Annotated in this window: 56 protein-coding genes and 1 pseudogene (1 of these 57 cut by a window edge); 26 read left to right on the top strand and 31 right to left on the bottom strand. The window is 70.1% G+C overall.

The annotated features are described in order from the left end of the window. Both ATM97_RS12970 and secG read left to right on the top strand, forming a co-directional pair. Positions 1-534, top strand: the end of a protein-coding gene (locus tag ATM97_RS12970) for an MFS transporter (protein ID WP_374104855.1). 1,053 nt of this gene lie to the left of the window's left edge; the window shows 534 of its 1,587 coding nt (coding positions 1,054-1,587); its start codon lies beyond the left edge, outside the window; the stop codon is at positions 532-534. A gap of 34 nt (positions 535-568) precedes the next feature. After that, complete coding sequence (gene secG, locus ATM97_RS12965) at positions 569-802, top strand: preprotein translocase subunit SecG (RefSeq protein WP_218718250.1); 234 nt, start codon at positions 569-571, stop codon at positions 800-802. A gap of 74 nt (positions 803-876) precedes the next feature. On the opposite strand, the gene ATM97_RS12960 is transcribed toward secG, so the two are convergent. The 7 genes from ATM97_RS12960 to tkt all read right to left on the bottom strand — a co-directional run bounded on the left by ATM97_RS12960 (position 877) and on the right by tkt (position 10,684). Next, complete coding sequence (locus ATM97_RS12960; protein WP_218718249.1) at positions 877-3,030, bottom strand: thiamine pyrophosphate-dependent enzyme; 2,154 nt, start codon at positions 3,028-3,030, stop codon at positions 877-879. Positions 3,031-3,270: 240 nt separating this feature from the next. Next, positions 3,271-4,029, bottom strand: a complete 759-nt coding sequence (locus tag ATM97_RS12955) for a hypothetical protein (protein WP_308248464.1) — start codon at positions 4,027-4,029, stop codon at positions 3,271-3,273. Positions 4,030-4,141: 112 nt separating this feature from the next. Further along, complete coding sequence (gene pgl, locus ATM97_RS12950; protein WP_218718248.1) at positions 4,142-4,927, bottom strand: 6-phosphogluconolactonase; 786 nt, start codon at positions 4,925-4,927, stop codon at positions 4,142-4,144. After that, entirely contained in the window at positions 4,920-5,828 is a 909-nt protein-coding gene (opcA, locus tag ATM97_RS12945) for a glucose-6-phosphate dehydrogenase assembly protein OpcA (RefSeq protein WP_218718247.1), read from the bottom strand. The genes pgl and opcA overlap by 8 nt, the downstream gene beginning before the upstream one ends. Continuing rightward, a complete protein-coding gene (gene zwf, locus ATM97_RS12940; protein WP_218718246.1) occupies positions 5,825-7,396 on the bottom strand; it encodes a glucose-6-phosphate dehydrogenase in 1,572 nt (523 codons plus the stop codon). Before zwf ends, opcA begins: the two co-directional genes overlap by 4 nt. 4 nt (positions 7,397-7,400) lie before the next feature. Then, positions 7,401-8,537 (bottom strand): transaldolase, encoded by a 1,137-nt coding sequence (tal, locus tag ATM97_RS12935; RefSeq protein ID WP_218718245.1) that lies wholly within the window; start codon positions 8,535-8,537, stop codon positions 7,401-7,403. A gap of 5 nt (positions 8,538-8,542) precedes the next feature. After that, positions 8,543-10,684 (bottom strand): transketolase, encoded by a 2,142-nt coding sequence (tkt, locus tag ATM97_RS12930; RefSeq protein ID WP_218718244.1) that lies wholly within the window; start codon positions 10,682-10,684, stop codon positions 8,543-8,545. A 442-nt stretch (positions 10,685-11,126) separates the two neighbouring features. On the opposite strand from tkt, the gene ATM97_RS12925 reads away from it, so the two are divergent. Continuing rightward, positions 11,127-12,116 carry a heme o synthase gene (locus ATM97_RS12925; RefSeq protein WP_218718243.1) on the top strand — a complete coding sequence of 330 codons (990 nt, stop codon included), beginning with the start codon at positions 11,127-11,129 and terminating at the stop codon, positions 12,114-12,116. Here ATM97_RS12925 and ATM97_RS35000 read toward each other — a convergent pair. Together ATM97_RS35000 and ATM97_RS12915 are read right to left on the bottom strand one after the other, a co-directional pair. Further along, a complete protein-coding gene (locus ATM97_RS35000; RefSeq protein ID WP_374104854.1) occupies positions 12,035-12,802 on the bottom strand; it encodes an FAD-dependent monooxygenase in 768 nt (255 codons plus the stop codon). The two genes, ATM97_RS12925 and ATM97_RS35000, sit on opposite strands and share 82 nt — an antisense overlap. A 59-nt stretch (positions 12,803-12,861) precedes the next feature. After that, positions 12,862-13,827 carry a quinone oxidoreductase gene (locus ATM97_RS12915; RefSeq protein WP_218718242.1) on the bottom strand — a complete coding sequence of 322 codons (966 nt, stop codon included), beginning with the start codon at positions 13,825-13,827 and terminating at the stop codon, positions 12,862-12,864. 76 nt (positions 13,828-13,903) lie between these two features. Between ATM97_RS12915 and ATM97_RS12910 the strand changes: the two genes are divergently transcribed. Next, positions 13,904-14,272 (top strand): hypothetical protein, encoded by a 369-nt coding sequence (locus ATM97_RS12910; protein WP_218718241.1) that lies wholly within the window; start codon positions 13,904-13,906, stop codon positions 14,270-14,272. A gap of 63 nt (positions 14,273-14,335) precedes the next feature. Here ATM97_RS12910 and ATM97_RS12905 read toward each other — a convergent pair whose 3' ends face one another. The 5 genes from ATM97_RS12905 to ATM97_RS12885 form a co-directional block, all read right to left on the bottom strand. Then, on the bottom strand, positions 14,336-15,310 hold the full coding sequence (locus ATM97_RS12905; protein WP_218718240.1) for a heme A synthase: 975 nt from the start codon (positions 15,308-15,310) through the stop codon (positions 14,336-14,338). 66 nt (positions 15,311-15,376) lie between these two features. Continuing rightward, positions 15,377-16,159 (bottom strand): ABC transporter permease, encoded by a 783-nt coding sequence (locus tag ATM97_RS12900; RefSeq protein WP_218718239.1) that lies wholly within the window; start codon positions 16,157-16,159, stop codon positions 15,377-15,379. Further along, entirely contained in the window at positions 16,156-17,088 is a 933-nt protein-coding gene (locus ATM97_RS12895; RefSeq protein ID WP_218718238.1) for an ABC transporter ATP-binding protein, read from the bottom strand. Before ATM97_RS12895 ends, ATM97_RS12900 begins: the two co-directional genes overlap by 4 nt. Continuing rightward, the gene (gene mptB, locus ATM97_RS12890; RefSeq protein ID WP_218718237.1) at positions 17,085-18,803 is read right to left on the bottom strand and encodes a polyprenol phosphomannose-dependent alpha 1,6 mannosyltransferase MptB; all 1,719 of its coding nucleotides are present in this window, start codon (positions 18,801-18,803) and stop codon (positions 17,085-17,087) included. The genes ATM97_RS12895 and mptB overlap by 4 nt, the downstream gene beginning before the upstream one ends. 82 nt (positions 18,804-18,885) lie before the next feature. Further along, a complete protein-coding gene (locus ATM97_RS12885) occupies positions 18,886-19,818 on the bottom strand; it encodes a rhomboid family intramembrane serine protease (protein ID WP_218718236.1) in 933 nt (310 codons plus the stop codon). A 290-nt stretch (positions 19,819-20,108) separates the two neighbouring features. Between ATM97_RS12885 and ATM97_RS12880 the strand changes: the two genes are divergently transcribed. The 9 genes from ATM97_RS12880 to ATM97_RS12840 all read left to right on the top strand — a co-directional run bounded on the left by ATM97_RS12880 (position 20,109) and on the right by ATM97_RS12840 (position 27,546). Continuing rightward, a complete protein-coding gene (locus ATM97_RS12880; RefSeq protein WP_308248463.1) occupies positions 20,109-20,903 on the top strand; it encodes a transcriptional regulator in 795 nt (264 codons plus the stop codon). Continuing rightward, the gene (sufB, locus tag ATM97_RS12875; protein ID WP_218718234.1) at positions 20,900-22,336 is read left to right on the top strand and encodes a Fe-S cluster assembly protein SufB; all 1,437 of its coding nucleotides are present in this window, start codon (positions 20,900-20,902) and stop codon (positions 22,334-22,336) included. The genes ATM97_RS12880 and sufB overlap by 4 nt, the downstream gene beginning before the upstream one ends. After that, entirely contained in the window at positions 22,336-23,514 is a 1,179-nt protein-coding gene (gene sufD / locus ATM97_RS12870) for a Fe-S cluster assembly protein SufD (RefSeq protein WP_218718233.1), read from the top strand. The genes sufB and sufD overlap by 1 nt, the downstream gene beginning before the upstream one ends. Positions 23,515-23,550: 36 nt before the next feature. After that, positions 23,551-24,318 (top strand): Fe-S cluster assembly ATPase SufC, encoded by a 768-nt coding sequence (sufC, locus tag ATM97_RS12865; protein ID WP_218718232.1) that lies wholly within the window; start codon positions 23,551-23,553, stop codon positions 24,316-24,318. A gap of 5 nt (positions 24,319-24,323) precedes the next feature. Next, positions 24,324-25,601, top strand: a complete 1,278-nt coding sequence (locus ATM97_RS12860; RefSeq protein WP_218718231.1) for a cysteine desulfurase — start codon at positions 24,324-24,326, stop codon at positions 25,599-25,601. 26 nt (positions 25,602-25,627) lie between these two features. Then, entirely contained in the window at positions 25,628-26,104 is a 477-nt protein-coding gene (sufU, locus tag ATM97_RS12855; protein WP_218718230.1) for a Fe-S cluster assembly sulfur transfer protein SufU, read from the top strand. Continuing rightward, on the top strand, positions 26,104-26,487 hold the full coding sequence (locus tag ATM97_RS12850; RefSeq protein ID WP_218718229.1) for a metal-sulfur cluster assembly factor: 384 nt from the start codon (positions 26,104-26,106) through the stop codon (positions 26,485-26,487). Before sufU ends, ATM97_RS12850 begins: the two co-directional genes overlap by 1 nt. Before the next feature lie 128 nt (positions 26,488-26,615). Further along, positions 26,616-26,990 (top strand): hypothetical protein, encoded by a 375-nt coding sequence (locus ATM97_RS12845; protein ID WP_218718228.1) that lies wholly within the window; start codon positions 26,616-26,618, stop codon positions 26,988-26,990. A 127-nt stretch (positions 26,991-27,117) separates the two neighbouring features. Further along, positions 27,118-27,546 carry a DUF4189 domain-containing protein gene (locus ATM97_RS12840; RefSeq protein ID WP_218718227.1) on the top strand — a complete coding sequence of 143 codons (429 nt, stop codon included), beginning with the start codon at positions 27,118-27,120 and terminating at the stop codon, positions 27,544-27,546. 60 nt (positions 27,547-27,606) lie between these two features. Here the strand turns inward: ATM97_RS12840 and ATM97_RS12835 are convergent, their stop codons facing one another. Further along, complete coding sequence (locus ATM97_RS12835; RefSeq protein ID WP_218718226.1) at positions 27,607-28,242, bottom strand: TetR/AcrR family transcriptional regulator; 636 nt, start codon at positions 28,240-28,242, stop codon at positions 27,607-27,609. 157 nt (positions 28,243-28,399) lie between these two features. On the opposite strand from ATM97_RS12835, the gene ATM97_RS12830 reads away from it, so the two are divergent. The 3 genes from ATM97_RS12830 to ATM97_RS12820 all read left to right on the top strand — a co-directional run bounded on the left by ATM97_RS12830 (position 28,400) and on the right by ATM97_RS12820 (position 30,841). Beyond that, on the top strand, positions 28,400-29,623 hold the full coding sequence (locus tag ATM97_RS12830) for a CdaR family transcriptional regulator (RefSeq protein ID WP_218718225.1): 1,224 nt from the start codon (positions 28,400-28,402) through the stop codon (positions 29,621-29,623). 67 nt (positions 29,624-29,690) lie between these two features. Next, positions 29,691-30,248, top strand: coding sequence for an NADAR family protein (locus tag ATM97_RS12825; RefSeq protein ID WP_218718224.1), 558 nt, complete (start codon positions 29,691-29,693; stop codon positions 30,246-30,248). Positions 30,249-30,340: 92 nt separating this feature from the next. Beyond that, positions 30,341-30,841, top strand: a complete 501-nt coding sequence (locus tag ATM97_RS12820; protein ID WP_218718223.1) for a DUF4189 domain-containing protein — start codon at positions 30,341-30,343, stop codon at positions 30,839-30,841. 67 nt (positions 30,842-30,908) lie between these two features. Here the strand turns inward: ATM97_RS12820 and ATM97_RS12815 are convergent, their stop codons facing one another. The 3 genes and pseudogenes from ATM97_RS12815 to ATM97_RS12805 all read right to left on the bottom strand — a co-directional run bounded on the left by ATM97_RS12815 (position 30,909) and on the right by ATM97_RS12805 (position 33,452). Beyond that, positions 30,909-31,571, bottom strand: a complete 663-nt coding sequence (locus tag ATM97_RS12815; RefSeq protein WP_218718222.1) for a methionine ABC transporter permease — start codon at positions 31,569-31,571, stop codon at positions 30,909-30,911. Further along, positions 31,571-32,583 (bottom strand): annotated as a pseudogene (locus ATM97_RS12810) (methionine ABC transporter ATP-binding protein). Before ATM97_RS12810 ends, ATM97_RS12815 begins: the two are co-directional and overlap by 1 nt. Next, the gene (locus tag ATM97_RS12805; protein ID WP_218718221.1) at positions 32,580-33,452 is read right to left on the bottom strand and encodes a MetQ/NlpA family ABC transporter substrate-binding protein; all 873 of its coding nucleotides are present in this window, start codon (positions 33,450-33,452) and stop codon (positions 32,580-32,582) included. Before ATM97_RS12805 ends, ATM97_RS12810 begins: the two are co-directional and overlap by 4 nt. Positions 33,453-33,639: 187 nt before the next feature. Between ATM97_RS12805 and ATM97_RS12800 the strand changes: the two genes are divergently transcribed. Genes ATM97_RS12800 through ATM97_RS12790 form a run of 3 tightly spaced genes read left to right on the top strand, consistent with a single transcriptional unit; the run spans position 33,640 to position 34,198 of the window. Beyond that, on the top strand, positions 33,640-33,879 hold the full coding sequence (locus ATM97_RS12800; protein WP_255587653.1) for a helix-turn-helix domain-containing protein: 240 nt from the start codon (positions 33,640-33,642) through the stop codon (positions 33,877-33,879). Further along, a complete protein-coding gene (locus ATM97_RS12795) occupies positions 33,876-34,025 on the top strand; it encodes a hypothetical protein (RefSeq protein ID WP_218718220.1) in 150 nt (49 codons plus the stop codon). Before ATM97_RS12800 ends, ATM97_RS12795 begins: the two co-directional genes overlap by 4 nt. Further along, positions 34,022-34,198, top strand: coding sequence for a hypothetical protein (locus ATM97_RS12790; protein ID WP_218718219.1), 177 nt, complete (start codon positions 34,022-34,024; stop codon positions 34,196-34,198). The genes ATM97_RS12795 and ATM97_RS12790 overlap by 4 nt, the downstream gene beginning before the upstream one ends. Here ATM97_RS12790 and ATM97_RS12785 read toward each other — a convergent pair. The 4 genes from ATM97_RS12785 to ATM97_RS12770 form a co-directional block, all read right to left on the bottom strand. Further along, complete coding sequence (locus ATM97_RS12785; RefSeq protein ID WP_255587651.1) at positions 34,152-35,333, bottom strand: MFS transporter; 1,182 nt, start codon at positions 35,331-35,333, stop codon at positions 34,152-34,154. The two genes, ATM97_RS12790 and ATM97_RS12785, sit on opposite strands and share 47 nt — an antisense overlap. Before the next feature lie 248 nt (positions 35,334-35,581). Continuing rightward, positions 35,582-36,844 (bottom strand): FAD-dependent oxidoreductase, encoded by a 1,263-nt coding sequence (locus ATM97_RS12780; protein ID WP_218718218.1) that lies wholly within the window; start codon positions 36,842-36,844, stop codon positions 35,582-35,584. Positions 36,845-36,863: 19 nt separating this feature from the next. Continuing rightward, positions 36,864-37,409 carry a GNAT family N-acetyltransferase gene (locus tag ATM97_RS12775; protein ID WP_218718217.1) on the bottom strand — a complete coding sequence of 182 codons (546 nt, stop codon included), beginning with the start codon at positions 37,407-37,409 and terminating at the stop codon, positions 36,864-36,866. Positions 37,410-37,424: 15 nt separating this feature from the next. Continuing rightward, positions 37,425-38,342, bottom strand: coding sequence for a Ku protein (locus tag ATM97_RS12770; RefSeq protein ID WP_218718216.1), 918 nt, complete (start codon positions 38,340-38,342; stop codon positions 37,425-37,427). A 109-nt stretch (positions 38,343-38,451) separates the two neighbouring features. Between ATM97_RS12770 and ATM97_RS12765 the strand changes: the two genes are divergently transcribed. Beyond that, complete coding sequence (locus tag ATM97_RS12765; RefSeq protein ID WP_308248462.1) at positions 38,452-39,525, top strand: lycopene cyclase family protein; 1,074 nt, start codon at positions 38,452-38,454, stop codon at positions 39,523-39,525. A 290-nt stretch (positions 39,526-39,815) separates the two neighbouring features. Further along, the gene (locus ATM97_RS12760; RefSeq protein ID WP_218718215.1) at positions 39,816-42,143 is read left to right on the top strand and encodes an MMPL family transporter; all 2,328 of its coding nucleotides are present in this window, start codon (positions 39,816-39,818) and stop codon (positions 42,141-42,143) included. Positions 42,144-42,211: 68 nt separating this feature from the next. Here ATM97_RS12760 and ATM97_RS12755 read toward each other — a convergent pair whose 3' ends face one another. Beyond that, positions 42,212-42,976, bottom strand: a complete 765-nt coding sequence (locus ATM97_RS12755; RefSeq protein WP_218718214.1) for an SDR family oxidoreductase — start codon at positions 42,974-42,976, stop codon at positions 42,212-42,214. 149 nt (positions 42,977-43,125) lie between these two features. On the opposite strand from ATM97_RS12755, the gene ATM97_RS12750 reads away from it, so the two are divergent. Together ATM97_RS12750 and ATM97_RS12745 are read left to right on the top strand one after the other, a co-directional pair. Then, on the top strand, positions 43,126-44,757 hold the full coding sequence (locus tag ATM97_RS12750) for an ABC-F family ATP-binding cassette domain-containing protein (RefSeq protein WP_218718213.1): 1,632 nt from the start codon (positions 43,126-43,128) through the stop codon (positions 44,755-44,757). Positions 44,758-45,064: 307 nt separating this feature from the next. Continuing rightward, positions 45,065-45,337, top strand: a complete 273-nt coding sequence (locus ATM97_RS12745; RefSeq protein ID WP_019047730.1) for a helix-turn-helix domain-containing protein — start codon at positions 45,065-45,067, stop codon at positions 45,335-45,337. Between the two features lie 7 nt (positions 45,338-45,344). On the opposite strand, the gene ATM97_RS12740 is transcribed toward ATM97_RS12745, so the two are convergent. From ATM97_RS12740 to ATM97_RS12725, 4 genes are all read right to left on the bottom strand, one after another. Next, on the bottom strand, positions 45,345-46,304 hold the full coding sequence (locus tag ATM97_RS12740; RefSeq protein ID WP_218718212.1) for an MvdC/MvdD family ATP grasp protein: 960 nt from the start codon (positions 46,302-46,304) through the stop codon (positions 45,345-45,347). 13 nt (positions 46,305-46,317) lie between these two features. Then, a complete protein-coding gene (locus ATM97_RS12735) occupies positions 46,318-46,737 on the bottom strand; it encodes a hypothetical protein (protein ID WP_218718211.1) in 420 nt (139 codons plus the stop codon). A gap of 286 nt (positions 46,738-47,023) precedes the next feature. Then, a complete protein-coding gene (locus tag ATM97_RS12730; protein WP_218718210.1) occupies positions 47,024-47,440 on the bottom strand; it encodes a thioesterase family protein in 417 nt (138 codons plus the stop codon). Positions 47,441-47,525: 85 nt separating this feature from the next. Next, entirely contained in the window at positions 47,526-48,020 is a 495-nt protein-coding gene (locus tag ATM97_RS12725; protein WP_374104853.1) for a cupin domain-containing protein, read from the bottom strand. Between the two features lie 65 nt (positions 48,021-48,085). Between ATM97_RS12725 and ATM97_RS12720 the strand changes: the two genes are divergently transcribed. Beyond that, positions 48,086-48,580 carry a MarR family winged helix-turn-helix transcriptional regulator gene (locus ATM97_RS12720; RefSeq protein ID WP_218718209.1) on the top strand — a complete coding sequence of 165 codons (495 nt, stop codon included), beginning with the start codon at positions 48,086-48,088 and terminating at the stop codon, positions 48,578-48,580. 132 nt (positions 48,581-48,712) lie between these two features. Here the strand turns inward: ATM97_RS12720 and ATM97_RS12715 are convergent, their stop codons facing one another. Both ATM97_RS12715 and acnA read right to left on the bottom strand, forming a co-directional pair. Continuing rightward, positions 48,713-49,279 carry a TetR/AcrR family transcriptional regulator gene (locus ATM97_RS12715; RefSeq protein ID WP_019047713.1) on the bottom strand — a complete coding sequence of 189 codons (567 nt, stop codon included), beginning with the start codon at positions 49,277-49,279 and terminating at the stop codon, positions 48,713-48,715. Positions 49,280-49,535: 256 nt separating this feature from the next. Further along, positions 49,536-52,349 carry an aconitate hydratase AcnA gene (gene acnA, locus ATM97_RS12710; protein WP_218718208.1) on the bottom strand — a complete coding sequence of 938 codons (2,814 nt, stop codon included), beginning with the start codon at positions 52,347-52,349 and terminating at the stop codon, positions 49,536-49,538. Between the two features lie 279 nt (positions 52,350-52,628). Here acnA and ATM97_RS12705 point away from each other — a divergent pair, with 279 nt between their 5' ends. Together ATM97_RS12705 and ATM97_RS12700 are read left to right on the top strand one after the other, a co-directional pair. Beyond that, entirely contained in the window at positions 52,629-53,189 is a 561-nt protein-coding gene (locus ATM97_RS12705) for a DUF6676 family protein (protein ID WP_218718207.1), read from the top strand. 324 nt (positions 53,190-53,513) lie between these two features. Then, entirely contained in the window at positions 53,514-54,878 is a 1,365-nt protein-coding gene (locus tag ATM97_RS12700; RefSeq protein ID WP_218718206.1) for an NlpC/P60 family protein, read from the top strand. Positions 54,879-55,072: 194 nt separating this feature from the next. Here ATM97_RS12700 and ATM97_RS12695 read toward each other — a convergent pair whose 3' ends face one another. Beyond that, positions 55,073-55,693: a class F sortase gene (locus ATM97_RS12695; RefSeq protein WP_218718205.1), complete on the bottom strand. Its 621-nt coding sequence runs from the start codon at positions 55,691-55,693 to the stop codon at positions 55,073-55,075. Positions 55,694-55,930: 237 nt separating this feature from the next. Then, a partial coding sequence (locus ATM97_RS12690) for a hypothetical protein (protein ID WP_374104852.1) occupies positions 55,931-56,413 on the bottom strand: 483 nt, incomplete at its 5' end.

Genomic DNA, 56,413 nt, shown 5'->3' with positions numbered 1-56,413 from the left:
GTGTACATGCTGGTGTTCATGGGTGGGCAGGCCATCGGCTCACTGCTGTGGGGTCTGGTCGCCGGCGCGTACGGTGCGGTGGCGGCGCTGCTGATCGCGGCGGTCCTGCTGGCCTGCTGCGCGGTGAGCACGGTGTGGTGGCCGATCCGGCACAACGTGGAGGAGATCGACCTCTCCCCGGCGGCCTTCTGGCCGGAACCGCAGCTCGTCGTCGAACCCGACCCGGAGGACGGCCCGGTCCTGGTGATGCGCGGCTATGACGTGCCGCCCGAGGACGTCGCGGTGTTCACCGAGTCGATGGCGCTGGTCGGGCGGTCCCGCCAGCGCACCGGGGCGATGGAATGGCGGCTCTACCGTGATGTCGGCACCGTCGACCGATTCGTCGAGGCGTTCGTCGTGCGGTCGTGGGCCGAGCACATGCACCAGCATCGGGTCCGCCTGACCGCGCGCGACGAGGAGATCGAGCTGATGGTCGCGGGCTGGTCGGCCGGGGCGCAGACGGTCTCCCACCTGGTCGCGGTCGAGCCTGGTTAGACCCACCGCCCGTCGACCCCATAGGATGGTCGCCATGTCGCTGTTCCTCGATATCCTCCTTGTGATCACCAGCGTGCTGTTGGTGCTGCTGGTGCTGCTGCACCGCGCCAAGGGCGGCGGCTTGTCCAGCCTGTTCGGTGGCGGCGTCCAGTCGAGCCTGTCCGGCTCCACCGTGGTCGAGAAGAACCTCGACCGCATCACGATCTTCGTCGGCCTGGTCTGGCTGATCGCGATCCTCGGCATCGGCCTGGAGATCAAGTTCGCCTGAGTTCGCCCGAACTCCGCGCTCGACCCTGCCGCCACGCACCGCGTGACGGCAGGTTTTCGTCTGCGCCGAGGTCGTCAGCGCACCGACCAGACGACCCGCTGTGCCGCGGCCTCGATGGCGTCCTCGCTCAGCAGGACCGTGTCCGCCGCCGGGCCGAGTGGAACGAAGCTGTCCGCGCTGGTGACGCGGGCGAGCGTGCCCTGGAATCCCGCGTCGACGAGGGCCGCGAACACCGATTCCGACACCCCGCCGCTGCGGCGGGTCTCGTCGGCGACGAGCACGCGTCCGCTCGCCTCGGCGTGGTGGAGTAGGTCGGCGACCGGGAGCGGATTGAGCCAGCGCAGATCCAGGACCCGCACCCGGATCCCCTGCGCGGCCAGCCGATCCGCGGTACGGAGGCTCATCGGCACCCCGTTGCCGAAGGTGACCACGGTGAGATCGGTGCCTTCGCCGTAGCCGCGGGCGCGGCCGATCGGGACATGGTCGGATGTCGGTGCGGCGAGCCAGGATTCGTCGCCGGGATGCAGATCCCGGGTGTGGTACAGCGCGATCGGCTCGACGAACAGGCATACGCGGCCGTCGACCCTGGCGGCGGCGACACAGGTCCGCAGCATCGCCGCCGCGTCGTCGGCGCGGGCGGGTACGGCCAGCACGACGCCGGGGATGTCCCGCAGCGCCGCCAGGGAATCGTCGTTGTGGAAGTGGCCGCCGAAGCCCTTCTGATAGGCGAGCCCCGCGATCCGTACCACCATCGGATTGCGGTACTGACCCTTCGAGAAGAACGACAGCGTCGCCGCCTCACCCCGGATCTGATCGGCGGCATTGTGAACATAGGCCAGGTACTGGATCTCCGGAATGGGCACGAAGCCCGCCAGCGCGGTGCCCAGCGCGGTCCCGAGGATGCTCTGTTCGTCGAGCAGCGTGTCGAAGACCCGGCGCGCGCCGAACCGTTTGCGCAGCCCCTTGGTGACGCCGTAGACCCCGCCCTTGCGACCGACGTCCTCGCCGAAGACCAGCACGTCGCGATCGCGGGCCAGCAGTTCGCCCAGGGTGTGGTTGATCGATTGGGCCAGCGTCATCGGTGGCACCGGTGAATCGGCGTGGCCCCGCAGCACATCGGCCCGGACCGCGTCGGGGGTGGCGGGCGCCAGCGGCTCGGTGACCGCGCCCGCCGAGCTCAGGTGGGGTTCGCGCACCACCTTCTCGGCCGTCTCCCGCACGAGCCCGCCGATGCGGTCGTAGCGGGCCAGCAGGTCGGCGGTGTCGGCGATCCCGGCGGACACCAGGTAGCGGGCGGTGCCGAGCAGCGGATCGCGGGCCAGGTCGGCGGCGATCTCGGCCGGGCCGCGATAGGCCGCCTCGACATCGGAGCCCGCGTGCCCGCCCAGCCGCACCGTGCGCAGGTGCAGGAAGACCGGCACCCGCCAGGTCCGCGCGAGATGCACCGCGTCGTCGGCGGCACCGAGGACGTCGGGCAGCTCGCAGCCGTCGGCGGCGAGGTAGGTCAGGCCCGGCCGGGGACCGTAGTCGCGTTCGATCCAGTCCGGCGGTGTCGGCACGCTGATGCCCAGACCGTTGTCCTCGCAGACGAACACGATCGGCATCGGCACGCCCTGGTGCGACGCGTGCACGGCGGCGTTGATCGCCCCCGCCGCGGTGGAATGGTTGGCCGAGGCGTCACCGAAACTGCACACCACCACCGCGTCGGCCGGCCACGGGCACGCCACCTCCTGGCGCGCGGCCCGATCCAGCGCGAAGGCCAGACCGACGGCGCGCGGTAGGTGCGAGGCGATCGTCGAGGTCTGCGGGATGATCGCGGCCTGCTTGCTGCCGAAAACCTTGTGCCGGCCACCGGAGATGGGATCGGCGGCCGCGGCGACGACACCGAGCAGCACGTCCCGGATCGGATCGAGGCCGATCACCCGGCGGCACCGCTGCACGAAGAAGGCGCCGGAGCGGTAGTGCAGCAGGGCGGGGTCGTCGACGCGCAGAGCCGCCGCCACCGCCGCGTTGCCCTCGTGTCCCGAGGACCCGATGCTGTAGTACCCCTGCCGGGCGGCGCCGAGCCGGCGCGCGGTCAGGTCGAGATGCCTGCTGGTGACCTGGGATTCGAAGATCTCGATCCCGACGGCCGCGTCGATCGCCGGCGGCACGTCGGTGCGCAGCGGGACCGTCAGCTCCGTGAGGGCGGTACGGAATGCCGCGTCGAGGTCGACCGGCCCGCTCATGGTCGAACCCGACCCGAAGCGGCGACTCCACGAATCTCGCGCATCGTCAGCACTCCTCGCTCGAGTCGAGTCGACGTCCGTTCCGCCGGCCTGCCCAGGACTCCGATGCTAGGCGCTCCGGTGGTCGAACCAGGGCGTTCACGCGAGGTCGACCGGTGGATGTCGTGGTCGCGGCACCAGCACCTGCCGTCGGTGTCGTCGAACGGGCTCGGCTCGGCGATCGGGCCGCCTGAGCGGGCGCTACTGCTCGGCAGGCGGCGGTGTCTGCTCGCGGGGGACGACCCACAGGGCCTCCGCGAGGGCGCAGAGGTCGCCGTCGCGGGTGGAAAGGGCAACGCCCACCGTGTGTTTGCGGCCCTCGCTGCGGATCGCCCAGGCGTGGGTGGTGTACTCCGCCCCCGCCGGGACCGGCCGGAATCGGGTGGCGGTGAGGGCCGCGGTGACCGCGCCGCGGGCCATCTTCTGGAACGTCCAGGCGGCGATGCCGCCGGGGCAGTCGAGAGCGGACCAGACGATCTCCGGTGGCAGTTCGCCGGAGTCGTCGGCGAGGCTCAGGTCGGGTGTCCACGCGGCGGCGACCATCGGCCGGTCCGGGACCGGCCAGGGGAACAGACGCAGACCGTGGCCGGGGGAGCACTCCACACCACAGCCGAAGCAGTCGGTGACCGGGCGGTGCGGGCTCGCGAGCGCGGCGTCGGCCGCGCGCTTGGCCGCCGACCAGGACGGGCCGGGCGGCGCGGTGATGTCGAGAGTGGCGGGAGCGGCCTGAGCCAGGACGGCACCGGCGGCGTCGGTCAGGATCGCGTGTCCCGGTTCGGCGGTGGGCAGGGCGATCGGCGTCTCGATCGGGACCGCGCGGCGGAAATCGACGCGCACGGTCTCGGCGCCGGAGCGGCGGGCCAGCAGTCCGGCGACGTAACCGCCGAACGCCACCTGCGGATAGCCGTGCACATGGGCCGGAATCGTCACCGTCTCGGTCTGGATCATGCTGATGGTCACCCTTTCGGCCGTGGAACACCCCCGACGATATCGATGTGTCGTCGGCGCCGGCAGGCAGGGTGCGCACGCGAAAGGGCCGGGCCCAGCGGGACCCGGCCCTTCGGCGACGCGATTACTCCTCGTCGAGGAGCAGGTCGGCGGCGGCGGCCTCGTCGACGACCCAGGTGGTCGATTCGATGCCGACCGCGCCGGCCGACGGGACGTCGTCGGGGGAGGCCCCGTTGACGGCGGCGGCGACTGCGGCCGCCTTACCGACCCCGCTGACCACCAGCATGACGTGGCGGGAGCGATGGATCGCCGGCAACGTCAGCGAGACCCGGGTGGGCGGCGGCTTCGGGCAGTCGTGAACCGCCACAACGTAATCCGTGGTCTCCCTGATCGCCGGGGAATGCGGGAACAGCGAGTTGATGTGCCCCTCGGGACCCATGCCGAGCACGGTCAGGTCGAACTCGCCGCGCTCGTCGAGCTCGGTGTGCACGATCTGCGCGTACGCGGCCGCCGCGGCCTCCGGGGAGCCGTAGGTCCCGTCGGACGGGGCGATCGGGAACACGTGCGCGGGGTTCAGCGGGACGAAGTCGAGCAGCGCCTGCCTGGCCTGCAGCTCGTTGCGGTCCGGGTCGCCGTCGGGCACGAAACGCTCGTCGCCCCAGTAGACGTAGAGGGCCGACCAGTCGATGTCGCCCGGGTTCTGCCGGACCCGCTCCAGCAGCCGGATGCCGTCGCTGCCGCCGGTGAGCGCCACCGAGGCGGTGCCGCGCTCGGCCTGGGCGGCGACGATCACGTCGACGAAGCGCTCGGCCGCGGCATCGGCCAGACCGTCGGGGTCGTCGTGGACTTCGATGGTGTTGGCGGGGAATTCGGCGCCGAGCTCGTCGTGCACGTCGATGTGGTCACTCATAGGTCACCTTCTCGATTCCGGCGAGCGCCTCGGCGTAGATCTCGTCGGCGTCGAGCCGGCGCAGTTCCTCGGCGAGGCAGTCGCGAGTTTCCCGGCGCGCCAGCGCGATGCGCTGGTCGGGTTCACCGGTGCGGGTCAGCGTGGCGGTCCTTCCTAGTTGCGGTCGGCTGATGGCGATCGAATCCGTGCCGCGGTGCAGTTCCACCCGCAGCTCACCCGTCTTGCGGACGACGGGACAGTTCAGTCGCGCGGCCAGCCAGCCCGCCAGGGTGTCCAGCGCGGGCTCACTGGCCAGGCCCGACACGGTCACCGAGGTGACCGGTTCGAACGGCGGCTCGTCGAGCGCGGCGGCCAGCAGCGCCCGCCAGTAGGTGATCCGGCTCCACGCCAGATCGGTGTCGCCCACCGCGTAGGAGTAGCGGCGCTTCTTGATCGCGGCCTGCGGATCGGGCGCGAAGGTGGCGTCGGTGATCCGGCGCTTGGCCAGCTTGCCCACCGAGTCCATCGACGGGAACTCCGGCGCGCCGCGCGGCCACCACGCCACCACCGGGGTGTCGGGCAGCAGGAACGGGGTGACGACGCTGCTCTCGTGGTTCACCAGCGGACCCTGCAGCCGCAGCACGATCACCTCGGCCGCGCCGGCGTCGCCGCCGACCCGGATCTGGGCGTCGAGGCGGGTGTCGGCGTCGCGGTCACCGCGGGCCAGCACGATCACCCGGCAGGGGTGCTCGCGGCTGGCGTCGTTGGCGGCGTCGATCGCGTCCTCGGCCTCGGAGGAGTCCAGGGTGCAGACCACCAGGGTGAGCACCCGGCCCTGGGTGATGACGCCGTTGGTCTCGCGCAGCTGCACCATCTTCTTGGCCACATCGACCGTGGTGGTGTCGGGCATGTCGACGATCACGGGCGCCGCCACTCCCGCCCGCTGCGCGCGAGCATCTCCTCGGCCGAGACCGGACCCCAGGTGCCGGCCTCGTAGGGTTCGGGCTTGCCCTCGGCGGCCCAGTGCGCGAGCACCGGATCGAGGATGCGCCAGGACAATTCGACCTCCGCGTTGACCGGGAACAGCGAGGGCACACCGAGCAGCACGTCCAGGATCAGCCGCTCGTAGGCCTCGGGGGAGGATTCGGTGAACGCCTCGCCGTAGCTGAAGTCCATGTTCACGTCGCGCACTTCCATGCCCGAGCCCGGCACCTTGGAACCGAAGCGCAGGGTGATGCCCTCGTCCGGCTGCACCCGGATGACCAGCGCGTTCTGGCCGAGCTCCTCGGTCATCGTCTGGTCGAAGGGCAGGTGCGGGGCGCGCTTGAAGATCACCGCGATCTCGGTGACCCTGCGGCCCAGGCGTTTTCCGGTGCGCAGATAGAACGGGACACCGGCCCAGCGGCGGTTCTCCACGTGCAGGGTGATCGCGGCGTAGGTCTCGGTCCGCGACTGCGGATCGAAACCCTCCTCCTCGTGCAGGCCGACCACGTGCTCGCTGCCCTGCCACCCCTCGGTGTACTGGCCGCGCGCGGTCGTCTCATCCAGCGGCTCGACGAGTTTGGTGGCCGAGAGCGCCTTGATCTTCTCGGTGGTCAGCTGCTGGGGCTCGAAGGAGGTGGGTTCCTCCATCGCGGTGAGCGCCAGCAGCTGCAGCAGATGGTTCTGGATGACGTCACGGGCGGCGCCGATGCCGTCGTAGTACCCGGCGCGTCCACCCAGGCCGATGTCCTCGGCCATGGTGATCTGCACGCTGTCGACGTAGTTGGCGTTCCAGAGCGGCTCGAACAATTCGTTGGCGAAGCGCAGCGCCAGGATGTTCTGCACCGTCTCCTTGCCGAGATAGTGGTCGATGCGGAAGACCTGCTCCTCCGGGAACACCCGGTTGACCAGCGCGTTGAGTTCCTTGGCGCTGGCCAGGTCGTGGCCGAAGGGCTTCTCGATCACCACCCGGCGCCACGGCAGGTAGCCGTCGGCGTCGGTGCCGGCGGGCTGGGCGAGCTTGTGCTCGGAGAGCTGGTCGAGCACCACCGGGAACATGTTCGGTGGGATCGACAGGTAGAAGGCGTAGTTGCCGCCGGTGCCGCGGGTGGCGTCCAGGGTGCGCAGGGTGTCGGCGAGCGTCGCGAAGGCGGCGTCGTCGTCGAAACTGCCCTGGACGAACCGCAGCCCCTCCGCCAGGTGGTCCCAGACCTCCTGGCGGAAGGGGGTGCGCGCGTGCTGTTTCACCGCGTCGAGGACGACGGCGGCGAAGTCTTCGTCGGCGTAGTCGCGCCGGGCGAAGCCGACCAGGGCGAACCCGGGCGGCAACAGGCCCTGGTTCGCGAGGTCGTAGATGGCCGGCATCAGCTTCTTGCGGGACAGATCTCCGGTGACACCGAAGATCACCATGCAGCAGGGGCCCGCGATGAAGGGAACCCGTTTGTCTCGTTCGTCGCGCAGCGGGTTATGCCACAGCCCCGCCTGATCCGTCGATGCTGTGCCGGCCATCGGGTCAGTTGCCCCCCGCCGCCGCGGAGTTCAGCTCGCCGGTGGTGGCTTCCAGCAGTTCGTTCCAGGCCGCCTCGAACTTGTCGACGCCCTCGCGCTCGAGCAGGGCGAACACGTCGTCGAGGTCGATGCCGACCGCGCTCAGGTCGGCGAAGACCTGCGCGGCCGCCACGGCCAGACCGCTGAGGGTGTCGCCGCGCACCTCGCCGTGATCGGCGAAGGCCTGCAACGTCTTCTCCGGCAGCGTGTTCACGGTGTTCGGGCCGACCAGCTCGGTGACGTAGAGGGTGTCCGAGTAGTCCGGGTTCTTCACGCCGGTCGAAGCCCACAGCGGCCGCTGCCGGTTGGCGCCCTGGGCGGCCAGGTGGTTGTAGGTGGAGGTGTGCGCCCCACCGTCGAACACGTCCTGGTACTCGGCGTAGGCGAGCCGGGCGTTCGCGACGCCGGCCTTGCCGCGCAGCGCCAGGGCCTCGGGGGTGCCGATGGCCTCCAGCCGCTTGTCGATCTCGGTGTCCACGCGCGAGACGAAGAACGAAGCGACGGAATGGATCTTGGCCAGGTCGTGGCCGCCGATCTTGGCGTTGCGCAGGCCGTCGAGGTAGGCGCCCATCACCGCGCGGTAGCGCGGCACCGAGAAGATCAGCGTCACGTTGACGCTGATGCCCTCGCCGATCACCGCGGTGATGGCGGGCAGGCCCGCCTCGGTGGCCGGGATCTTGATGAACAGGTTCTTGCGGTCGACGATCTTCCACAGCTCGATGGCCTGGGCGACGGTCTTGTCCGCGTCGAAGGCGAAGCGCGGGTCGACCTCGATCGACACCCGACCGTCGACACCGTTGCTGGCCTCGAACACCGGGGCGAGCACGTCGCAGGCGGCGCGCACGTCGTCGGTGGTCATGGTGCGGATCGCGGCGTCGGCGTCGGCGCCCTGAGCGGCCAGCTCTTTCAGCTGACCGTCGTAGTCGTGGCCCTGGCTCAGCGCGGCCTGGAAGATGCTCGGGTTCGTGGTGACACCGACGACGCTGCGGGTCGCGATCAGGTCGGCGAGATTGCCGGACTTGATCCGATCACGGGACAGGTCGTCGAGCCACACCGAGACCCCCGCGGCCGAGAGCGCGGCGAGATTCTCGTTCTGTGCCATTGGTTTTACCCCTTCACCTTGTCGGTCGAACGCAGTGCGGCGGCGACGACGGCATCGGCGGTGATACCGAACTCGGAGTACAGCTTCTTGAAGTTGGCGGAGGCGCCGAAGTGCTCGATCCCGACGACCTCACCCGCGTCGCCGACGAACCGGTGCCACGGCATCGCGATACCGGCCTCGACGGCCACCCGGGCGCGCACCGAGGGCGGCAGCACCTCGTCGCGGTACCCCTGCTCCTGCGCGTCGAACCATTCCACGCACGGCATCGAGACCACACGGGTCGGGATGCCCTGCTCCTCCAGCGTAGTGCGCGCGGCGACGGCGAGCTGGAGCTCGGAACCGGTGCCGATCAGGATGACCTGCGGGGTGCCGGTGGAGGCCTCGGCCAGGATGTAGCCGCCCTTCTTGACACCCTCGTAGCTGGTGCCGGCCAGGGTCGGGACGTCCTGACGGGTCAGCGCCAGCGCGGACGGGCCGTCCTGGTGCGGCGCGTCGTAGGTCGCGAAGTGCGAGGTGTGCTCGTCGGAGTCGCGCTCGAGGATGGTGCGCCAGGCGTGCACGGTCTCGTTGGCGTCGCCGGGCCGGACCACGTTGAGGCCGGGAATCGCGCGCAGCGCGGCCAGGTGTTCGATCGGCTGGTGGGTGGGGCCGTCCTCGCCGAGACCGATGGAGTCGTGGGTCCAGACGTAGATGGCGGGCACCCGCATCAGCGCGGCCAGGCGCACGGCCGGGCGCATGTAGTCGGAGAACACCAGGAAGGTGCCGCCGTAGGGGCGGGTCGGGCCGTGCAGCGCGATGCCGTTGAGGATCGAGCCCATCGCGTGCTCACGGATACCGAAGTGCAGGGTGCGGCCGTAGGGCTGCGCCTTCCACATGCCGGTCGAGATCGACTCCGGGCCGAAGCTCGGCTGGTTGGGCATGGTGGTGTTGTTGGACTCGGCCAGGTCGGCCGAACCGCCCCACAGCTCCGGCAGCTCGTCGGCGACGGCGGCGAGGAACTTGCCCGACGCCTTGCGGGTGGCCATGCCCTTCGGGTCGGTCTCGAAGGTCGGCAGCGCCTCGACCCAGCCCTGGGGCAGCGCACGGGCCTGCAGGCGGTCGAACAGCGACTTGTTCGACGGGTTGGCCTCGGCCCACGCGTCGAAGCTCTGCTGCCACTTCGCCTTCGCCTCGGCGCCGCGGCCGAGGGCCGCACGGGTGTGCTCGATGACGGCCGGGTCGACGTCGAAGGACTTCTCGGGATCGAAGCCGAGCGCCTTCTTCACGGCGGCGACCTCGTCGGGGCCCAGCGCCGCGCCGTGCACGCCACCGGTGTTCATCTTGTTCGGCGCGGGGAAGCCGATGATGGTGCGCAGGATGATGATCGACGGCTTGCCGGTCTCGGCCTTGGCCGCCGCGATGGCCGCCTCGATCGCCACGACGTCCTCGCCGCCCTCGACGATCTGCACGTGCCAGCCGTAGGCCTCGTAGCGCTTGGCGACGTCCTCGGTGAAGGCGATGTCGGTGTCGTCCTCGATGGAGATCTCGTTGTCGTCGTAGATCACCACGAGGTTGCCCAGCTGCTGGGTGCCCGCGATCGAGGAGGCCTCGGCGGTGACGCCCTCCTGCAGGTCGCCGTCGGAGGCGATGGTGTAGATGAAGTGGTCGAACGGGCTGGTGCCCGGCGCGGCCTCGGGATCGAACAGGCCACGCTCACGGCGGGCGGCCATCGCCATGCCGACCGCGGAGGCCAGACCCTGCCCCAGCGGGCCGGTGGTGATCTCGACGCCGTCGGTGTGGCGGAACTCGGGGTGGCCCGGGGTCAGCGAGCCCCACTGGCGCAGGTTCTCGAGGTCGGTCAGCTCCAGGCCGAAACCGGCCAGGTACAGCTGCACGTAGAGGGTGAGGCTGGAATGCCCACAGGAGAGCACGAACCGGTCGCGGCCCACCCAGCGCGGCTCGGCCGGGTCGTGGCGCATGGTGCGCTGGAAGAGCGTGTAGGCGACCGGCGCGAGACTCATCGCGGTACCGGGGTGCCCGTTGCCCGCCTTCTGCACCGCGTCGGCGGCGAGCACGCGGGCGGTGTCGACGGCCTTGGTGTCGAGGTCCGTCCAGTCGCTGGGGTAGTTCCGCTGAGTGAGGGCGCGAATGTCGTCTGTGACTGACACGACCGTGGTTCTCCTGACCTAGGTTTCGTCGACGGCGATACATGGCAGCGGCGATGGGTGTCTGATGCGGATCGCACGCGGCCGGGGGTGCGTACCGATGTACATCCATACCCTAGTGGTGGTGCTCGGTGGGACCGGCGCGAACCCTGGTTGTGAGTCTAGTGCCGACCCGGGCGTCGTCTCCCGGTGTGGGCGGCATCGATCGGCGCGCCGGACGGTGGCGTGTCCGCGGTGCCGTTCACCTGCATGTCGATGCCGGTTCACCACCGGGTGGGGCCGCCGCGAGGCCATCGACGGCGCAGTGACCGCGCCCACGGTGGCGGGGCCCTGGCGTGGAGCGGCACCGGCGTGGGTCTACCATCGTCTGTAGTAGTGGCCGCGCCGCAGCCGCGCGCTGCTCGTTCCAATGCCGGATGCGAAGCACAGCGTGCGAGGAGAAACAGTGCGGATCGATCCCCAGCCGGGTAGTAGCGGTGCGCACAATTCCTCGACGGCACTGGCCGATCGCCTCACCGGAGACGGTCTCGTCTCCAAGGTACTGCGCAAGCCGCTGGCCTACATCGCGCTCACCAAGCCGCGCGTCATCGAGCTGTTGCTGGTCGCCACCATCCCGACCATGCTGCTGGCCGATCGCGGCACCGTCGACATCCGGCTGATCCTGGTCACCCTGTTCGGTGGCTGGATGGGCGCGGCCAGCGCCAACACCCTCAACTGCGTCGCCGACGCCGACATCGACAAGGTGATGAAGCGGACCGCGCGGCGCCCGCTGGCCCGCGACGCGGTGCCGACCAGGCACGCGCTCGTCTTCGGTGTGGCCCTGGGCGCGATCTCGTTTGCGTGGCTGTGGTGGCAGGCCAACCTGCTCAGCGGCGTACTGGTCGTCGCGACGATCCTGTTCTACGTCTTCGTCTACACCAAGGGCCTCAAGCGCCGGACCTCGCAGAACGTGGTGTGGGGCGGCGCCGCGGGCTGCATGCCCGCGCTGGTCGGCTGGTCCGCGGTCACGGGCACCATCGGCTGGCCCGCGATCGTGCTGTTCGCCGTCATCTTCTTCTGGACGCCGCCGCACACCTGGGCGCTGGCGATGCGCTACAAGGAGGACTACCGCGCGGCGGGCGTGCCGATGCTGCCGGTGGTCGCGACCGAGCAGGTCGTCACCAAGCAGATCGTCATCTACACCTGGCTGACCGTGCTGGCCACGCTCGCCCTGGTCCCGGCGACCGGTGTCATCTACGCCGCCGTCGCGCTGGTCGCGGGCGCTTGGTTCCTGCTGATGGCGCACCAGCTCTACGCCGGGGTGCGCCGCGGCGAGTCGGTGAAGCCGCTGCGGCTGTTCCTGCAGTCGAACAACTATCTGGCCGTGGTGTTCTGTGGTCTGGCCGTGGACTCGGTGCTCGGCTGGGACACGGTGGGCTCGTTCATCGGGCTGTAGCTCTCTCGGACCAACGGCGGCCGGGCAGTGACTGCCCGGCCGCCGTCGTTGTCGGTCCACCTCGGGCTCACCAGCGGCGGGCGAGATGTCCGTCCGGGCGGATCAGCACCGACGTGCAGGGGGCGGATCTCGACCGTGCGCACGGGGCACGTGCCGAGGGAGGCGCTGTTCGCCGCGAGCCCGGACGGCGGCGGTGTGCCCGCGGCCTCGGTCGTCGGCGCGAAACGCAGCAGCGTGGCGTGCGGGCCGCGGAAGAGGTCGAAGAGCCGAATCTTCGTGCCCGTGGCGTCCGCGAGCGGTGCGTCCGGCGCGCGATCGCCTGCGACGAGCGGACCCCGGTCGGTGGGGGAGCGGTAGGAGATGCCGAGCTGGCGGGTCTCGGGGCCGCGGCGCGTCGCGTCCTCGTCGCCGTCGACCAGCTTGTCCAGCAGCTCGGTGCTCAGGCCGCGGACCCGGGCCGCGACGGTGCGGCGTTCCGGCTCGTAGGTGTCGAGCGGGGCCGGGTCGCCCGCCAGCGCCGCCGCCAGTTTCCAGCCGAGGTTGTCGGCGTCCTGGACCCCGGTATCGAGGCCTAGGCCGCCGGTCGGCGGGGACGTGGGCGGCGCCGCCCACGAGCAGGATCCGGCCGTCGCGCAACCGCGCGGCGAGGCGGATGTCGGTGCGCCACACCGTGACCCAGGACAGATCGGTCAGGGTCAGGCTCAGCGCGGGCGCGTTCCGGTCGGCCAGCTCCTGGGCCGTGTGCCTAGGGCAGCAGGACCAGCGAACCCGTGGTCTTGCGGGCGGCGAGATCCCGATGGGCCTGGGCCGCGTCCGCGAGGGGGTAGGTCGCGCCGATGCGGAAGGTCAGCGTGCCCGCCGCGATGGCGTCGAAGACATCCGTAGCGCGCCACAGCAATTCGGTGCGGGTACGGGTGTAAGCGCCCAGGGACGGACGGGTCAGCCACAGGGAACCGGCGGGATTGAGGCGCTGCGGGTCGAACGGCGGGACCGCGCCGCTGGCCGCGCCGAACAGGGCCAGCGTGCCCCGTACCCGCAGCGATGCGAGGCCGGCTTCGAACGTGCTCGCGCCGACGCCGTCGTAGACCGCGGCGACGCCCTCGCCGTCGGTGAGTTCGCGGACCCGCGCGGCCAGGTCGTCGCCGTAGCGCAGGACCTCGGCGGCACCCGCCTCGCGGGACAGCTTCTCCTTGTCGTCGGTGGAGACGGTGGTGATCACCCGCGCGCCCTTGGCGGCGGCCATCTGGGTGAGCAGCAGGCCGACCCCGCCCGCGCCCGCGTGGATCAGCACCGGGTCGCCCGGCTCGGGCCGGAACACCGATTCCACCAGGTAGTGGGCGGTCATGCCCTGCAGCAGCGCGGCGGCCGCCACGGTCGTGTCGACGCCGTCGGGTACCCGCACCGCCACCGCCGCGTCGACGGCGACCCGGTCCGCGTAGCTGCCCGGCGCCGCGGCCCAGGCGACCCGGTCGCCCACCGCGAACTCGGTGACCTCCGCGCCGACCGCCGCCACGACCCCGGTGCCCTCCGAGCCCGGGATATAGGGCGTGGCCTGCGGGTACTGGCCGGTGCGGAAGTAGATGTCGATGTAGTTGACGCCGACACCCCGGGTGTCGACCAGCAGCTGACCGGGCCCGATCTGCGGATCAGCCACCTCGACGTACCGCAGGACCTCGGGACCACCGTGCTCGGAAACCTGAATCGCGCGCATGAGTCTCCTTTGTACACCCCGTGTTCGACGCCACTCGGGGGTGGACTCGCGACTACCGGCCGGTAAACTCTCGGCCATGAGTGCTACCACCGCCGCCCCGGTCGCCGTGAAGGTGCCTGCCGAGGTCGAGAAGTCCGTGGCCGAGTTCGTCGCCGAGCACGGCGGTTCGGGCACGGCCGTGCTGCAGTACCTCGGCGAGCAGGGCGTGCGCATCACGCTGGTCGGCGCCGACGGCATCCTCGGTGACCGGGTGGTGGCCGACCTGGCGACCGCGAAGGCCCTCGTCGAGCGGGTCGACGGGCTCACCGCGACCGACGAGTGGAACCGCGAGCTGGTCTCCGTGGTGACGCCGACCGCGTCGCACTGGAAGAAGATGGCGGGCTGGGTCGCCCATCAGACCAAGTTCCCCAAGGCGCGCAACTGGAAGCTGTTCGCCGGCGCCTGAGCCCGGCACGAACGCACGACAGCCCGCGATCCTCGGATCGCGGGCTGTCGTCGTCGTGGGAGGTCAGTGCGCGGCGGCCGGGGACACCGCGGCGGGTGCGTCCACCGTCTCGCGGATTCGCAGCGCGGCCCACAGCGCGGCGGTGGCCGCGGTGCACGCGGCCGCGCCACCGACGTGGAGGGCGACCAGCGCGGCGGGAACGTCGGTGAAGTACTGGACGATGCCGACGAGGGACTGCGACAGCACCAGGCCGAGCAGCACGTACAGGCGGGTGCGGATCGCCGGGGTGATGCCGACGGCGAACAGGCCGAAGGCCAGGCCGATCAGCAGCGCCAGATAGCCGACGAGCAGCTGCGAGTGCAGGTGCACCAGCGTGACGATCTCGACTTCGAGCCGGGCGACCGGCCGCTCGATGCTCTTGTCACCCGCGTGCGGGCCCGCCGCGGTGACCAGGGTGCCCGCGATCAGCACGCCGGCGAGGGCGACGCCGCTCAGCGCGGTGAGCCAGCGCAGGGGAGTGGGGACCTGGACGGTGTCGATGCCGTCGTCGGGCTGGCCGATCTTGGCGTACAGCACCACCGCCAGCCACACCATCACCATCGAGGCCAGCAGGTGCACGGCCACGGTCCACCACAGCAGGCCGGTCCGCACGGTGATCCCGCCGATGATCGCCTGCACGACGGTGCCACCGGGCATCAGCCACGCGTAGACGAGAACCTCGCGCCGCCGCCGCGCCCTGACCACAGCGAGCACGATCAGCGCGGCGCACAGCGTCACCGCGAAGGTGAGCATCCGGTTGCCGAACTCGACGGTCTGGTGCAGGACCGGCACCTCCGACACCCCCACCGGGGTGAAGCTGCCGGGGAAGCACTGCGGCCAGGTCGGGCAGCCCAGGCCCGAGGCGGTGACGCGCACGACGGCGCCGGTCACCGAGATTCCGGCCTGACTGAGGATCACCGCGAGCGCGATGAGCCGCTGCACCCGCAGCGAGGGGAGCGGCAGCCGGTCGACGAGGCCAACGAAGGCGCGATACAGCACGTCACGATGGTACTGGCCGCGAAATCCCGACCGATACCAGGGCTACTACAGTGCGTCGTTGATCACTCAGCTGAACCGGAACAGGCGGGTCGCGAGCCAGCCGCACACCACGCCCCACACGGCGAGCACCGCGACTCCGAACCAGTCGACCACGCCCGTCAGCGCCGACTCCAGCGCGAACGCCAGCGCGCCGGAGGGCACCAACCGCACGAGCACCGTGAGCACATCGGGCAGCGAGTCGCCGACGAGCACCAGGCTGGCGACGCCGAGCATGATGAACCAGAGGATGTTGGCCAGCGCCAGCACGACCTCGGCCTTGAGCGTCCCGCCCAGCAGCAGGCCCATCGCGGCGAAGGTCGCGGTGCCGAGCGCGATCACCAGCGCGCCGAGCGCCAGGCCGCCGATGCCCGGTCGCCAGCCCAGGGCGACGCCGATCGCGCCGAGCAGGATCGCCTGCAACACCACGACGATCAGCACCGCCGCGCACTTGCCCGCGATCACGCCCCAGCGGGGCAGCGGGGTCGCGCCCAGCCGCTTGAGCGCGCCGTAGCGCCGGTCGAAGCCGACGGCGATGGCCTGGCCGGTGAACGCGGTCGACATCACCGCGGTCATCATGACCATCGGCACCACCTTGTCGACCCGGTGCTCGCCGAGCTCGCCGAACGGCAGCAGCGTGAGGCCGATCAGCAGCGTGATCGGGATGAACATGGTGAGCAGCAGCTGTTCGCCGTTGCGCAGCAGCAGCTTCAGTTCGAGGCCGGTCTGCGCGAGGAGCATCGCGCGCCGGGCGGCCGGGCGCGGGGCGGGGGCGAAGGTGCCGGGCCGGAATCGGCCGGTGGTCTCGGTCATCCGCGCAGGTCCCGTCCGGTCAGTTCGAGGAAGACGTCCTCGAGGCGGCGCTGATCGATGCGGATGTCGGTGGCGAGCACGTTCATCCTGGCGCACCAGGCGGTGACGGTCGCCAGCACCTGCGGGTTGATCTCGCCCTCGACCAGGTAGGTGCCGGGTGTCGTCTCCCGGGGCGAGAAGCCTTCCGGCAGAGCCGATTTCAGCAGGCCGATATCGAGTTTCGGTGGCGCGCAGAAGCGCAGCTGGCCGGCGGCGCCGTGCGCGGTGACCTCGGCGGGCGTGCCCTGGGCGACGATCTCGCCGTGGTCGATGATCACCAGCTGGTCGGCGAGCTGCTCGGCCTCGTCCATCATGTGCGTGGTCAGCACGACGCTCACGCCGTCGCGGCGCAGGGCGTCGATCAGCTCCCACACGATCAGGCGCGCCTGGGCGTCCAGACCGGCGGTCGGCTCGTCGAGGAACACGATCTCGGGCCTGCCGACCAGCGCGCAGGCCAACGCCAGCCGCTGCTGCTGGCCGCCGGACAGGCGGCGGTAGGGCGTGCGCCGGTTGTCCTGCAGGCCGAGGGTGGACAGCAGCCAGTCGGGGTCGATCGGGTCGGCGGAGTAGGCGGCGACCAGGTCGAGCATCTCGCCCGCCCGCGCGCCCGGATAGGCGCCGCCGCCCTGGAGCATGACGCCGATGCGCGGGCGCAGCTGCTCGGAATCGGCGAGGGGGTCCAAGCCGAGGACGCGGACCGTGCCCGCGTCGGGACGCACGAAGCCCTCGCACATCTCGACGGTGGTGGTCTTGCCCGCGCCGTTGGGACCGAGCAGCGCGAACACCTGGGCCTGTTCGACATCGAACCGCAGGCCGTCGACCGCGGTGGTCTCGCCGTAGCGCTTGACCACGCCGTCGACGCTAACAGCGGGTCCGGAGCGACTTGTCACGATGTCACACGGTAAGCCGTGCCCTCCTGTGACGGAGCCGACACCCCCGGCTGAGCCCGCCACGGCAGGGAGTGCCGGGTGAGCGCGAAGAACAACGCGAAGCAGACCGCGGCGGCCAGTGCGGCGCCGATGATCTGGAAGACCTGGAACTCCGCGCCGCGCGGCATCACCAGCATCGAGACGACCGCGGAGAACGCGACGGCGGGGACGCGGAACACCGGCTGGGTGGCCCAGGCGGCCAGCGGCACGATCGCCCACAGCAGGTACCAGGGCTGCACCACCGGGAACAGCAGCACGATCGCGCCGAGCGAGACGCCGAGCGCGCCGACCGGATGCAGGCGCCCGGTGCCGGTGGCGACGAGCATGCGCACCGTGATGTAGGCCGCGACCGCCGCCGCGATCGGACGGGTGATCGACAGCAGCGCGGTGGTGTGGTCACCGAGGCCGAGCAGCACGCCGCCGAAGCCGGTGATGATGCCGATGACGGTCGGCAGCGACATCCAGCTGCGCACCGCGCTGGCGGTGTTGAGGGTGAAGATCCAGCCGAAGCCCAGGCCGCTGACCGAACTCACGAACAGTGTTGTCACCCCGGCGATCACGCCGAGCAGCAGCGCGGCCTTGACGACGGCTTTGAGATCGCCGCCCCAGCGGCGGGCGAGTGCCATCCCGACGAAGCCGAGCGCGATGATCGAGGTGAACTTGATCGACGACGACAGCGTGATCACCACCGCGCCACCGATCAGCAGTCCGTAGGCGCGGGCGTCGAACGGCGCGAGTCCGGTCTCGGTCAGCCGGTCCGGTGTGCCGCCTTCCCCGTAGATCGCGCGCAGCATCAGCTCCACACCCGCCAGCATCAGACCGAGCATCAGCGCGTCGTTGTGCACGCCGCCGACCAGGTGGAACAGCACCAGCGGGTTGGCCGCGCCCAGCCACAACGCGCTCACCGGGGCGACACCGCAGCGCACCGACAGCCGCGGCAGCGCCCACACGATCAGGGCCACGCCCGCGAGCGCGAGCAGCCGGTGCACCCACACCCCGGCGATGATGTTGTCCCCGGTCAGTTCCGCGATGCCGCGGCCGATCCAGAGGAACAGTGGGCCGTAGGGCGCGGGGGTGTCGCGCCAGATGGTCGGCACATTGTTGGTCAGGACGTTGTCGATGCCGAGACCGGCGACCGGACCCTCCAGATACGGGTCGATGCCGCGCGCGGCGATCTCGCTCTGCGCCAGATAGGAATAGACGTCGTTGCTGAACATCGGCGGCGCCACGCTGAGCGGGATGATCCACAGCAGCAGCGTGCGGTCCAGCTGCGATCGGGTCAGCCGGTGCACCGGCGACCCGGCCAGGCCGCCGACCGCGAAGCGGCCGAGCAACAGCCACGCCCCGATCACCAGCACGGTGCCGAACATGCACATCGCCAGCGAACCGGTGTGCGCTCGCGCGAAGATGCCGAGCACCCGCATGCCGGAGACGGGGTTCTGGTGGACCGGCTGCGCGCCGATGCCCAGCGCCGCGATCGCCATGAGGACCGCGCCGGTGGCGCCCATCAGGCGGATGCGATCCAGCTGCGCGCGCTCGCGCCGATCGAGCCCGGGCACCTCGTTCTCGTCGCGGTGCAGCACCGCGACGGTGTGATCGGGCGTCGACACATCGAGCCCGAGAGCTCGCCTCCCGAACGCCAGTGTCTTGCGCGCCGCGCCCTCCAGTACCGCCACGGTGAGCGAGCCTAGTGTGACGCGCCGCGACCGGTGGCGCTCCGGTCGGGGCCGCGTCGGCGACCAGCGCGGATCGGGGCGGCTAGCGCGGCGCCGGCGCCTGGGTGCCGGGGGCCGACACCTGGATGGGCACGGCCGGGATGTCGCTGCGCACCGTCAGCGTGGCCGCCACGATGACGGCCACACACGCCACCGCCACCGCACCGAGCGACGCCCACCCGATCCGCCGCGCGGCCTCGGGCGAGCGCGCCGACAGCCATTCGGGCACGAACAGGATGCCCAGCGCGGCCAGCGTGCCCGCGGCCAGTCCGCCGAGGTGACCCCACAGCGAGATGCCGGGCAGTGAGAAGCTGATCAGCACGTTGACACCGATCACGACCAGCATCGGCGTCGGGCTCTGGCGCAGCCGGATCAGCGTCACGGTGACCGCGCCGAACAGGCCGTACACCGCACCCGAGGCGCCCGCGGTCGCGACGACCGTGTCGGACAGGGCCATCACCGCGGCGGAACCGCCGAGCAGGGAGATCAGGTAGACACAGCCGAACCGCACCCGGCCGAGCACCCGCTCGAGGTCACGGCCGACGACATAGAGCGCGAACATGTTGACCAGCAGGTGGATCGCGCCGTAGTGCAGGAAGCCCGAGCCGAGCAGACGCCACCATTCGCCGTCGGCCACCAGCAGCGGGACCAGCACGAACTCCCGGAACAGCGCCGAGCCGCGATAGTTGTCCATCGGGCTGCCCGCCTGGGCGGCGGTCACGAGGTAGACGAGGACGTTGACCGCGATCAGCCCGTAGGTGACATACGGGACCGCGGCGGCCCCGGCCGGGCCGCCGCCGACGGTGCGCACCTGGCGCACGTCGCGTTGTCCCTGGCGTACGCAGTCCACGCAGTGCTGACCGACGGCGGCGGGCTGCAGGCACTCGGGGCAGGCGGGCCTGCCGCACCGGGTGCACGCGAGGCCGGTGGGGCGGTCGGGATGGCGGACACACGTCGGTGCGGGCGGGTTGGACACCTCGTCATCGTGCCACGGCCCCGGCGCCCTGTCGGGCCGACCGCGGCGCGACAGGGCGCCGGGGCGCGACACCGGTATTGCGTAATTCGGCGGGCATCGGAACGGTCGTCGGTCGTGTGCGATGGGTCACCCCGGTGGCGCGGTCCGGCGCGTGCGCGTGGTCCGCACCAGCGGTTTTACCCGGCGGTTGCGGTGTCGGACGATCTTCATCGCAGGTCAGGGCACCCTTTGTCAGGTGACCCTTATTAGATTTAGGGAAGCAATTCCGCCACACTGGTGTTGTGAAAACCGTGGGTTTGCGGACAGACGTGGACGGGACCGGTCGTAAGACGACCGGCGCCCGGTCGTCCGCCGGTCCAGCGGCGACCGCGCAGGAAGGGCACACCAGGGCGGCCATCGTCCAGTTGCTGCTCGAAGACGGCCCGATCACCGCGACCGCGATCGGCGCCGCGCTCGGGCTCGCGCCCGCGGGCGTGCGCAGGCATCTCGACGCGCTCATCGACGCCGGACAGGCACGGGCGAGCCGGTCGGCGCCGTGGCAGCAGAAGGGCCGCGGCCGCCCGGCCAAGCAGTACCAGCTGACCGCGGCGGGCCGGGGCAATCTCGGCCACGCCTACGACGATCTGGCCGGCGCGGCGATCCGCCAGCTCGGTGAGATCGGCGGCGAGGCGGCCATCGCCGAGTTCGCGCGCAAGCGGGTCCGCACCATCGTCGACGGCATCGAGCCGGCCGCCGAGCACACGGCCCCCGTCATCGAGGCCAAGGTCGAGGAGATCGCGGAAGCGTTCGCCGAGGCCGGCTTCGCCGCCACCACCCGCCAGGTCGGCGCCGGTGTGCAGATCTGCCAGCACCACTGCCCCGTGGCCCACGTGGCCGAGGAGTTCCCGCAGTTGTGCGACGCCGAACTGGACGCTTTCCGGGACCTGCTCGGCACCCACGTCCAGCGACTTGCGACCATCGCCAACGGCGATTGCGCCTGCACCACCCACGTACCGCTGGTCGCGCTCCCGAAAACAGCTTCCACCCCATCCGCCGCACAGCCCGCGGCGGGACGAACGAACGACTCCGGAAGGAGTGCCGAATGACGACGACCACCGACCAGGTGCAACCGCTGACCCAGGACGAGACCATCGCCTCGCTGGGCAACTACGGTTACGGCTGGGCCGATTCGGATGTGGCCGGTGCCAGCGCGCAACGCGGCCTGTCGGAGGCTGTCGTTCGCGACATCTCGGCCAAGAAGAGCGAGCCGGAGTGGATGCTCGACATCCGCCTCAAGGCCCTGCGCATCTTCGATCGCAAGCCCATGCCGAACTGGGGTTCCAACCTCGACGGCATCGACTTCGACAACATCAAGTACTTCGTGCGCTCGTCGGAGAAGCAGGCCGAGAGCTGGGAAGACCTGCCCGAGGACATCAAGAACACCTACGACAAGCTGGGCATCCCCGAGGCGGAGAAGCAGCGGCTGGTCTCCGGTGTCGCGGCGCAGTACGAGTCCGAGGTCGTCTACCACTCCATCCGCGAGGACCTGGAGAAGCAGGGCGTCATCTTCCTCGACACCGACACCGCGCTCAAGGAGCACCCGGAGATCTTCCAGGAGTACTTCGGCTCGGTGATCCCCGCCGGTGACAACAAGTTCTCCGCGCTCAACACCGCCGTCTGGTCGGGTGGCTCGTTCATCTACGTGCCGCCGGGCGTGCACGTCGACATCCCGCTGCAGGCCTACTTCCGGATCAACACCGAGAACATGGGCCAGTTCGAGCGGACGCTGATCATCGTCGACGAGGACGCCTACGTCCACTACGTCGAGGGTTGTACAGCCCCGATCTACAAGTCCGACTCGCTGCACTCCGCGGTCGTCGAGATCATCGTGAAGAAGGGCGGCCGCTGCCGCTACACGACCATCCAGAACTGGTCGAACAACGTCTACAACCTGGTCACCAAGCGGGCCAAGGCCGAGGCGGGCGCCACCATGGAGTGGGTCGACGGCAACATCGGCTCCAAGGTCACCATGAAGTACCCGGCGGTCTGGATGACCGGCGAGCACGCCCACGGCGAGGTGCTCTCGGTCGCGTTCGCCGGCGTCGGCCAGCACCAGGACACCGGTGCCAAGATGCTGCACCTGGCCCCGCACACCTCCTCGACCATCGTGTCGAAGTCGGTGGCGCGTGGCGGCGGTCGCGCGTCGTACCGCGGTCTGGTCCAGATCAACAAGGGCGCCCACGGCTCGAAGTCGACCGTGAAGTGTGACGCGTTGCTGGTCGACACGATCAGCCGCTCCGACACCTACCCCTACGTCGACATCCGCGAGGACGACGTGACCATGGGCCACGAGGCGACCGTCTCCAAGGTCTCCGAGGATCAGCTGTTCTACCTGATGAGCCGCGGTCTGACCGAGGACGAGGCGATGGCGATGGTGGTGCGCGGCTTCGTCGAGCCCATCGCCAAGGAACTGCCGATGGAATACGCGTTGGAACTGAACCGGCTCATCGAGCTGCAGATGGAAGGGGCCGTTGGCTGATGTCGTCGCTCGAGACGCCGATTCAGAATCCGGGCGCCGGTGCCGCGGTCAACAAGGGCGAGGTCTTCACCTCGTTCGACGTCGACCAGTTCGAGGTGCCGTCGGGCCGTGACGAGGCGTGGCGGTTCACCCCGCTGCGCCGGCTGCGCGGCCTGCACGACGGCACCGCGGTGCGCGACGGTCGGGCCACCGTCGAGGTGAGCGAGGTCGCCGGTGTCACCGTGGAGACGGTGGACCGCACCGACGTCCGCCTCGGCCAGGCCGGTACCCCCGCCGATCGCGTCGCCGCCCAGGCCTACTCGGGCTTCGAGTCGGCGACCGTGATCACCGTCGGCCAGGAGACCGAGGTCTCCGACCCGATCACCGTGACCGTCACCGGTCCCGGCGAGGGCAAGACCGCCTACGGCCACCTGCAGGTGCGCCTGGACAACTTCGCCGTCGCCACGGTGGTCCTCGACCAGCGCGGCAGCGGAACCTACGCCGAGAACGTCGAATTCGTGCTGGGCGACAGCGCCAAGCTGACCGTCGTCGCTGTCCAGGAGTGGGCCGAGGACGCCGTGCACGCCACCGCCCATCATCTGAAGCTGGGCCGCGACGCCACCGTGCGCCACTTCGCCGCCACCCTCGGTGGCGACCTGGTGCGTCTCACCGGCACCGTGCGCTACGCCGGTCCCGGCGGCGAGGCCGAGCTGTTCGGCCTGTACTTCGCCGACGCGGGCCAGCATTTCGAGCAGCGCCTGCTGGTCGACCACGCCGAGCCCAACTGCAAGTCCAACGTGCTGTACAAGGGTGCGCTGCAGGGCGATCCGAAGTCCCCCAAGGGCGATGCCCGCACCGTGTGGGTCGGCGACGTGCTCATCCGCGCGGCCGCCGAGGGCACCGACACCTACGAGGCCAACCGCAACCTGGTGCTCACCGACGGCGCGCGCGCCGACTCGGTGCCGAACCTGGAGATCGAGACCGGCGAGATCGCCGGTGCCGGACACGCCAGTGCCACCGGCCGTTTCGACGACGAGCAGCTGTTCTACCTGCGCTCGCGCGGCATTCCCGAAGACGTCGCCCGCCGTCTGGTGGTGCGTGGCTTCTTCCACGAGATCATCCAGAAGATCACGGTCCCCGAGGTCCGGGAGCGGCTGGAGGCGGCCATCGAGGCCGAGCTCGCCACTGTCGGCATCTGACACCCCTCATACTCCCCACGAAGGAATTCGAATTCGATGACCACCTTGGAAATCAAGGACCTGCACGCCGAGATCACCACCCCCGAGGGTGAGTCCAAGCAGATCCTCAACGGCGTGAACCTGACCGTGAAGTCCGGCGAGACGCACGCCATCATGGGCCCCAACGGCTCGGGCAAGTCGACGCTGTCCTATGTGATCGCCGGTCACCCGAAATACACCGTCACCCAGGGCACCATCACCCTCGACGGTGAGGACGTGCTGGAGATGTCGGTCGACGAGCGCGCTCGCGCCGGCCTGTTCCTGGCCATGCAGTACCCGGTCGAGGTCCCCGGTGTCTCGATGTCGAACTTCCTGCGCACCGCCGCGACCGCGGTCCGTGGCGAGGCCCCCAAGCTGCGCACCTGGGTCAAGGAGGTGAAGGAGTCGATGAAGGAGCTCGAGATCGACTCGGCCTTCGCCGACCGCAGCGTGAACGAGGGCTTCTCCGGTGGCGAGAAGAAGCGCCACGAGGTCCTGCAGCTGGGCCTGCTCAAGCCGAAGATCGCGATCCTCGACGAGACCGACTCCGGCCTCGACGTCGACGCGCTGCGCATCGTCTCCGAGGGCGTCAACCGCTACAAGGAGCGCGAGAACGGCGGCGTGCTGCTGATCACGCACTACACCCGCATCCTGCGCTACATCAAGCCCGACTTCGTGCACGTGTTCGTCAACGGCAAGATCGTCGCCGAGGGTGGCTCCGAGCTGGCCGAGGAACTCGACGCGAACGGCTACGTGCGCTTCGCCTCCGCCACCGCTGGAGCCTGACGACGATGACCGCTGTGTCTCTCTCGGGTCCCGCCCTCGACGTCGCCCGGATCCGGGCCGACTTCCCGATCCTGAACCGCACGGTCCGGGACGGGAAACCGTTGGTGTACCTGGATTCCGGGGCGACCTCGCAGCGTCCGCTGCAGGTGCTGGACGCCGAGCGTGACTTCCTGCTCACCCGTAACTCGGCCGTGCACCGCGGTGCGCACCAGCTGGCGGAGGAGGCGACCGACTCCTACGAGGACGCCCGCGTCGCCATCGCCCGCTTCGTCGGTGCCGACGCCGGGGAGATCGTGTTCACCAAGAACGCGACCGAGTCGCTGAACCTGGTGGCCAACGCTTTCGGTGACGACCGATTCCCCTACAAGGTGGGCCCGGGCGACGAGATCGTCATCACCGAGCTCGAGCATCACGCGAATCTCGTGCCGTGGCAGGAACTCGCGCGCCGCACCGGCGCCACGCTCCGGTGGTACGGCATCACCGACGACGGCCGCATCGACCTGGATTCGCTCGAACTGTCGCCCGCGACCAAGGTGCTCGCGTTCACTCACCAGTCGAACGTGACCGGTGCGGTCGCGCCGGTGGCCGAGCTGGTCCGCCGGGCCAAGGATGTCGGCGCGCTGGTCGTGCTCGACGCCTGCCAGTCGGTGCCGCACATGGCGGTGAACTTCCGGGAGCTCGGCGTGGACTTCGCCGCGTTCTCCGGCCACAAGATGCTCGGCCCGATGGGTGTGGGCGGACTGTACGGCCGTCGGGCGCTGCTCGAGGAGACTCCGCCCTACATCACCGGCGGGTCGATGATCGAGACCGTCACGATGGAGCGGACCACCTACGCGCCGCCGCCGCAGCGCTTCGAGGCGGGCACGCCGATGACCTCGCAGGTCGTCGGGCTGGCCGCCGCGGTCCGCTACCTGGAAGACCTCGGCATGGACGCGATCGCCGCCCACGAGCACGCGCTGACCGGCGCCGCGCTCGACGGGCTCGGCGCGATCGAGGGCGTGCGGATCATCGGGCCGACCGAGAACGTGGACCGCGGCGGCGCGGTGTCGTTCGTGGTCGACGGTATCCACGCCCACGACGTGGGTCAGATCCTCGACGACCAGGGTGTCGCGATCCGGGTCGGGCACCACTGTGCCTGGCCGCTGCACCGCAAGTTCGGCGTCGCGGCGACCGCGCGCGCGTCGTTCGCCGTGTACAACACCCTCGACGAGGTGGACGCGCTGGTGCGGGCCGTGCGGAAGGCCCAGAGCTTCTTCGGCGTGAGCGCAAGCGAGGGCCGATGATCAGACACTGTGGAGTTGCATAAGTCATGCGCATGGAGCAGATGTACCAGGAAGTGATCCTGGACCATTACAAACATCCCCACCACCGCGGGCTGCGGGAACCGTTCGGTGCCGAAGTGCACCACGTGAACCCGACCTGCGGTGACGAGGTGACCCTGCGCGTGCACATCGACGACGCGGGCGAGGTCGCCGACGTCTCCTACGACGGGCAGGGCTGCTCGATCAGCCAGGCCGCCACCTCGATCCTCACCGATCAGGTGATCGGGCTGCCGGTGCAGCAGGCGCTGAAGGTGGTCGACTCCTACAGCGAGATGATCTCCAGCCGCGGCACCGTCGACGGTGACGAGGACGTGATCGGCGACGGTATCGCCCTGGCCGGCGTCGCCAAGTACCCCGCGCGCGTGAAGTGCGCGCTGCTGGGGTGGATGGCGTTCAAGGACGCCGTCGTGCGGATCGTCTCGGCCGAAGAAGTGAAGCCTGCCATGGGAAATGGGGAAGCGTGATGAGTGAGACACCGGCTGTCGAAGCCACCGAGGCCGCCGCTCCCGAGGTGGAGCTGACGCCCGAACAGGCCGAGCACCTCGAGAATCTCGAGGAGGCCATGCGCGATGTCGTCGACCCCGAGCTCGGCATCAATGTCGTCGACCTCGGCCTGGTCTACGGCATGTCCGTCGACGACGACAATGTCGCCACCCTCGACATGACGCTGACCTCGGCGGCCTGTCCGCTGACCGACGTCATCGAGGACCAGTCCCGCAACGCCCTGGTGCGCAGCGGCCTGGTCGAGGACCTGAAGATCAACTGGGTCTGGATGCCCCCGTGGGGCCCGGACAAGATCACCGAGGACGGCCGCGAACAGCTGCGCGCTCTCGGCTTCACGGTCTAGCGAACATCGCGAAAAGGTCCGGATTCCTTGGGAATCCGGACCTTTTTCGGTCTCTGCGCCACCGTCGAAATCGCCGCTGTGGGCCGATATGTGGTTGCGGTCGAGGGCGGGGCGAGCATTATGGAGGAATGGCCGAGTCGAGCAGGAGCATTGTCGCCGAACGCGGTCGACACGCGCTCGTCGGCGGCGTCGCCGCGGTAGTTCTCGCGCCGGTGGCGGCCGCGACGACCGCTGCTGTCTATCGATTCCCCGTGCCGCTCGTCGGCTATACCCGTGGAATCGGTGGCGCCCTGACCGCGGCGGTCGGCAGCCTCTTCTACCTGGTACTCGGCGGCGCTGTGGTGCTCGCGGCGGCGGGCGCGCTGGGTGCGCTGCTGATGACATGGGGGAATCCGGCGCCGACCCGGCGGACATATCTGCGAGCGGGCGCGGCCGGCGTGTGCGCGGCGTTTCTGGGTGCGCTCGGACTGGCGCTGCTGGAATTCGTCGTCGGGCCCTGGTGAGTTCGCGCGGTGATGTCTTCGTTTGTCGCGCTGTGATTTTGCTCAATGGTATTGGATGTACGCCGGTGTTCGGCGATGATCTGGGGGCTCCGGATTTCCGGGGCAGTTTCCAGAGGAGAATTGTTCGATGAGTTTCTTGGGTAAGGCCGGTCTCGCCGTGGCGGCGCTCGGCCTTGCGGCGGGTTCGGTCTTCGGCGCCGGTGCGGCGAACGCGGAGACCCTGCACGCGGCGATCTCGTTCAGCGACGCGGAGTGGGCCTTCGCCTACAGCGTGAACAAGCCGAGCGCCGAGGCCGCCGCCGACGAAGCGCTCGCCGCTTGCGATTTCGCCGACTGCCACATCTGGGCCTCCTGGGCCAACGGTTGCGGTGTCATCGTCGAGGGCGACGGCGGCGCGATCGGGGTCGGCACGGGTGCCACCAGCCGTGAGGCGGAGACCGCGGCCTACGCCACCCTGGGCGAGCTGGAACCGCGGGCGCTGCTGGCGAACACGGGTTCGGCCGCGCTGAGCGGGGCTCACGTCGTCAAGACGATCTGCACGGCCAACGCGCGCTGATCACCGCATCACCGAAGGGCCCGGATCCGCAGGGATCCGGGCCCTTCGCGGTGGGTGGGCTTAGACCGGCTCCGGCTCCGGCTCGGTGAGCGAGGCGATCCAGGCGCCGATCATGTCGGCGGTGTGGTCGATGACGACCTCGCGATCGAGGCCGTCGTCCTCCATCTCGACCGAGCGCAGCGCGGTGGCGAAACCGGCGTTGAGGACGACGAAGGCCATCGTGTCGACATCGATGTCCTTGGTCGGGCCGAGCAGGTGGATCAGGTAGAGCTTCATGATCATCCGCAGCCGGGGCTCGAATTCCGGGATGCCGCTGCCGTAGAAGTGCAGATCGGCCACCAAGGCCCGCACCAGGGGGCCGTTGGCGACAAGGATCTCGACGGCGATCCGGATGACCTCGGCGACGGCGTCGCGCGGCGGCTTGTCGGCGGAGACGGTGAGCAACCGCGCGTAACGGTCCTCGACCTGCAGGAACAGGCTGTCGGTGAGCTCCTTGACGATCTCGTCGCGGTCGGTGAAGTACCGGTACAGGGTGCCGATGCTCATGCCCGCCTCGGCGGCGATCCGGTTGGTCGAGGTGTTGCCGATACCGCGGGTGCCGAAAAGATGAGCGGACACGGTGAGTATGCGGGTGCGGGTTTCCTTCGCCCGATCCTGCTTGGGGCGTTTGCGCTGCTTATCGGCGTGCGGTGGCATTCGGCGACCTCGGTCGAAAGAGGAGTAGAAGGTGAGCAGTTGCTCATCCTAGAGTCATGATCACGGAGAAACCGGAGTGTAGGCCATCACAGGGGCCGGGCACTACGGCAGCTGAACCACCGCCGGCCCCGCCGACGCGGTGTGGAAGGAGTCGACGATGATGACGATCCCCGTGGACGGAGCCCCGATGTGGCAGCCGCTGCGCGATGTCCGGACGCTGTCGGGCACGCTGGTGAGCCACTTCGTCGAGACCGTGGCCACCTGTCGAACGCTGCCCGGCGACGCGATCTCCGGTGACGTCACCGCGGTCACCCGATTGTGCCTGGAGATCGTCGGCGGGATGCTCGACGGTCGCGACGAGACCGAGCGGCTGAACCGGCTCTCGGTCGCCGCGGCGGGCTGGGCGCGCGAGGGTGTGCCGATCGACGCCATCTTGCACGCCTTCCACGAGGGTGTGCGGCTGAGTTTCGACGCGGTCTTCGACGCCGGCGCCGACGACGACCGGGCGAGCCTGCTCGACGGCTTCCGCCGGGCGGTCGCGATCTCGGATCAGCTGTGCACCACCGTGACCCGTGCCTACATCCGTGAGCACCGCGATGTCGCGGGCGAGCACCACACGGCCGTGCACACGCTCACCTCGGCACTGCTGGCGGGCCAGTCGACGGTCACCATGGCGCGCGAGTGCGGGATCGCCGTCGCCGACGCGTATTCGGTGCTGGCGCTGTCGATCCGGCGCCGCGGCGAGGCCGCCGACCCGCGGGTCGACCGGGCCGTGGTCGCCCGGCGCGCACTGCGCCGGGTGCAGGCGGCGCTGGCGCACCACGGTGGCGACCAGGTGTTGTCGCTGCTGTCGGTGGACGGTGGAACCCTGCTTGTCCCGGCCGAGCTGATGGACACCACCGCCATCGACGCCCTGATCGCGACGTTGTCGCGCGCGGCCGATGTCGACGTCACCGGCGCGCTGGTCCCAGCGACCATCGAGGAGATCCCGGCGGCCGCCGAGCGCGCGCACGAGCTGCTCGACATGGTGGAACGCCTCGATTGCGAACCCGGCCTCTATCGCTTCGGTGACCTGGCCCTGGAGTATCAGCTCACCCGTCCCGGTCCCGGCCGGGCCCGCCTCGGCGAGCTGCTCGCGCCGCTGGACGACCACCCCGAACTCTTCGAGACCCTGCGGGTGCACATCGCCAACAATATGAATCGCAGGCGCACGGCCCGCCTGCTGCACATCCACACCAACACCGTCGACTATCGCCTGCGCCGCATCGCCCAGCTGACCGGCCTGGACCCGGCCCAGGGCTCGGGCCTGTGGCAACTGCGCTCGGCGATGATCGCGCGCAGCTTCCACACCGGCCCCACCGTGGAAGCGCGCCTGGCCTGACCGGAAACCGGTGGCGGAGGCCGACTCCCCGATATATGGTTCACTAGACCAAAACCGGGGAGGGATCATGACCGTCGACACCGTCGACCAGCTGCGCCAGGCGATCGAGCAGGGTGCGACACCGAAGTACCTGGCGTTCTGGGGGCACACCCCACGCCCCGACGGCACGATCGGTGCGAGCTGCCTGAGCCAGTGGTGGCCCACCGATTTCGTCGTCGACGGCACCGCGTTCCGCAGCGCCGAGCACTACATGATGTGGCGCAAGGCGCTGCTGTTCGACGACGAGCGCACCGCCGCCCGCGTGCTCGAGGCCAACCATCCCGGTGTGGCCAAGAAGCTGGGCAGACAGATCCGCGCCTTCGACGACACCGTCTGGGAGCGCGCCCGCTTCGAGATCGTCGTCGCGGGCAGCGTGGCCAAATTCGGCCAGGACGACGACCTGCGCGCCTATCTGCTCGGCACCGGCGCGCGCGTGCTCGTCGAAGCCAGTCCGGTGGACCGGATCTGGGGCATCGGGCTGGCCGCCGACGACGCGCGCGCCACCGATCCGGGCCGGTGGCAGGGCCTCAACCTGCTCGGTTTCGCTCTCATGCGGGCGCGGGACGTGCTGGCCGCGGCGAGCTAGGCGGGAAAGCTATTTCTCGATGGCGCGTGCGGCGGTTCATGATTGGTTCGGCTTCGACCTCGAAGCCGACTTTTCGATGGGGAGATTCACTGATGTCTGTTGTGGGCAAATATGCCCTGGGTGTGGCCGCCATGTCCGCGGTGGCCGCGTTCACCGTCGTGAACGCGGGCTCGGCCGCGGCGGCCGAGAGCGGGGTGGCGATCGCCGAGGCGCCGGGTTACACGGCCGTCTCGCGCGACGGTGGTTTCCAGGCCGCCGCCGGTGATCTCTACGGCGCGCTGGCGTTGTCGTCGAAGGAAGCCGTGGTCGCCTCGGCGGTCAACTACGGCAGCTGGGCGGCCGCGAGCCAGGCCGCGCTGGCCGAGTGCGGCGTCTGGGACTGCCAGATCGTCGTCGAGTTCCGCAATGCCTGCGGCGCCGTCGCGCAGGGTGCCGACTACCGCTTCGGCTGGTCCTGGGATCACTCCCTGGCCGCGGCCGAGCGCTCGGCGATCGATGTGCTCGGGATCAGCGCACCGCCGTTCCCCGACCCGGGTTCGGCCTCGCCGCGCGCGGCGAGCGTCATCCTGTCCGCCTGCACGGCGAACGTCTGACGAACGAGCGGAAACGGGGTGCGGACCGATTCGGTCCGCACCCCGCTTTTCTTCGTCGCCGATATTCTCAGCGCCGCAATACCTTCCGGGCCAGCCAATTGCCGAAGAACTGCACGCCCTGCACGCCGGCGATGATGATCAGCGTCGCCACGATCGTGACTTCCCAATCGAATTGCTGATAGCCGTGGACCAGCGCGAAATCGCCGAGGCCGCCGCCGCCGACCGTGCCCGCCATGGCGGAGATGTCCACGATCGAGATCACCACGAAGGTGTAGCCGAGGATCAGCGGCCCGAGCGCTTCCGGAATCAGCAGCGTGAGAATGATCCGCAGCGGACCCGCGCCGACCGCGCGCGCCGCCTCGATCACTCCCGGATCGACCGTCACCAAGTTCTGTTCGACGATCCGGGCGATGCCGAACGAGGCCGCGACGATCATCACGAACAGCGCCGCCTCGGTGCCGATCGTGGTGCCGACGACCTCGAGGGTGACCGGACCCAGCGCGGCCAGCAGGATGATGAACGGGATCGGGCGCACGATGTTGACCAGCACGTTGAGCACCAGATAGAGCGGCGCGTTCGCCAGCAGCCCGCCTTTGCGGGTGGTGTAGAGCGCGGTGCCCAGCGCCAGGCCGATCACCCCGGCCACCACGAAGGTCACGCCCACCAGATAGACGGTGGTCCCGATCGCCTCGAACAGCGTGGGCCGCAACTTCTCCCAGTTGGTCTCCATCAGCGCGCCCTCCGCTCCAGGTCGGCGATCACGCGGTCCACCGCGTCGTCGGGACCGTGCAGCGCCAGGGTGATGCTGCCGAAGGTCTTGTCCTGCAACGTGCTCACCCCGCCGTAGACGATCTCGAAGCGCACGTCGGCCGTGGCCGCGGCGGCCAGCGCGGCGCCGATCCCGCTGTCGTCGTCGACGTCGACGGTGACCAGCCGGCCACCGTGCAGGTCGCGCAGCCGCTCGAGTTCGGCCGCGTCGGGCCGGTTGTGCAGCACGGTGGCCACGAACGAGCGGGTCGACGCGGCCCGCGGTGCCGCGAAGACATCGAAGGTGGGCGACAATTCGACGATCCGGCCTTCGGCCAGCACCGCCACCCGGTCGGCGACCGCGCGGATCACCTCCATCTCGTGGGTGATCACCACGATGGTCACCCCGAGCTCGGCATTGATCTTCTTCAGCAGCCGCAGCACCTCGGCCGTGGTCTCCGGGTCCAGCGCCGAGGTCGCCTCGTCGGCGAGCAGCAGCGACGGCGAGGTCGCCAGGGCACGAGCGATGCCGACGCGCTGCTTCTGACCGCCGGAGAGCTGATCGGGATAGGCGCGCGCCTTGTCGGTGAGGCCGACGAAGTCGAGCAGCTCGGCGACGCGCGCCTTGCGTTCGGCGCGCTTCCAGCCCGCGACCCTGAGCGGATATTCGATATTGCCCGCGGCCGTGCGCGACCGGAACAGGTTGAACTGCTGGAACACCATGCCGATATCGCGGCGCAGGGTGCGCACGGCCGACTCCCGCACCCCGGTGATCGGGGCGCCGGCGACGGTGATCGTGCCCGAGGTGGGCTTCTCCAGGGCGTTGATCAGCCGGACCAGGGTGATTTGCCCGCTCCGGAATAGCCGATCACGCCGAAGATCTCGCCCGCCTCGATCCGCAGATCGACGTCGTCGAGCGCGACGTGCCGCTCGGCGCCGCGGCCGAAGACCTTGGTGACCGAACGGAATTCGACGGCGGCGTCGGGTGCGCTCACTTGTTCGCGCGGATGCCCTGCTGCACCCGGTCGAGGATCTGCTCGAGCTCGGCGCCCGGACGGGTCACGGCGACCGCGGTGTTCTTGGTGACCTCCGCGTGCGCGGCGGCCACGGCCGGGTCCTTCCAGATCTCGACCAGCTTCAGGTAGGTCGGGTTGGTCTTGTCCTCGGCCCGCGTGACGATCACATTGATGTACGGCTCGGCGGACGGGTTCTTCGGATCGTCCTTGTACAGGGCCGACTGCGGGTCGATGCCGGAGCGGTCGAGGAAGGTGTTGTTGATCACCGATCCGTCGACCGAGGCCAGCGACAGCGCGGTCTGCGCGGCGTCGACCGGGGTCACCTTCACCTTGGAGGCGCCCTTGTCGATGTCGGCGGGGGTGGGCTGGGCGAAGGAGCCCGTCAGCTTCAGCAGTCCGGCGGCCTGGAGCACGAACAGCGCGCGGGCCTGGTTGGTCGGATCATTGGGGATCGCGATCTCACCGCCGGCCGGGATGTCGGCCAGTGCCTTGTGCTTGGTGGAGTACAGGCCCAGCGGCACGATGTAGGTCGAGCCGATCGGGGTCAGCGTGTCCGAGCTCGCCACGTTGTACTGGCCGAGGAATTGCAGGTGCTGGAACAGGTTGACATCGATCTGTTTCTGCGACAGCGCGGCATTGGGCTGCTTGTAGTCGGAGAAGTTGGTGATCTTCAGCGTGATGCCCTGCTCCTTGGCCTTCTGCTCGAAGACGTCCCAGGCCTTGTCCTTGTCGGTGGTGCCGATACGCACCACCGTGCCGGACTCGGTGTCGTCCGAACCGCACGCCGTGAGGGTGAGGGCCGCGGTTGCTACCAGGACCGGGATCGCCAGTACCCGACGGAATTTCACTTGATACTCCCGAATTGCTCGCTGAGGGTGAACCCGGTCATCCAAGCCGTGGTTCGTACGCGGAAACAACGGTTTGCGTTGCCTCGAGCGAAACCCTCGCTAACTCTTGGACGGGCGTCTAGTTTGCGGACGATGCGATTCCTGCGCCGTCTGCTGGTGCTCCCGGTCCCGGTCACGCCGGCGGTGGGTGTGCCCGCCCCGTGACGCCCTGGTGCCGATCGGGGCGACGGAGATCTTCCCGCTCACCCTGTACCACGATCCGGAGGTCGTCGCGGCGATCCGGGCCGAGACCGGCTACGCCGGGATCTTCGAGACCGGCGTGCTGAAGGAGTCCGGGTACGCGGCACTCACCGTCGACGCGGTCGCGGCGCGGGCCGGGGTGAGCAAGGCGACGATCTACCGCCGCTTCGCCACCAAGCAGGAATGACGGTCGCGGTCGTGTTGCACGGCCTGGACGAGGCCCCTCCCGCCGACACCGGCTCGCTCGAGGGCGACCTGGCCGCGCTCATCGAGCGGACCGGCGAGCAACTCCGTCATCGGCATGCTGCTCGACCGCGCGATCGCCCGGGGTGAGCTGGCTCGTCGCCCCGATCCGGCGATCGCAGGCGTTGCTGCTCGGTCCGCTGTTCGCGTGGATCGTCGTGCTCGACGAGGACCCCACGCGCGCACCGGAACTCGCGCGCATCGTCGCCCGGATGGTCACCGACGCGCTCGCCGCGGGCGTGGTGCCCGCCGCTGCGTCCTAGCGGCGGCGAGCACCACGAGCGCGGCCAGGGCGAACCCGGCCGCGATCGGCGGCAGCGCCGCGGCGCCCCACGTGCCGAGCGCGACGCCGCCGACCAGACCACCGAGCGAGACGCCGAGGTAGGTGCCGGAGGTGTTGAGCGCCAACGCCTGTGGCGCCAGCGGGCCGGTCAGCGACGCCAGCCGGGCCTGGATCGCGGGCGCGTTCCAGAACGCGGCCGTGCTCCACACCGCGAGGACCGGCAGCACCGCCGCGATCGGCACCGGACGCACGACCCACGTCACCCCCAGGTATCCCATCGAGACCGCGATCGCGGTGATCCCGGCCGCCAGCGCGCGCCGCGGACCCCACCGGTCGGTCGCCACGCCACCGCCCCACATTCCGGCGATCCCGGCGACTCCGGCCAGCCCGAACGACACCGCACGGGCATCGACGCCCGACCCGGTGACCTCGGTGAGGAACGGCGCGAGATAGGTGAGCATCATCATCGACCCGGTCATCAGCGAGACGTTCGCCAGCAGGCCCACCGCCACGGGTCGCCGACCGAGACTGCGCAGCTGGGCTCGCCAGTCCGGCACCACCCCGTCGGGGCGCTGCCGGGGCAGGGTTGCGAGCAGCCCACCGAGGGCGAGCGCGCCGCCGACGGCCATCGCGGCGAAACTCGCGCGCCAGCCGTACGCGCCGCCGATCCAGGTTCCGATCGGCACACCGACCGCGATCGAGCCGGTCACGCCCAGCGTCACCACGGCGAGATAGCGGCCCGCCTTGCCGTCGGGCGCCCGCTGGAACGCGGTGGCGAACAACGACGGGGTCGCGGCCGCGGCCGCGGCGGCCGCCACGATCCGCCACCCCATCAGGACACCGAACGACGGCGTCAGCAGCGCGCCGAGATTGGCCGCGACGAAGACACCCAGACAGGTCACGAGCAGTGCGCGGCGCGCGACGCGCGCGAGCAGCACACCGGCGACCGGCGCCACGATCGCGACGGTCACGGCGAAGACCGTCACGAGCTGACCGGCCGCGGCCTGACGCACACCGAGATCACGGGCGATCTCGGGCAGGACACCGGCGATCACGTAATCGTCGGTGTAGAAGACGAACGAGGCGGCGAACAGCGCCACCAACCATCGAGGCATAGCAGACTCCCACTGGTACCGAGCTGACTGCGCGCGTCCCGGCGACAGGGGGACGCGCGACAACGGGCAGACAGTGGCCGGCCGGTGTGTTCGGAGCACGACGAACCGCCGTGCCTGTCGGCACGGTGTCGTCGCGTCGGGAACGGCCACCGGCGGACCGGTGGCTAGAGTCTGTCGGCCTCGGTAGCGGTGGTCACGATCGCCAAACTACCGCACCGAAATCCTCGGCGCCGCCGAGTTTTCGGCGCTCAGTCGCCCAGATACTGGTGGACCAGCATCACGGCCATCGAGCCCTCGCCGACGGCGGCCGCCACCCGGCGACCGTTGTAGGCGCGCACGTCGCCCGCGGCGAAGACGCCGGGCACGGTGGTCTCCAGATGCAGCGGCGGCCGGGGCAGTGGCCAGCGCGCGGCGGCGAGCGGGGCGGCCGCGATGTCGGGTCCGGTGAGCAGATAGCCGTTGTCGTCGCGGGCGAACCCGGGGGCGAGCCAGCCGGTGGCGGGGTCGGCGCCGATGAAGGCGAACAGCCAGGTCGCGGCCACCTCCTCGGCGGCGCCGGTACGCCGGTCACGCAGGGTGAGGCGTTCGAGGTGGGTGCCGCCTGCCGCCGCGGCGACCTCGGTGCCGGTGCGGACGTGGATCTCCGGAATCGACTCGATCTGCTCGATCAGGTAGGTCGACATCCGCGCCGCCAGCGACTCGGCGCGGACCAGCAGGAACACCCGCCGGGCGCAGCTGGCGAAGTAGACCGCCGCCTGGCCCGCCGAGTTGGCGCCGCCGACGATGTAGACGTCGGCCCCCGAGCACAGCGGCGCCTCGGTGAGCGCCGAGAAGTAGTAGACGCCGCGACCGGCGAAGTCCGCGATGCCGGGCGCGTCGAGGGTGCGGAAGGTCGCGCCGGTGGCGATGATCGCCGAGCGCGCCGTGACCGTCGTGGCGCCGCAGTGCGCCGTGACGCCGTCGGCGTCGGCCGTGAGCGCGTCGGCGGCCAGGCTGATCACCAGTTCCGCGCCGAACTTGCCCGCCTGGCGACGCGCCCGATCGGTGAGCTGGGCGCCGGAGATGCCGTCGGGGAAGCCGAGATAGTTCTCGATGCGGGAACTCAGCCCGGCCTGCCCGCCGATCGCCCAGCGTTCGAGCAGGACGGTGTGCAGCCCTTCGGACGCGCCGTAGACGGCGGCGGCCATCCCCGCGGGCCCGCCGCCGACGATGAGCAGGTCGTAGCCGCCGGAACTCGGCGTGGTGTGCAGCCCGGCCCAGCGGGCGAGTTGTTCCTCGTCGGCGGGGCGCAGGGCGCGCCCGTCCGGCCCGATCAACACGGGGGTGTCGGCGGCGTCGAAGCCGTGCGCGGTGAGCAGCTCCCGGCCCGCCGGATCGGTGGGGCGCACCCACCGGCAGGCGATCTCGTTACGGCTCAGGAAGGTGCGAATGGCCGCGCACGCGGGCGACCACACCTCGCCGACCACGGTCAGCGCGGCGGAGTCGTGCTCGTCCGGTGCGGTGGGAGCCACCCGTCGAGGATAGGCCCGTTCAGCGGCGCGGGTGCTCCACCGACAGCCTGCCGCGCCGGATCAGATCGTGGCGGGTGGTGGCCGACATCGGCGGCAGCGGCTGTTCGCCGCCCGCCTCGTCGGGGTTCGGGCGCACGAGCAGGGTGACGGTCGCGGCGGGCACGAAGCCGGTGCTGGTCATCAGCGCCGCCGAGGCGCTGTTGCGGTCCTCGACATCGGTGACGATATGGCGGGCGCCGCGCGCGAACAGCGCCTCCGAGCACACGTTCACCAGCCGCCGGGCGATGCCGTGGCCCTGCATGTCGGGCGCGACGGCGATCCATTCGAGGTAGGCCCAGTCGTCGCGGTGCTCGAATTCCATCGAGCCGAGCACGAAGCCGACGACGCGGTCGGAGTCCAGGGCGACCCAGCAGGCGTTGTCGGGGCTGTCCAGATGCTCGGCGACCGCCGTGAGCGACCACGAGGTGTAGGGCTTGGTGGTCGTGTCGAACACCTGGTGGCCGAGATCGAGGACTTGACGCAGATGTCCCAGCCCCATCGGCACGACAGCGATCGAGGAGTCCATGCGGGCCAGTCTGCCCTACGCGCCTTTGCGCGCCGCGGTCTTGCTGTCGGCGGATTTCTTCGGCGCGGCTTTCCGGGGCGCCGCTTTCTTGGCGGGCGCCTTCTTCGCCGCCTTCTTCGCTGGTGCCTGCGCCGAGTCGGCGTCGCGGCGGCCGCTCGCCTCGAGACTGCGTTGCAGCGCGGCGACCAGATCGACGACCTCGGCATCGGTTTGTTCGGCGGGCTCGGCCGCCGCGGTGGACTCCACCTTGCCCGAGCCGCTGGCGATCGCCTCGTCGAGCAGTTTCTGCAATTCGATCTGGTATTCGTCGGTGTATTCGCTGGGATCGAAATCGCCCGACATGGATTCGACCAGCGTCTCGGCCATCTTCAATTCCTGCGGGCGCGGCGCGGGCGCGTCGTCGAGGGCCGGGAAGTCGACGGCACGCACCTCGTCGGGCCACAGCAGGGTTTGCAGCACGAGCACGCCGTCGCGCACCCGCAATGCCGCCAGCCTGGTCTTCTGTCGCAGCGTGAAGTGGACCAGCGCGGTCTTGTCGATGCGCTCGAGGGTGGCGGCCAGCAATTGGTAGGCCTTGGGCGTGGCCGAATCCGGTTCGAGGTAGTAGCTCTTGTCGAACAGCACCGGGTCGATCTGTTCGGAGGGCACGAATTCCAGCACCGGGATCTCGTGCTTCTCCGCCGCGGGGAGTTTCGCGAAATCGGCGTCGGTGAGCACGACCTGGTCGCCGTCGGGGGAGACGTAGGCCTTGTCGATGTCGGAATACTGGACGGAATTGCCGCACACCTGGCAGACACGGTCGTATTTGATCCGGCCGCCGTCCTTGGCGTGGACCTGATGGAACCGAATATCGTGGTCCTCGGTCGCGGTGTAGACCTTGACCGGGACATTGACCAGCCCGAATGCGATCGAGCCCTTCCAGATCGATCTCATTTCCCCATGATGGCCGAGATATCGCCCGGGGGCGAGCGGCCGCCGCCGAACCGGTGCCCGTCCGTGACGCGGCGGTGCTTGAAATCGTCGCGTCTGATCCAATCGACGGGTGCACGCCGAGCTGATCATCTGCGGACTCGGCCCCGCGGGCCGGGCGGTGGCCCATCGCGCCCTGACCCGTGGGCGGCCGGTGACGGTGATCGATCCGCACCCCGACCGCGTCTGGACGCCCACCTATGCCGCCTGGGCCGACGAACTGCCGGACTGGCTCGACCCGGCGGTCGTCGCCGCGACCGTCGACCGGCCGACGGCCTGGGCGCTCGGCGAGCACCGGCTCGAGCGCGCCTATCAGGTCCTCGATACCGCGGCGCTGCAACGATCGCTGACGATCGACGGTGCCGAGGTGATCGCCGATCGAGTCGTCGACCTGGACGCGCGGGCGGGCACGGTGCGCACGGCGAGCGGGATCACCCGAGCCGGCCGGGTGATCGACGCCCGCGGCCTGACCAGATCGGCACGCCGGGCCGAGCAGACGGCGTACGGCATCGTCGTCCGCCGCGACGCCCTCGACGCCGACCAGCCGACGCTGTTCATGGACTGGCGGTCGGACAACGGCGCCGGCACCGATGATCCGGCCTCGTTCCTCTACGTCGTCCCGCTCGGCCCGGACACCATGTTGTTCGAGGAAACGTGCCTCGCGGGCAGGCCCGCTCTCGGGCTCGAGGTGCTGCGGCGCAGGCTGGAACACCGCTTGCGCGCCCGCGGCATCGCGGTCACCGGTGCGGAACCGGTCGAGCGGGTGCGCTTCCCCGTGGAAGGTGGCAGGCCGGGCGGTGGCCGGTTCGGGGCCGCGGGTGGCCTGACCCATCCCGCCACCGGGTACAGCGTCGCCGCCTCGCTGCGCGCGGCCGACCTCGTCGTCGCGGGCGGGACTGCGTGGACCGGCCGGGCGCGCGCCGTGGCCGCCCTGCGCCGCGCCGGTCTGCGGGCGCTGCTGGCGCTCCCGCCGCGTGACGTCGCGATCTTCTTCGCCGCCTTCTTCGCGCTGCCCGACACGCTGCAACGGTCGTACCTGTCCGGTGACGACCTGGGCGGCACCCTGGCGGCGATGCGCGCGTTGTTCGCTGCGCTACCTCCGCGCCTGCGCCGCACCCTGGTGATCTCGGTGGCCGGAATCGGGTGAGATCCGGCCCGATCGCGACCGCCCGACGTGCCGGGTGCTGGCGCGCCGAGCACGACGAGCGGTGCTCGCGCGGCGCGGTGTAGCGGACCGGTCGCTGACCCGGATCCGGTGGGTGTGCGCGGGGTCGGCCCGAGGCCCGGCGGCGGCGCCACGAAGTTGCTACCATCGCCGAGCGAACGCGCCCACCCGCCAACAGGATCGGGCCGACGAGGCGGATGGCCGGGAGTTCCCCCAGCCCCGCGCGTCGATGTGCGTGCCGCCCAGTTGCGTGACTAGTTAGGGGAATATCGGTGTTCGAATTCACCAAGCGGCGCAGCCGCTGGGTGCTCGGCGTGTTCGCGGTGCTCGCGGTGGTGCTCGGCGCACTCGGCGCCACGCTGTTCGAGCGGGTGGAGGGCGGCGGATACACCGACCCGGGCAGCGAATCCAGCAGAGCGCTCGAGGTGCTGCGCGAGGAGTTCGGGCAGTCACCGCCGAACCTGCTGCTGCTGGTACAGACGGAGTCCTCGGTCGAGGACCCCGAATCCACTGCCGCGGCAACGGCGCTGGTCGCCAACCTGCAGGAACGCGAGGGCGTCACCGACGTCGCCTCCTACTGGACCACCCACCAGCCCGCGCTGCGCAGTGTCGACGGCAAGCAGGGCCTCATCGTGGCCAGTGTGCTCGGCAGCGAACGCGAGATCGACGAACGCGTCGCCGCGATCGCCGACGAGCTCAGCGGCACCCACGGGACGCTGCAGGTGCGGGCGGGCGGCTTCGCCATGCTGATGCACGAGACCGTCGAGCAGGGCAAGCGCGACATCGCCAAGGGCGAGGCGATTGCCTTCCCGCTCACACTGCTCGCGTTGCTGTTCGTCTTCGGCGGGCTGGTCGCGGCGAGTCTGCCGCTGCTGGTCGCGTTCGTGACCGTGCTGACGACCATGGGCGCGCTGTGGATGCTCACCCTGTTCACGCCGCTCTCGGTGAGCGCGACCAACGTGGCCACCCTGCTCGGCCTCGGTCTGGCCATCGACTACAGCCTGCTGATCGTCAACCGCTATCGCGACGAACTGTCCGAGGGCCGCACCCCGGCCGGCGCGGTGGCGACCACCCTGCGCACCGCGGGCCGCACGGTCGCGTTCTCGGCGCTGACGGTCGCCGTCGCGCTCGCCGGTCTGCTGTTCTTCCCGCTGCTGGCGATCCGGTCGATGGGATACGCGGGCATCCTCGTCGCGGCGCTGGCCGCGACGGTCTCGCTGACCGTGCTGCCCGCGACCCTGCTGCTGCTCGGGACCCGCATCGACAAGGGCCAGCTCGGCTGGTGGTTCCTGCGGGCGCCGCGGCCGGCTCCGGGCGAGGGCGCCTGGCACAAGCTGGCCACCGCGGTGATGCGCAAGCCGATCCCGATCGGCCTGGCCGTGACCGCGCTGCTACTGATCCTGGGCGCGCCGTTCCTGGGCGTGCAGCTGGGCTTCCCCGACGAGCGCAGCCTGCCCGCGTCGATGCCCTCGCGCCAGGTCACCGAGATCGTGCACGCCGACTTCGGCGAGAGCGACCAGAACCCCCTGGTCGCCGTGCTGCCCGAGAGCGCCTACAGCGCGGCGGGAGTGGACGCCATCGCCCGCCGGATGTCGGATCTGACGCACGTGCGCCGGGTCGACACCGCGACCGGCAGCTACGCCCAGGGCGGTCTGCTCACCGGTCCCACCGCGGCCAACGCCCGGTTCCGGGCGGATCGGGCCGTCTACCTGTCCATCGTGCCCGCCACCACCGACAGCGCCGCGCTGTCGGACCTGGTCGGGCAGGTGCGCGCGGTCGAGACGCCGAGCGAGCTGCTGGTCGGCGGCGTACCCGCGGCCAACGTCGACTCCATCACCGCCATCGAGGACGCCCTGCCCTGGGCGCTCGGTTTCGTGGTGATCGTGATGCTGCTCGTGCTGTTCGCGCTCACCGGCAGCGTGGTGCTGCCCGTGCTCGCGGTGGTGCTGAGCGCGCTGAGCCTGACCGCGACCTTCGGCGCGCTGGTGTGGATCTTCCAGGACGGGCACCTGTCCGGGCTGCTCGGCTTCACCGTCACCGGCGATCTGTCCGCCACCGTGCCGGTGATGCTGTTCGCCGCCGCGTTCGGTCTCGCGATGGACTACCAGGTCTTCCTGCTCTCGCGCATCCGCGAGGAGTACGACCGCACCGGCAAGAACGACACCGCCGTCGCGCTCGGCCTGGAGCGGATCGGCCGCATCGTCACCGCCGCCGCGATCCTGATCTCGGTGGTGTTCCTGGGCTTCCTGGCCTCCGACATCACCTTCATGAAGGCCTTCGGCATCGGCCTGCCGCTGGCGGTCATCGTCGACGCCACCCTGGTGCGCGGCTTCCTGCTGCCCGCCGCGATGAAGGTGCTCGGCGACGCCAACTGGTACGCACCGGAATTCCTGCGCCGCCTGCACGATCGGTGGGGCCTGGACGAGGGCGGCGCCGGCCGGTCGCTGAATCACGATGTCCCCGTGCGTGATCCGCTGGGTGTCACCACCGGCAGGCCGGTGGCCGAGACCGAGACCCTGGTCAACGACCCGCTGGCGCGCGCGCAGGCGGCCCGCGCCGAGGAGGGCTTGGCCGCCGCCGGACGGGAGTCCGCGGACTGACCCCGACGTCGTAGTTCCGCTGGGCGGCATCGGTTTCGCGTGGGAAACCGATGCCGCCCTTGCGTCGGTCAGATGCCGCCGGTGGCGAGCAGGCCGCCGTCGACCCGGACGCAGTCGCCGGTGATCCAGGCGGCTTCGTCGGAGACCAGGAACGCGATCAGCTTGGCGACGTCCTCGGGGACGCCGAGGCGCTTCAAGGGGTAGACGCTCGCGGCGCGGTCCTCGTCGGCCGAGTACAGGGCGTCGGCGAACTTGGTCTTCACCACGCCCGGCGCCACCGCGTTGACGCGGATGTTCGGGCCCAGCTGCCAGGCCAGTTCCTCGGTGAGCCGGATCAGCGCCGCCTTGGAGGCGCCGTAGGCGGAGATCACGCCCGAGGACCGGATGCCGGCCACGCTGGCCACGTTGACGATCGCGCCGCCGTGCTCGGCCATCCACGCCCGGTAGGCCTGCTGGATGTAGCCCAGCGAGGCCACCACGTTCACGTCGAAGATCTTGCCGACCGCGCCCAGGTCGGCGTCCATCAGCGCGCCGTACACCGGGTTGATGCCGGTGTTGTTGACCAGGATGTCGAGCGAACCGAACTCCGCGACCGCGCGGGCCACCGCCTCGGCGCGCGCCTCGGCGTCGCCCGCGTTGCCCGCCAGCGCGCTCACCTGCCCCGGGTGTCCGAGGGCGCGCAGCTCGGTGGCCGCCGCCTCGAGCGGTTCGGGTTTGCGCGCGGTGATCAGCACGTTGGCCCCGCGACGCAGGAGTTCGGCCGCGGTGGCCAGGCCGATGCCGCGGCTCGCTCCGGTGACGAGGGCGGTCCTGCCCAGTAGATCGGTAGTCATGCGACGAGAGTAACCACGCTCACACCGGGCGGCGCCGGTTCGGTCGCCGAGTCCGCGGACGGTAAAATGAGTGGTTCTTGCCGACATCGACGGTGCACGATGGGTCGAATCGGCGCTCACCATTCTTTTTCGACACGAGGAGAAGCCCTGTGATCACGGCGACCGACCTGGAGGTCCGGGCCGGAGTCCGCACCCTGCTCTCGGCCCCCGGGCCGGCGCTGCGGGTGCAGTCCGGCGACCGGATCGGACTGGTCGGACGCAACGGCGCGGGCAAGACCACCACCTTGCGCATCCTCGCGGGTGAGGGTGAGCCCTACGCCGGAAAGATCACGCGCTCCACCGAGATCGGCTACCTGCCGCAGGACCCCAAGGAAGGCGATCTCGATGTGATCGCCCGCGATCGGGTGCTGTCCGCGCGCGGCCTGGACACCCTGATCCGGGACATGGAGAAGCAGCAGGCGCTGATGGCCGAGGTGGCCGACGAGAAGGAACGCGAGAAGGCGATCCGCAAGTACGGCCGCCTCGAGGACCAGTTCTCCTCGCTCGGCGGCTACGTCGCCGAAAGCGAAGCCGCCCGCATCTGCAACAGCCTCGGCCTGCCCGACCGGGTCCTGGGCCAGCAGCTGCGCACGCTCTCCGGCGGTCAGCGCCGCCGCATCGAGCTCGCGCGCATCCTGTTCTCCGCCTCCGACGGCTCGGGCGGGCGCTCGGACCGCATCCTGCTGCTCGACGAGCCGACCAACCACCTCGACGCCGACTCGATCACCTGGCTGCGCGGGTTCCTGCAGAACCACGACGGCGGCCTCATCGTGATCAGCCACGATGTCGAACTGCTCGAGGCCGTGGTCAACAAGGTGTGGTTCCTCGACGCGGTGCGCGGCGAGCCCGATGTCTACAACATGGGCTGGAAGAAGTACCTCGACGCCCGCGCCACCGACGAACAGCGCCGCGTCCGCGAGCGCGCCAACGCCGAGAAGAAGGCGAGCGCACTGCGTCAGCAGGCCGCCAAGCTCGGCGCCAAGGCCACCAAAGCCGCTGCGGCACACCAGATGGTGCGCCGGGCCGAGCGCTTGATGGCCGAGCTCGACGACGTGCGCGTGGCCGACAAGGTCGCCCGCATCCGCTTCCCCGAGCCCGCGCCGTGCAGCAAGACGCCGCTGATGGTGAACAACCTGACCAAGCTCTACGGGTCGCTGGAGATCTTCACCGGCGTCAACTTCGCCGTCGACAAGGGCAGCCGCGTCGTGGTGCTCGGCCTCAACGGCGCGGGCAAGACGACCATGCTCAAGTTGCTCGCCGGTGTCGAGACGCCGACCTCGGGCGGCATCGAACAGGGCCGCGGCCTCAAGGTCGGCTACTTCGCCCAGGAGCACGACACCCTCGACGATCAGGCGACGGTGTGGGAGAACATCCGGCACGCCTCCCCGGACGCGGGCGAGCAGGAGCTGCGCAGCCTGCTCGGCGCCTTCATGTTCACCGGTCCGCAGCTCGAGCAGCCCGCGGGCACCCTGTCCGGTGGTGAGAAGACCCGGCTGGCGCTGGCCGGGCTGGTGTCCTCGGCGGCCAATGTGCTGCTGCTGGACGAGCCGACCAACAACCTCGACCCGATCTCGCGCGAGCAGGTGCTCGAGGCGCTGCGCACCTACGCGGGCGCCGTCGTCCTGGTGACGCACGACCCGGGCGCCGCCGAGGCGCTGAACCCGGAACGCGTCATCCTGCTGCCGGACGGCACCGAGGACCACTGGTCGAAGGAATACGCCGAGCTGATCGACCTCGCCTGAGCCGTCAGGGGCCGGAGGCGGTAGCGCAGCGTCACCACGGAGGTCCCCGGCTCTGGCGCTGTCCTACACCGCCTGAGCCGTCAGGGGCCGGAGGCGGTAGCGCAGCGTCACCACGGAGGTCCTCGGCTCGGGCGCTGTTCTATACCGCCTGAGCCGTCAGGGGCCCGTGACGGCGGTGTGTCGCGCGTGAAACGCTGTGTCGGGAGGGAACTCGCGGCACTCGCGTGAGTTTCATCACTGTTTTCGTTGATCACCGACTCCGGAGTGTCTAGCCTGGAATCAGCTGCTCGGCGACTCGGAGGAAGCCATGAGCGACAGTGCGAGACAGGCCGCTAGGTCGGCCAAGGGCAAGACGACGATCGGCAAGGCCGCGCTGGGAAAGGGCACCCGGGTCACGGGCAAGTCCCGCGACCGGTTGCAGTCCCAGCTGAAGAAGCAGTACGAGGCGGGCGCGAGCATCCGCTCGCTGGCCAGGGCCACCGGCCGCTCGTACGGCTTCATCCACAATGTGCTGGTCGAGTCGCACGTCGAGTTGCGCGGCCGTGGCGGCGCCAACCGGCGCAAGAATCCGGCCGACTGAGGCGCGCTCACCAGCCGGGGACCGCACCGTCCCCGTGCACGAGCAGGTTCGCCAGGCTGGTGAACAGCGGCAGGCCCGTCTTGATCTCGAGATAGGCGAACTGCCCCTGTGGGTTGACCTCGAGGAAGTAGTACTCGCCGTCGTTGCCCAGTCGCAGGTCGACGACGCCGAAGCTCAGCCCGAGGGCCCCCATCAGGGTGGCCAGCGACTTGCTGACCGAGGCGGGCAGCCGGTCGCGGGCGAAGCCGACCGAGGTGTCCAGCCGGGAATCGACCCGGCCGACGCCGGCCTGGGAATCGATGCGCACCGACCACTCGATGCCGTCGACCCAGACCACCCGCAGATCGCAGCTGGCCTCGACGTAGTCCTGGAACGTGGTCGGGGTCGACCGGATCGAGCCGAGCCTGCTCAGCTCCGGCCGGGTGATGATCCTGGTCTCGGAGAATTCGCCGCGCCCGGTGCCCGTGCGCTTGTATACCACTGGGCCGGAACGGGATTCGACGAAACTGCGGGCTTCGTCCGGATCGTTGGTGATCAGTGTCTCCGGGATGGCGAACCCGGCCCGCTGTGCCGTCTCGAGCTGCACGATCTTGCGGCTGGCGGTGCGCTCGGCGGCCGGATCGTTGATCCAGTACGCCGGGATCGACCACAGCATGCCCTGGAGGAACCCGTCGCATTCGGCCTGGCGGAACTCGTCGTCGGCGGCGCGCACGCCGTGCGGTACCAGACACGGGTGCGGCCTGCGCCACCAGACCGCGCGCACGTCGTCGAGACCGTGGATGTGGGCCAGCGCGCGATTGGTGCCTGCCTTGTTCAGCCGGAAACTGCCTGTCTCCCTGGGGAAGTCGCGCAGATCCAGCCGAATCGGGTCGAGCCCGTGGTGTTCTCGTAACGTGGCGGCCAGCGCATCGGCGTGCAGGTCGTCGGTTTCGGAGACGATGAGCACCGCGTCGGTCGCGCGTTCCATGACCGTGGGCCGTTCAGTCGAGGCTGTCGCAGTTGATGCCGTCGCGGAAGGTGAACGTGGCGCCGGTGACTCCGCCGCGCTCCGCGATCCGCAGCTTGGCCGCCCAGGCGCGGGTGGCCTGGGCCAGCAGGTCGTCACCGAGTGCCTCGGAGGGCTCGGGCGCCAGGGTGATCGGCCGGTCGACCAGTTCCACCCGCATCCGGCGGGTGAAATCGGCGGTCGCGCCGGGCCGGATGTCGACGCGCACCTGCCGTTCCCCCGCGGTGGCGCGGTCTTCGGTGAGCCGCACGACGTCACGCCGGTCGAAGGTCCACGTACCACCGTCGACCCGCACCGAGATGTCGCGCTCGGACTCGGCCACCAGCAATCCGCGCAAGGCGGGGCCCCGATCTCGGGACGACGCGGTAGCGGGGAGGTGGATGGCGTCGGTCATGGGCACTCACTCCGATCTTCTCGTCTGCTCGCGATTTGCCAGAACCCCCGAAGGTGCTACGGATCATAACGCGCGAGCGGGCGTCACCGAGTCGGTTCGCAAGATTTGCGGGGCCTCGGGCAAACCGCCGAGCGGCGCGTGATCGCCTAGCGGGGAGAGAATTTCGGACAACTCGACCAGGGATCACACCGTCGCACCGGCAATCGATCAGCTAACGATGTCGGGTACGCCGACGGCCCGCATCGCCGCGAGATTGCTGAACGATACGGGCCGTGTCGGCTCGGGTTCAGAGGCCGAGGAGCTCCGGGCGTTCGGCCAGAGCGCGAAAGTGCTCGCCGGGGTTGGGGACCAGCTTGCGCTCGGTCAGGTCCATCGCGCCGGCCACCACGGTGATCTCCGCGGACACCGTGCCGTCGAGTTTGATGATCTGGTGGTGGAAGCGGAAGACTTTGCCGCCGTCCCATTCGCAGGTGGCCGTCACGGTCACCTCGTCGCCGCCGCGCAGTTCGCGCCGGTACTTGATCGTCGATTCGAGGACGACCGCGCCGATCCCGCCGGCGAGGAACTTGTCCTGCGGGATCCCCGCCGCCCGCATCAGCTCCCAGCGGGCGTGCTCGCCGTACTGGTGGTAGACGGCGTGGTTGAGGTGGCCCTGGGTGTCGAGCTCGTAGCCGCGGACGAGGACCGGTACGGAGAACGTCATACGGCGTATAACCAGGGGTTTCGCCGCTATTGTTCCCGCGATGACTGCAATCTGCGCCACAGACTGCTCGGTTCGGTATCGCGGGTCAGCGGCGGTGGGCGTTGCGCTCGGCCCACCAGGCGGGCGCGTCGACGAAGTGGTTGTCGAATTCCTCTTGGGCGGCGACGAATTCGTCGTGCGTCGCCTCGCCGCGGATCAGGCGGTCGAGCAGACGGAAGTACTCGAAGCGCTGCACGCCGGGCATCAGGGCGATGAGGATGCGCGCGCCGCTGTCGGGGGTGGCGCCGAAGGCGTGCGGCATGTGGCGGGGGACCACCAGGGAGCCGCCCGCGCCGACGGTGTGGATGTGGTCGCCCGCCATGACCTGGAGTTCGCCGTCGGCGACGTAGAACAGCTCGTCGGAGCGGGTGTGGAAGTGCGGCGCTGCGCCGTCGGCGCCCTGCGCCATGGTGACCTCCAGCGTGCTGACGGTGCCGTCGCTGGCGTCGGCGTCGGTGAGCAGGCGCATCCGCACGGACTCGGTGCCGAGGGTCTCCGCGTCCTCGGGCAGGCAGAGGGCGATATCGCGGGCGTTCGTCATGGCTTTTCCATTCGCTGGTTGATAATTCGCTACCGAACTATATCGCAGCGAATAGAATTGCGTCCATGGATGATCCGGATGCCGTCGATGCCATCGCCGCCCAGTGGCGGCGCGAACGCCCCGACCTCGACCTGGCGGCGATGGCCGTCTTCGGCAGGCTCGGCAGGCTGATGACCGTCGCCACGGCCCGCATCGAGGCCGTGTTCACCGCGCACGGATTGCAGCGTGGTGAGTTCGATGTGCTTGCGGCACTGCGCCGTTCGGGGGCGCCGTACGAACTCAACCCCTCGGTGCTCGCCGACACGCTGATGCTCTCGCGCGCCGGGATGACCGGGCGGATCGACCGGCTGGAGACGGCCGGACTGGTCCGCCGGATCGCCGATCAGGGCGATCGCCGGGCGGTGCGCGTCGCGCTCACCGGCGCGGGGCGCGAACTCGTCGACGTCGTCGTCGGCGCGCACATCGAGAACGAGACGCGCATGCTGTCGGTGCTCGATCCCGCCGATCGTGTGGCGCTGGACCGGATCGCGCGCATCATGCTGCGCAGCCTCGAAGGCTAGCCGATCCCGCAACGCGCAACCATCGTCATCGGAGATCCCGCGCACCGCAATCGGTGAGTCGGCAGTGGGTGCACCGACGAAAGAACCGCCGCGGTGTTCCGGAAAACATTGCGGCGGTTCGGGTTCCGGAGCTCAGTCGCGACGGCGGACGGAGGCTTCGACGAGATCGAGGACGGCGGAGAGGTTGTCGTCGGTGTGGCCGGAGGCGATCCGGGCGATCAAGCCGTCCAGCACCAGGTCCAGATAGCCGAGCAGGACGTCGGTGGGGACGTCGTCGCGCAGCGCGCCCGCGGCCTTGCGGCGTTCCAGGCGGGCCAGGGTGGCCGCGGTGAGTTCGGCGGAGCGCTGGGTCCAGCCTGCGCGGAATTCCGGGTCGGTGCGCACCCGGCGCGCGATCTCGAGGCGGGTGCCCAGCCAGTTGAATTCCTCGGGGCGGGCGAGCATGTCCCGCATGACCTGCACGATGCCCTGGTTGGCCGCGACCTCGGCCATGCGCTCGGCGTCGTCCTTGGCCAGGGCGAAGAACAGCGCGTCCTTGTCGCGGAAATGGTGGAAGATGGCGCCGCGCGAGAGGCCGATGGCCTCCTCCAGACGGCGCACCGTGGCGCCGTCGTAGCCGTATTCGGCGAAGCAGCGCCGTGCGCCGTCGAGGATCTGGCTGCGGCGGGCGGCGAGGTGGTCGTCGCTGACCTTGGGCATGAGTCCTCCGACTGACGATACACCGACCCCCGCCCCGGAGTGCGGAGCGGGGGTCGATGATGAATTGGCTTGTGGCCGAGCAATGGTGGATGAGGTCCGAGCAGGAACCCACCCCGTCGGGAGCGAGCCCGACGAGCGATGTCCGGGGCCGCCCCGCCGCCGGGCACTCGAAGCGCATGCGCCGCAGGCGCGAGTCTCGAGTGTCCGGCGGCGGGGTCACGAGGCCCCGGACCCCGCCGCGAAGCGGCGCATGATCTCAGCCGCGGATCATGTTGCGCAGGACGTACTGCAGGATGCCGCCGTTGCGGTAGTAGTCGGCCTCACCGGGGGTGTCGATGCGCACGACCGCGTCGAACGTGGTGACCTTGCCGTCTTCCGCGGTGGCGGTGACCTTGACGGTCTTCGGGGTGACACCCTCGTTGAGGGCGGTGATGCCCTCGATGTCGAAGGTCTCGGTGCCGGTCAGGCCCAGCGACGCGGCCGACTGGCCGGCCGGGAACTGCAGCGGCACAACGCCCATGCCGATCAGGTTGGAGCGGTGGATGCGCTCGAACGACTCGGTGATGACGGCCTTGACGCCCAGCAGGCTGGTGCCCTTGGCGGCCCAGTCACGCGAGGAGCCCGAACCGTATTCCTTGCCACCGAGCACGACCAGCGGGATGCCCGCGGCCTGGTAGTTCTGCGAGGCGTCGTAGATGAACGCCTGCGGGCCGCCCTCCTGGGTGAAGTCGCGGGTGTAGCCACCCGAGACGTCGTCGAGCAGCTGGTTGCGCAGCCGGATGTTGGCGAAGGTGCCGCGGATCATCACCTCGTGGTTACCACGACGCGAGCCCAGCGAGTTGTAGTCCTTGCGGGCCACACCGTTGGCGTCGAGGTACTGCGCGGCGGGGGTGCCGGGCTTGATCGGGCCGGCCGGGGAGATGTGGTCGGTGGTGACCGAGTCGCCCAGCAGCGCCAGGACGCGGGCGCCCTTGATGTCGGTGACGGGGCTCGGGTCCATCGACATGCCGTCGAAGTACGGCGCCTTGCGGACGTAGGTCGACTTCTCGTCCCACGCGAAGGTGTCGCCCTCCGGGGTGGCCAGGCCCTGCCAGCGGGCGTCGCCGTCGAAGACGGTGGCGTAGGAGTTGCGGAACATGTCCTGGCTGATCGACGCCTTGATGGTGTCGTCGATCTCCTGGGCCGAGGGCCAGATGTCCTTCAGGAAGACGTCGTTGCCGTCGGCGTCCTGGCCGAGGGCGTCGGTCTCGAAGTCGAAGTCCATGGTGCCCGCGAGCGCGTAGGCGATGACCAGCGGCGGGGAGGCCAGGTAGTTCATCTTCACGTCGGGGGAGATACGACCCTCGAAGTTGCGGTTACCCGACAGCACGGCGGTGACCGAGAGGTCGTTGTCGTTGATCGCGGCCGAGATCTCCTCGGGCAGCGGGCCGGTGTTACCGATGCAGGTGGTGCAGCCGTAGCCACCGACGTAGAAGCCGAGCTTCTCGAGGTAGGGCCACAGACCGGCCTTCTCGTAGTAGTCGGAGACGACCTGCGAGCCCGGCGCCATGTTGGTCTTCACCCACGGCTTGGTCGACAGGCCCTTCTCCACCGCGTTGCGGGCGAGCAGGGCGGCGCCCAGCATGACCGACGGGTTGGAGGTGTTGGTGCAGGAGGTGATACCCGCGACCACGACGGCGCCGTGATCGAGGACGAAGTCACCGCGCTCGGACGAGCGCACCTCGACCGGCTTGGACGGACGGCCGTTGGCGCCCTTGGCGGCCGAGTGGGCCGGGGTGTAGGTGTCGTCGGCGGCGTTGGCGGACACGGCGACCGAATCCGACGCAGGGAAGGACTCCTCGCCCGCCTCGTCCAGCGCGGACAGCTCGCCCTGGCCGACGTAGTTGACGATGTCGGAGCGGAAGGCCGCCTTGGACTCGCTGAGCAGGATGCGGTCCTGCGGGCGCTTCGGGCCGGCGATGGACGGCACCACGGTGCTCAGGTCCAGCTCCAGGTACTCCGAGTACGCGGGCTCGTTGTCGGCGTCGTGCCACATGCCCTGTTCCTTGGCGTACGCCTCGACGAGCGCGAGCTGCTCGTCGGTGCGGCCGGTCAGGCGCAGGTAGTTGATGGTCTCCTCGTCGATCGGGAAGATCGCCGCGGTGGAGCCGAACTCGGGGCTCATGTTGCCCAGGGTGGCGCGGTTGGCCAGCGGCACCTCGGACACGCCGGCGCCGTAGAACTCGACGAACTTGCCGACGACGCCGTGCTTGCGCAGCATGTCGGTGACGGTCAGCACCACGTCGGTGGCGGTGACGCCCGGCTTGATCTCACCGGTCAGCTTGAAGCCGACGACGCGCGGGATCAGCATGGAGACCGGCTGGCCCAGCATCGCGGCCTCGGCCTCGATGCCACCCACGCCCCAGCCCAGCACACCCAGGCCGTTGACCATGGTGGTGTGCGAGTCGGTGCCCACACAGGTGTCGGGGTAGGCCTGGCCGTTGCGGACCATGACGGTGGGGGCCAGGTACTCGATGTTGACCTGGTGGACGATGCCCATGCCCGGGGGGACGACCTTGAAGTCGTCGAAGGCACCCTGGCCCCAGCGCAGGAACTGGTAGCGCTCGCCGTTGCGCTCGTACTCGAGCTCGACGTTGCGCTCCAGCGCGTCGGCGCGACCGAAGACGTCCAGGATCACCGAGTGGTCGATGACCATGTCGGCAGGGGAGAGCGGGTTCACCTTGCTCGGGTCGCCGCCGAGAGTGGTGACGGCCTCACGCATGGTGGCGAGGTCGACGATGCAGGGCACGCCGGTGAAGTCCTGCATGATCACGCGCGCGGGGGTGAACTGGATCTCGACGCTCGGCTGCGCCGAGGGGTCCCAGTTCGCGATCGCGCGGATGTGATCGGCGGTGATGTTGGCGCCGTCCTCGGTGCGCAGCAGGTTCTCCGCCAGCACCTTCAGGGCGTAGGGCAGCTTCTCGGTGCCGGGAACAGCCGAGAGACGGAAGATCTCGTAGGAGTTGCTTCCGACCTCGAGCGTGCCCTTGGCGCCGAAGGTATCAATCTTCGTCACGTCAGCTCCACTCATCTGTGAGGGTGTGCCGCCGGCGGGGCTGTGCCGGCGACTCGCGTCTTCGGAGGGGGTTCGGCGCCGTGAGCGCCGGATTCCTCGCCGTACGAGCCTAACAGTACGCTTGTCCTATGAAATACGCGGGGGCGGTTCGGCGAGCCGTGTGAGCGTGTCCGCGCGCACCGTCGGCTACTGTGCCAGTCGAGCGAGTCGGGGAATGACGCGTTGACGCTCACCCTGCAGTGTTGGATGCCCGTCGCAACGCAGGCGATCGAGGCTCGACAGACCGGATGGAAGATGACCGTCTTGCACACCTTTGCGCCGATGGCCGCCGAACTGCCGCCGAACACCGTGCTGAGCAGTGTCCGGTCCGATCTCGCCGACAATCATGTCGCCGCTCCCAAAGGCGTGAACCAGGAGAAGCTGGCGGCGATCGTCGCCGAGGCGCGATCCGAGGGGATCCCGCTGAGCGTCGTCGTCGTTCCCGGCAACCCCGGCCACGACTCGAGCCTACGTGACCTGGCCACCGAGGTGGGCAAAAGTACGCAGGGCACCGTCGCGGTCTTCAGCGACGACTGGATCGGCACCTACAGCGACGGCATCAGCCGCGTCCGGCTGGAGTGGGCCGAGGACGGCGCCAAATACAAGGGCAACCATCCAGAGGAGGCCGTGCAGGCCTTCGTCGCCCGGCTCGAGGAGCCCGAAGGTGTGTCCTGGGGGGTGATCACGGCTGTGCTGCTGGTGCTCACCGCGCTCGTGATCGCCGGTCTGTATCTCGTCAAGGTCCGTCGCGGACCCGAGGGCGAGGAGCGGGATCGGGTCGCTGTGGCGCACCGCGATGCGGGATCCCCCGAGTAACAAGTCTCCCTTTCGTCACATTTCCAGACCTCTGGTCTGTTTTTCGCGTGCAAACCTGTCGCTCGTAAGGCTAATTCCGGGCAATCGGCAAATTACACCCCTGTCATCCTGTGGCAGATGTTTCCTTTGTGAACTATGTGTCGTACGGTTGCGGTGATCGCGATCGTGAAAGCAGTGGTACAGGGGGCATTGGTCGACTTGTGTGGTCGATGGGTGGGCTGATGCACCGGTGGCGTATGTCGAGTCGAGTCACTCGGAGGTGCCGTGCGCGGTGCGGGCAGGCAGGACGAACCAGGGCTATTACGGGTAGCGGCAGGATTGCTGATGGCGCTGGCCGTTCTCGCGAGTGCGGGACCGGTCGCGGCGGTGCCACCGCCGCCCCCCAATCCCTCCGACGGCGAGATCGCGGGCGCGGGCGCGCAGGTCGACGCGCGGGTCGGCGAGATCGGTGTGCTGATCAACCGCGTCGCCGCGGCCGATCAGCAGCTGCGAGCCCTCGACGACGTGCTCGCCGCCAAACGCGAGGCGGTCAACCAGGCGCTGGTCGATCTGCAGACCGCCCGTGACGCCGCCGACGCGGCCGCGGCCGCGGTCACCGATTCCCAGGCGCTGCTGGCCGACGCGGGCGCCAAAGTCGGTGTGGCCCGCCAGGAATTCGATCAGCTCGCGACCCAGGCCTACGTGCGGCCGGTGAACAGTTCGGTCGTCACCTACCTGGCCTCCTCGACCCCTGATGCCGCGATGGATCGCGCGCAGGTGCTGAGCATGGTGTCGAAGAACCAGCGCCAGGTGCTCGACGACCTGCGCCGCACCCAGATCGCGCAGGCCAACCAGAACGCCGCGGCCCGTCAGGCCAAGGCCGACGCCGACAGTGCCGCCGACGCCGCCGAGCAGAAGAAGAACGCCGCCCAGAACGCGGTGGCCGTGGCCAAGTCCGAGTACGACAGCCAGACCGTGACCCGCGACAACCTCCAGCGCGATCGCGCCGCGGCGCAGTCCGCCCTCGACGTCGCCCGCCAGACGGTGGCGGGCCTGCAGAGCCAGCGCGAGGTGTTCCTGGCCTGGGACGATCAGCGCCAGGCCGAGGTCACCGCGCTACTCGCCGCCGCCAACGCCGCCGCCCAGCGCGCGGCCGCCGATCAGGCCGCCCGCGACCGCGCCGCCCGCCTCGGCGAGGGCCAGCGCCCCCACACTGAGCTGGAGTCCACCCCCGCCTCGCCGCGCAAGACCCAGCCGAAACCGACCAAACCGCAGGTCACCGGATCGGCCGCGATCGAGACGGTGATCGACCGGGCGATGTCGCAACTCGGGGTCACCTACGCCTGGGGCGGCGGGGACGAGGACGGGCCGACCCTGGGCATCCGCGACGGCGGCACCGCCGACGCGCACGGCGACTACAACAAGGTCGGCTTCGACTGCTCGGGACTGATGCTCTACGCCTTCGCCGGGATCGGCGTCTCGCTGCCGCACTACAGCGGCTACCAATACAACGCGGGCACCCGCGTCGACGTGGAGGACCGCGAACGCGGCGACATGCTGTTCTGGGGACCGGGCGGCAGCGCGCACGTCGCGCTCTACCTGGGCAACGGGAAGATGATCGAGGCTCCCGAATCCGGTGACGTCGTGAAGATCTCGCCGGTCCGTGAGGACGGGATCATGCCGTACGCGGTCCGCATCGTCACCGAGTAGGCGCTGCACCGGGTTGTGCGCCTGGGCCGGGTCGGGCACCTGGGGTTGGGCTGCGGTCCTGGGGTCGTGTTGTGCCGACCTGGGCTCGGGCTGCGGACCTTGGATCGGGTTGCGCGTCTGGGGCCGACCTGCGCACCGAGGCCGAGCCAGGACCGGACCCTGATGGCTATTCCGCTCAGGTGGTGTCACCGGGGTCAGGTGGTGGCGACCAGGGTCGCGGAGACGATGACATTGGACAGGTAGCGGCGCTGGGCCGGGTCGAACGCGCCGCCGCAGGTGATGAGGCGCAGGCGGGCCGTGCCGTCGTCGGCGAACACGCGCTCGGTCGGGAACTGCGTCTTGTCCACCGACTCGGTGCGGTCGACGACGAACCGGACGGTGCTGCCGTCGGCCCTGGTCAGCTGGATCTCGTCGCCCGCGGCGAGCTCGGCGAGCCGGAAGAAGACGGCGGGCCCGCCGGTCGAGTCGACGTGTCCGAGGATCACCGCCGCCCCCGCCTCCCCGGGACTGGCGCCCGGCTCGAACCACGACGGGCGCTCGAAGTCCGGGGGCGCGGCGAGTGCCCCGGCCGCGGTGGTCCCGCTGCGCTCCACGCCGGTGTCGAGCCCGATCCGCGGAATCTCCAGCCGGACCGGTGCCGAGCGGCCCAGCGGGGCGGCCGCCGCCACCGCGCCCGGCAGCGCGGTGGCGACGTGGGCGGGCGGCGGTGCGGCCTGCCCCGGAACCTGTGTGGCGGCGGCCCGGAAGAACGCCGCCGCCACACCGACCAGGACCACCGCTACCACGACGGTCCGCCACCCCTGCCTACCGCGCATCGCCAAAACTCGTTCTGCGCCATGCTCGATCGCGCCGTCGACCGCCGCCCGACCTGGAACCACGTCGTTTGCCTGCCTCGGTGTCGTCCGGACCGAGCGGTCGAGTGTCAGCGCGGCCGCGGCGCCGAGCAGTGCCGGAGCGCAGCGCTCGTGTTCGTTCGAGCCGGGTGGGGTCGGCATCGGTGGCCCATCGGACCCGGGTGTGGTCGGGCCGCGGACCGGCTGTCGATCGAGTGGTCACGGTCGGGTCCTTCCTGCGCGGCGCTGGTCGCGAGTCACGGCGACGGCGGCGCCGAGCAGTGCCAGCACGCCGAACCCGGCCAGCATGAGCCGGTCGTCGCGGAACCGGCCGCCGGCACCGGTCTCGGGTGCGCCCGAGGGCATGCCGTAGCCGCTCGCGGCGGTCGCTGTTCCCGTGCCGCCGGTTGTGGTGGCGCCGCCGGTGACGGACGCGCCACTGGAACGGCCGTTGTCCGGCTTCGTCGTGTCGCCGGAATTCCCTGCGGGCGTGTCGGACCCGTTCCGAGCGCCGGCGCCCGGAGCCTGTTCGACAGGCGAAGGTGCGCCCTGGTCGCCGGAGGCGCCGGGCCCCTGAGCCGACCCCGACCCTGCCAACGCGCCACCGAGCACCGCGCCACCGACTGCGGCGCTGCCGAGTGCGGCGCTGCCGAGTGCGGCGCTGCCGAGTGCGGCGCTGCCGACCGCGGCGCTGCCGACCGC

Source organism: Nocardia sp. MH4 (assembly GCF_019266065.1).
Taxonomy (GTDB): Bacteria; Actinomycetota; Actinomycetes; order Mycobacteriales; family Mycobacteriaceae; genus Nocardia; species Nocardia canadensis.
The sequence above is the reverse complement of the archived record's forward strand: the minus strand, read 5'-3'. Positions and strand labels throughout refer to the sequence as shown.

Coding starts and splice junctions, on each gene's coding strand:
- ATM97_RS12910 (WP_218718241.1), top strand. CDS start 13,904: ATGAGTGCTACCACCGCCGCCCCGGTCGCCGTGAAGGTGCCTGCCGAG.
- sufD (WP_218718233.1), top strand. CDS start 22,336: ATGTCGTCGCTCGAGACGCCGATTCAGAATCCGGGCGCCGGTGCCGCG.
- ATM97_RS12795 (WP_218718220.1), top strand. CDS start 33,876: ATGACGGTCGCGGTCGTGTTGCACGGCCTGGACGAGGCCCCTCCCGCC.
- ATM97_RS12745 (WP_019047730.1), top strand. CDS start 45,065: ATGAGCGACAGTGCGAGACAGGCCGCTAGGTCGGCCAAGGGCAAGACG.
- ATM97_RS12840 (WP_218718227.1), top strand. CDS start 27,118: ATGAGTTTCTTGGGTAAGGCCGGTCTCGCCGTGGCGGCGCTCGGCCTT.
- tal (WP_218718245.1), bottom strand. CDS start 8,537: ATGGCACAGAACGAGAATCTCGCCGCGCTCTCGGCCGCGGGGGTCTCG.
- pgl (WP_218718248.1), bottom strand. CDS start 4,927: ATGAGTGACCACATCGACGTGCACGACGAGCTCGGCGCCGAATTCCCC.
- ATM97_RS12835 (WP_218718226.1), bottom strand. CDS start 28,242: ATGCCACCGCACGCCGATAAGCAGCGCAAACGCCCCAAGCAGGATCGG.
- ATM97_RS12725 (WP_374104853.1), bottom strand. CDS start 48,020: ATGACGAACGCCCGCGATATCGCCCTCTGCCTGCCCGAGGACGCGGAG.
- ATM97_RS12820 (WP_218718223.1), top strand. CDS start 30,341: ATGTCTGTTGTGGGCAAATATGCCCTGGGTGTGGCCGCCATGTCCGCG.
- ATM97_RS12815 (WP_218718222.1), bottom strand. CDS start 31,571: ATGGAGACCAACTGGGAGAAGTTGCGGCCCACGCTGTTCGAGGCGATC.
- ATM97_RS12730 (WP_218718210.1), bottom strand. CDS start 47,440: ATGACGTTCTCCGTACCGGTCCTCGTCCGCGGCTACGAGCTCGACACC.
- ATM97_RS12775 (WP_218718217.1), bottom strand. CDS start 37,409: ATGGACTCCTCGATCGCTGTCGTGCCGATGGGGCTGGGACATCTGCGT.
- ATM97_RS12705 (WP_218718207.1), top strand. CDS start 52,629: ATGACCGTCTTGCACACCTTTGCGCCGATGGCCGCCGAACTGCCGCCG.
- ATM97_RS12900 (WP_218718239.1), bottom strand. CDS start 16,159: ATGACCGAGACCACCGGCCGATTCCGGCCCGGCACCTTCGCCCCCGCC.
- ATM97_RS12830 (WP_218718225.1), top strand. CDS start 28,400: ATGATGACGATCCCCGTGGACGGAGCCCCGATGTGGCAGCCGCTGCGC.
- ATM97_RS12960 (WP_218718249.1), bottom strand. CDS start 3,030: ATGAGCGGGCCGGTCGACCTCGACGCGGCATTCCGTACCGCCCTCACG.
- ATM97_RS12740 (WP_218718212.1), bottom strand. CDS start 46,304: ATGGAACGCGCGACCGACGCGGTGCTCATCGTCTCCGAAACCGACGAC.
- ATM97_RS12755 (WP_218718214.1), bottom strand. CDS start 42,976: ATGACTACCGATCTACTGGGCAGGACCGCCCTCGTCACCGGAGCGAGC.
- sufC (WP_218718232.1), top strand. CDS start 23,551: ATGACCACCTTGGAAATCAAGGACCTGCACGCCGAGATCACCACCCCC.
- ATM97_RS12695 (WP_218718205.1), bottom strand. CDS start 55,693: ATGCGCGGTAGGCAGGGGTGGCGGACCGTCGTGGTAGCGGTGGTCCTG.
- ATM97_RS12720 (WP_218718209.1), top strand. CDS start 48,086: ATGGATGATCCGGATGCCGTCGATGCCATCGCCGCCCAGTGGCGGCGC.
- acnA (WP_218718208.1), bottom strand. CDS start 52,349: ATGAGTGGAGCTGACGTGACGAAGATTGATACCTTCGGCGCCAAGGGC.
- secG (WP_218718250.1), top strand. CDS start 569: ATGTCGCTGTTCCTCGATATCCTCCTTGTGATCACCAGCGTGCTGTTG.
- ATM97_RS12860 (WP_218718231.1), top strand. CDS start 24,324: ATGACCGCTGTGTCTCTCTCGGGTCCCGCCCTCGACGTCGCCCGGATC.
- ATM97_RS12825 (WP_218718224.1), top strand. CDS start 29,691: ATGACCGTCGACACCGTCGACCAGCTGCGCCAGGCGATCGAGCAGGGT.
- ATM97_RS12915 (WP_218718242.1), bottom strand. CDS start 13,827: ATGCGCGCGATTCAGGTTTCCGAGCACGGTGGTCCCGAGGTCCTGCGG.
- ATM97_RS12785 (WP_255587651.1), bottom strand. CDS start 35,333: ATGCCTCGATGGTTGGTGGCGCTGTTCGCCGCCTCGTTCGTCTTCTAC.
- ATM97_RS12850 (WP_218718229.1), top strand. CDS start 26,104: ATGAGTGAGACACCGGCTGTCGAAGCCACCGAGGCCGCCGCTCCCGAG.
- zwf (WP_218718246.1), bottom strand. CDS start 7,396: ATGGCCGGCACAGCATCGACGGATCAGGCGGGGCTGTGGCATAACCCG.
- ATM97_RS12770 (WP_218718216.1), bottom strand. CDS start 38,342: ATGAGATCGATCTGGAAGGGCTCGATCGCATTCGGGCTGGTCAATGTC.
- sufU (WP_218718230.1), top strand. CDS start 25,628: ATGCGCATGGAGCAGATGTACCAGGAAGTGATCCTGGACCATTACAAA.
- sufB (WP_218718234.1), top strand. CDS start 20,900: ATGACGACGACCACCGACCAGGTGCAACCGCTGACCCAGGACGAGACC.
- ATM97_RS12700 (WP_218718206.1), top strand. CDS start 53,514: ATGGCGCTGGCCGTTCTCGCGAGTGCGGGACCGGTCGCGGCGGTGCCA.
- ATM97_RS12845 (WP_218718228.1), top strand. CDS start 26,616: ATGGCCGAGTCGAGCAGGAGCATTGTCGCCGAACGCGGTCGACACGCG.
- ATM97_RS12715 (WP_019047713.1), bottom strand. CDS start 49,279: ATGCCCAAGGTCAGCGACGACCACCTCGCCGCCCGCCGCAGCCAGATC.
- ATM97_RS12735 (WP_218718211.1), bottom strand. CDS start 46,737: ATGACCGACGCCATCCACCTCCCCGCTACCGCGTCGTCCCGAGATCGG.